Here is a 56,414-nt window from a genome sequence, read left to right as displayed (position 1 = left end):
CAGGACGACTCCGGCGACGAACGTGAGCCGGTAACGCATGGCGGCCACCCTTCCCTCGTGTAGGACTGTGTGCGGGACAGCACAGGTCTTCGGCGCGCCGATGACGCCGGGGAGTACCGATTGGCAAAGCACCCCCCTGCTTGCGCTAATGTATGTGTCGCAGCGAGCGCGCGCCCTCTGGCGGATACCCAGGGAGGTGCGTTCGATGCAACGAGGCATTCCTCCGTAGCTCAATTGGCAGAGCAGCCGGCTGTTAACCGGCAGGTTACTGGTTCGAGTCCAGTCGGGGGAGCTCGGTCCTCCGTAGCTCAATTGGCAGAGCAGCCGGCTGTTAACCGGCAGGTTACTGGTTCGAGTCCAGTCGGGGGAGCATGCTGAACGAGGACCCCTCCGGGGTCCTTTTTCATGCCTGTTCGCCGCCCGGGGGAACCGTGCGGGACCGGAAACGGTCCTCATGGTCACGAAGGCAGTGCGCAGCCGACCGTTGAGGCGGGAGATCGTATGACCGGATATGCTGCGGCAGACGGCGCGCACACCTGTACGCGACACGCCGCTCTGGGGCGGTAGCTCAGCCGGTTAGAGCAACGGACTCATAATCCGTCGGCCGTGGGTTCGAGTCCCACCCGCCCCACCACGCCCACCCCGGACAGGTCCCCCGGGGTCGCGTGCGTCCCCCCTCCCCGGTCCGGACGGCCCTGAGGTGAATGCCATGATGGGAATGCGGGACCGGGTTCCCGCGCCTCGGACGATGCCGGATCGACGGAACAGAGGACGCGACATGGCCACCGGAACCACCGAAAGCCCAGCCACGCTCTACGGGCCGGTCTCCCTCTTCTTCGGTGTGGCCGGACTCGTCCTCGCGTTCCTCCTCGGTTTCTTCGGCATCCTGGCCGGCGCGCTCGCCGTCACCTTCGGTGTCCTCGGCCTGGTCAGCGGGGCCGGGAAGCGGACCCAGTGCGCCCTCGGTCTGGCGACCGGCGCGGTCGCGGTGCTCTTCCCACTCGGCTACCTCTTCCTCTACACCGGCGGCCTGTGACGGCTGCCCGAGCCACCGGCTCCGGCGGGCACTGCCCTCAAGTGCCTTGTCCCTTTGGACACTTGTACCCCTTTCTTCCCGTCGCTAGGGTTCTGGCAGGTGCCTGACATGCAGGGCGCCCGGTGTCACGGCGGGTCCGTGGCGCCGACGGGGATGAAGGGATGTCTGTGCAACTCTCGCATTTCAGCAAGGTGGTGCCGCTGTCCGTGGCCCCGCTCGTACTCGTCGCGGGCGGATTCCAGGCGACGGCCCTCGCCGCCGACTCGACGGCCTCCCTCGACCGGGCGGGAGCGACGTTCGCCGCCGCGGGGCTGTCGGGCGCGTCCGGTGACGGACTGAAGGACGTGACCGGCTTCGGCGCCGACAGCGTCGAGGGCAGGCAACTCCAGGCGCAGGGCTTCAGCGTGGTGCGCGCCGCCTCCGGCGAGACCGCGGTCGTCGACTCCTCCTCCGCCCACGAGGGCATCACCGCCGCGGCGGGCAAGGACTTCGTCGAACTGTCCTGGAAGGGCTACGCCGACGACGCCGCCTACGTGGTGCTGCGCGACGGCAAGGAGCTGGCCCGGACGACCGCGGGCCAGGAGTCGTTCCGGGACACCTCCGTCGAGGCGGGTGCCGACTACGCCTACCAGGTCGCCCCCGTGGTGCCCGAGGAGGGCCACCCCGACGCCAAGGTCTGGGGCATGAACGTTTCGGTCCCCGGCACGGGCTCCCTCACGGGTCTGCGCGAGGAGGCGGTCCAGCAGGCCGGCGCCGCCGCGGCGGCCAAGACCACCACCCTCAGCTGGGTCGCGTTCCTCCCCTTCAAGAAGGTGGACGGCCCTCCGGCGGGCTGCGAGTACACCAAGGGCTACCAGTACGGCGGCGACGGCCGCAGCAAGTTCGACTGGAAGTCGGACAAGTACCGGGCCGCCCTGCACGCGACCGTCACCTGGAGCAGCAAGAAGGTCACCGGCAACAAGTCCGTCAAGCCGACCATCGTCTACAAGAAGTCCACCGGCAAGAAGGTCGCCGAGCGGACCGCGACGGACGAGCACATGTCCGCCAAGAAGCTGGGCTCCGGCAAGAACCACGTGGACGTCCGGATGGTCATGCACGCGACCAACCCGTTCTGCAAGGGCCTGGGCGGGGTCAAGGGAGCCATCAGCGGCGCCGCGACCGTCAACTTGACCAAGAGCGGCAACTGGACCATCCGCTCCGGCAAGCACCGCCTGATGCCGAACCACCACATCTACATCCACAACGGCGGCAAGGTCACCAACGTCTACACCCGCAAGTACGTGGGCCTGCCCTGCCTGATCGGCTCGGCCCTGTGCCAGGAGGCGGACCTGACCGGACTCTACGGAAAGTTCTGACCCCCCTCGCGCCGCTCGGGCGGCGCACTCCGGGAGCCCGCCGGCGCGCTGCCGGCGGGCTCCCGCGGGTCCGGGCGGGGCGGCCGGCGGGGCGGCGCCGGGCTGCCGACCGGCTCCTCGTCGTCGTCGCGCTCGCCCTCCGCCTGCGAGGGCGTGGGGTGTGGCGGTGACGCCTGGGGGCCGGGGCGGTCGTCGTCGCGTTCACCCTCGGCCTGGGACGGGGTGGGGGGCTCGCTCATGCTCATCGGTGCCTCCTGGTCACGGGTCGGGGGCCGCCGCCCACCGGGCGGGGTCTGCCCCCGCGGCGCGCACACCGAGTACCCCCGAGCGGCCCGGCGCACCCGCCGCCCCCGCTCGCCCCGGTCAGGAGCGGATAGGCAACTTCAAGGGCGGTGGGGGGCGAGCCCGCGCCGGCGACAGAGACGGCCGGCAGTGCCGCCGGCATGCCGGTGATCACGGACCGGGCCTTCCGATCGCCGGTGAGACGCGGGTGAGCACGCAGGAACTCAAGGTCCTCGGGCCACGTGGGAGCGACGAGCCACTGGCTCAGCAGGGCGGGCAGCGGCGTGGAACGCCCGGTGCTCGCTCAGAACCTGGTCGAGCCCGCGTTCCGAGGCATCCGCGAGGAGGTCGGAGAGCTCGCTGAGCGCGGCCGCTTCGGAACATACGGCGCGCACGATGCCGAGTGCGGCCACCTCGTCGGGGGTGAGGAGCAGGGTGTACGTCTGCCTCAGGAAATCCTCTCGCTCAGGCCGGGTCCGCGCGGACGACCAGTGGGTGAAGCGTTCGACGGACTGGTCTGCGAGCACGCTGGTGGCCCGGACGGGCAAGTCGGCCTGTACCTGGTCGAGGAGGGTTCGGGAGTCCGGGTCCCGTCGCAGCTCCTCGACGAGCCCGCGGACTGCGCGACGGGCGCGTCCGGCCGGTGGGGGGTTGTGGTCTCGTGTCTCCGCGTCCGCCGCCTCTGCGGCGAGCCACGCGAGCATGACCAGGTCGAGCGTGGTCCAGCGTCCTTCGGTCAGCGCTGAACCGTCCCAGCCGCCGAGGAGGCCGCCCACGGCATCAGCGCCGACGCGTTCGACGCCGTCGCCGCGAACGCGGGCGCCCTGCAGGAGCAGGTGGTGGCCGCGGGGCGGGACGCGTTCATGACCGCGTTCCACGGCGCCATGCCCCTCTGCGCGATCCCCGGGTCCGTCGCCGCGCTCATCGGCTTCCTGATGCTGCGGACGGAGGGCCTTCACGCGAGCGCGCCGTCGACGATCCCGCCGGACCTCGACGAGGACGGCGAGCTGCGGCCGGAGGTGCGGGTGGGCGCGTCCCCCTGATCCGTCACCGCCGCCGAAGGCCCGGCTCAGGGCCGGTGGTGGGCCAGGGCCGTGGCCAGGGCCTCCCGCACCTCCTCCGGAGGGCGGGGGGCCGTGCGGTCGGCGTCGGTGGTGATGACGGCCGTGGCGACCGTGCGGAGTCCGGTGCCGGACAGCCGGGCCGCCTCGCGCAGGACGCGCCAGGCGGTTTCCGAGCTGCACCCGTGGGAGGCCATGAGGATGCCGCGGGCCCGGTCGATCACCGGCCGGGCGGCGACGGCCTGCCGGAGCCGCTCGACCTCCGCCTCCGTCACGGGCGCCGGCGCGGGAGCGCCGACGCGGCGCGGGGGCCGCAGGGGGTCGGTAGTGTCCAGGCCGGCGAGTTCCAGGAGGCGGCGCGGCTGGCCGCTCCAGCGGGTGGCCGTGACCGGCACCGACCGCCGGCGGCCGTGGTCGCGCAGCACGTCCAGGAACCGCAGGCCCGCCGTGTCCATGAAGCGCACCCCGCTCATGTCCAGGTCGACCCGGGCCGTGCGGGCGGGCAGCCGGGCGAGCTTCTCGGCGAGGGTGTCCGCACAGCCCCGGACGAGTTCGCCGCGCGGGGTGAGCAGGGCCCGGTCGGCGTCCATGCGCCCACCGATGACCAGGGCCTCGTGCCGTCCGGAGGAAGGGGATGGTGCCGCGGAGGTCATGTCACCGCCTCGTCGGTACCCGTACGTGGCCGGGCGTCGGGTTCGGTCGCCGTGGACCGGGCGGCGGCGGGCAGTGCGGGGTCCGGGCTGCGCTCGCGGATGCGCCTGCCCGGTGTGCGGCGTCCTACACCCCCCGCTTCTCGAACCGGCGTGATTCCGGCGGCGCGGGGCGCGGAGCGGCGGGCCGGGGGCGGTTCAGGTGGCCAGGGGGTTCAGGGTCAGGGGGGCGATCTTGCCCTCGAGCATGGCGCCCAGGCCCTGGACGGCGCAGATGTCCGGCCGCTCGGCGATGTGCACGGGCATGCCCGTCGCCTGCCGCAGCATCTGGTCCAGGCCCGGCAGCAGGGCGCTCCCGCCGACCATCATGATCCCGCGGTCGGCGAGGTCGGCGACCAGGTCGGGCGGGCAGCCCCGCAGCACCTTGCCGATCCCGTCCAGCACCGCGGTCAGCGGGGTCTGGATGGCGTGCCGCACGGCGGCCGTGTCGACCTTGACCGAACGGGCCAGGCCGGTGGCGACGTCCCGGCCGTGGATCTCCGTGGACTCCGGGCCGTGCGGGGTGAGCCCGTTGCCCGACAGGGCCAGCTGCAGCGGCCGTACGGACTGGCTCGGCAGCATCAGTTCGTGCTGGTGGCGCAGGTGCTGGACGATGGCGTTGTCCACGGCGTCACCGCCGACCGGCATGCGCTCGGCCGTCACGATCGACCCGAGGGAGAGCACGGCCACCTGCGTGGTCGCCGCCCCGCACACCAGGATCATGGTCGCCTCGGGACGTTCCACCGGCAGCCCGCAGCCGACGGCGGCGGCGATGAGCGTGTCGACCAGCTCCACCCGGCGCGCGCCCAGTCCCACCAGGGTCTCGATCGCGGCGCGCTGGGCGAGCGGATCGGCGTCGTGCGGGGTGCAGGCGGCGGCGCGCAGGCCCGGTCTGCGGCGCAGCGTGCGGCGGATCCTGTCGCCGAGCAGATGCCGCAGCATCCGCTGCGCCATCTCGATGTCGACGACGGTGCCCCCGGAGACGGGCCGTACGACGCGGATGTAGCTCGGCGTCCGGCCCGTCATCCGCTCCGCCAGTTCCCCGACCGCGATCAGCGCGCCGCTGCGGGTGTTCACCGCGGCGGCGGACGGCTGGTCGACGACGAGACCGGCACCCTTGACGTAGACCCGGGTACGGGCCGCCCCCAGGTCGACGGCGAAGTGGCAGCGGCGCAACTGCTCCAGACTGGCGGTCACGGCAGATCCTCCCGAGTGCGCGGTCCTGCGGGGCCGCCGGGCGGCGGACCTCATGACCATCCTGCGCGGATTCGAGGGCGTCCGCTCGTTATGGCTCGTTATGGAGGGCCGGTCGGGGGGCCGCCGAACGGGGGATCTCGGGTGCGGTGGGGCTGCCGGTCAGCCGTCGTGCAGCGCCCGCTTCATGATCTTTCCCATGTCGTTGCGGGGGAGCGCGGCGAGGAGGTGCAGCACCCGGGGGCGTTTGTGCGGGGCCAGCCGGCGGGCGACGTGGCCGGCCAGCTCCTCGAGTCCGGGCGGGTTCCGGTGGTCGGCGGGGACGACCCACGCCACGATCCGCTCGCCCAGGTCGGCGTCCGGCTTCCCGGTCACCGCCGCCTCCCGGACCCCGGGGTGTTCCAGCAGCGCGTTCTCGATCTCCCCGGCGCCGATCTTGTACCCCCCGCTCTTGATCAGGTCGGTGGCCTTGCGGCCGACGATGCGGACGTAGCCGTCGGCGTCGCGCACCGCCATGTCACCGGTGCGGAACCAGCCGTCGGCGGTGAAGGCGGCCGCGGTGGCGTCCGGCCGGTTCAGGTACTCGGTGAACAGGTTCGGGCCGCGCACCTGGATCTCGCCCACGGTCTCCCCGTCGTACGCCGTCACCGGCGTCCCGTCCTGCGCGTCCTCCGCACCCTCTTCCACCAGCCGCAGCTCCACACCCGGCAGCGGCACGCCCACCGTGCCGGGGCGGGCCTCGCCGTCCGCGCGGACGCTGGTGTTCATCAGTGTCTCGGTCATGCCGTACCGCTCGACGACCCGGCGTCCGGTCGCCGCCGCGATCCGCTCGTGGTCGTGCACGGGCAGCGCCGCCGATCCCGAGACCAGCAGCCGCGCCCCGGCCAGGGCCTCGGCCAGCTTCGGCTCGGTGGGCAGGGCTTCCGCGACGCGGTGGTACATCGTCGGCACCCCGAACAGCATGGTCGCGCCGCCGCTCAGTTCACGGGCCACCCCCTCGGTGCTGAACCTGCCGAGGTGACGTACCGAGCCGCCGCGGCGCAGCGGGCCCAGGACGCCCAGGACCAGCCCGTGCACGTGGAACAGCGGCAGCCCGTGCACCAGGACGTCGTCGCCGGTCCACCGCCAGGCGTCGGCGAGCGCGTCCAGGGTCGAGGCGATCGCGCGGCGGGGGATGACGGCGCCCTTGGGCGGGCCGGTGGTGCCGGAGGTGTAGACGACCAGGGCCGGGTCCTCGTCCCGCCCCCGATCCTCGGGGAGGGGGCGGTCGCCCGGGGCCCGGTCGGCCGGGTCGACGTCCAGGCGGGCCAGGCCGTCCAGCGGGGCGGGGAGCTTCTCGCCGGGGGCGGCGAGCACCAGGTCCGGGGCGCTGTCGGACAGGATGTGGACGAGCTCCTTCTCGCCCGACCGGGGGTTCAGCGGCACCGCGGTCACCCCGGCGAGCAGCGCCGCGGTGACCGCGACCGCCGTCTCCAGGGTCGGGGTCGCCCAGACGGCGACCCGTCCCGCCTCCCGTACGCGGCCGGCCACCGCGCCGGCCGCGGCGGCGAGTTCCCCGTACGTCAGTGAGCGCTCGCCGAACCGGAGGGCGGGCCGGCCGGCGGCCGGGGCGTCGGACAGGGCCGGGAAGAGAGAGGGCACGCGTCGTACTCCTTAACCGTTCGGCTGTGCGGCCGTCGTTCCGGTTCTCGTTCCCCGGCACTACCGCGACCACGATCCCTCTGTACACCATCGCCCGGACCGGCGGCCGGGCGGGCACGCGCCGGGCGGATCCTAGGGGGACGTCCCGCGGAAGGTGCGGGAGTCGTCGTCGTTCGCCGGGGGCGCTCCGGGGCGGCGGCCGTCCGGGAGGAACAGCACCGAGTTGACGTAGCGCGGGCCCCGCAGCGGGCCGTAGGGCAGGACCCGGCGGAGCAGGCCGTGCGCGGCGACGTGGGCGACCCTGGCCTGGTGGGCCTCCAGCGGGAAGCGGGCCAGCGGGACCCAGGAGCCGGCGGGCAGCACCCAGCCGTCGTAGCCCAGCAGGGACAGGTACGTCACCACGGGCGCGATCGGCTGGATGCGCGCCTCCAGCTCCACGAACAGGGCCGGACGGTCGCGGGCCAGGAGGCCGGTGGCGCCGCGCAGCACCGCCGACTCGTTGCCGTCCACGTCGATCTTGATGAAGCCGACGTCCTTCAGGCCCAGTCCGTCCAGCGTGACGCAGGTGACGTCCAGGGCGTGGCCGTGGATCTCCCGGCGGACCAGGGACGACACGCCCCGGTCGCCCCCGTCGTCCGGGGGGAGCCACAGCCGGGCGACGCCGGAGCGGTCCGAGGCGGCGGCACGGACCACGCGCACGTTCGGCGGGGAGGACGCGGTGAGCAGCCGGGCCAGGTGGGGGACCGGTTCGACGGTCACCACGCGGCGGGCGCGCCGGGCCAGCCGGTGCGTCCAGGGGCCGTACCAGCCGCCGACGTCCACGGCGGTGCCGCAGTCCGGCGGGCACAGCTCGGCGAGCCGGGCCAGTTCGGGCTCGAAGCGGGGGTAGACGGCGCGGGCCGCGGCGGCCACCACCGGGGTGGGCAGGAACGGCGCCACGCGCGCCGCGAGCGTGGTCCGTGCGGTCCGTGCGGTCCGCGTGGTCCGCGTGGCAGGCGAACGGTCGTTCCGGCCGTTCGCGGGTGTCACGGGGTCGCCCCCGTGGAGCCGGGATCTCCGGTGCCGCCCTCGGACACACGGGCCAGCAGTCTCTCGTGCTCCTCCTCCGAGACCTGCTCGCCGGAGGACGGGAGCAGCTGCGGGATGCCGTCGAGGACCGGATAGCGGCGGCGCAGGCGCGGGTTGTAGAGCGCCTCCTCGAGATCGCCCTCCCCGTCCCCGTCCCCGGTGGCCGGGGTGGGGGTGAGCAGGTGCAGCGGGCCCTTGTCGAGCGGGCAGGCCAGGATCCTCAGCAGCGGGTCGTCGGGCTTCACGGTGGTGTCAACTCCTCGGTGGGGGTGGGAGATCCGGGGGCGGTGTCGTGCTTCGGCATGACCAGCAGTACGGCGACCGCGAGCACCGTGCCCGCCACCCGCAGGGCCAGCCGCAGCGGGTCGTCGGGCAGTTCCTCGCCGAACGACAGCGTGCCGAGCACCGCCGTGTACAGGCAGGTCACGGTCGTGCACACCGGAACGATCAGCGAGGCCCGGCAGCGCTGGAGCGCCGCCTGCGACAGCACCAGGCCGAACGCGCCGGTGAACAGCAGCAGATACGGGTAGGGGGAGCGCAGCAGACCGAGCAGCGCGTCGCCGATGCCGCTGGTCGTCAGATGGCTCGACACCCCCTTGATCGCGAGCGAGCTGACCCCGTAGAGCAGGCCGACGGCGACCCCGTACTCGACGCCGGTGGGCGGCATCCGGTGCGGGTGCCGGGCGCGGCGCTCGGCGGACCGGTAGAGCCACACCCCGGCCGCCAGCGACGGCACGCACACCAGAAGGATCAGCGGGTACGACGCGTCCCGGCCGACGGTGTCGGCGCCCGCGCCGCCCTCCTTCAGCGACAGCACCACCATCAGCAGCGCGAGCAGGACGCCGCCCAGCGCGTACCGCTCCCGCACGGTGGTCCGCTCGCCGAGCAGCCGCGCCGACAGCATCACCAGGAGCACCAGACCGGAGACGAACAGGCCCTGGGCGGCGGCGATCGGCAGGGTCCGGTACACGACGAGCTGGGCGCCGAAACCGGCGGCGAGACACAGCGCGCCGGCGATCCACAGCGGGCTGCCGAGCACCAGCCGCAGCAACCGCGCCGGCCGGCGCACCGTCACCTCGGGCAGGGCGGCGAGCGCCCGCTTCTCCAGGACGAACCCGCCGCTGTACAGGACGTTCGACACCAGGGCGGCGGCCACTCCCCACCACATCGTCCCCGGCCCCCTTACGACCGGCGGGCGTGCAGCAGCAGGATCGACGCGAGCGGTGGCCGGGCACAGGCCAGCCGGTCCAGCACCCGCAGCGGACGCGGCACCCCGTGGAACGGAGCGCCCTCGAGGCGTACGACGGTGAAACCGGAGGCGGCGACGAACTCCCGCAGCGCGCGGGCGGTGTAGAGCCGCAGGTGCCCCACCACCTCCGAGCCCGGCCGGCCGTGGATACCGCGCAGGCTGACCTCGGAGAAGACCGGCTGCACCCCGGCCAGCAGCAGCGCCCTGTTGTACCAGGCGGCCAGATTGGGGGTGGACAGCATCAGATGGCCCCCGGGACGCAGCACCCGGTGGATCTCCTCCAGGGCCGCGTCGGGGTCGACGAGATGCTCGAGCACCTCGCTGAACAGCACCGCGTCCGCCGATCCGGAGGCGAACGGCAGCCCGCCGTCGGTGAGTTCGCCGCGCACCGCGTACGGCAGCCGGGTACGGGCCCGGGTCAGGGCGTCCTGGGACCAGTCGACGCCGACGAGCCGGTGGCCGTGCAGGAGGGGCGCGGCGGTGGCCGCGGCGGAGCCGTCGCCGCAGCCGATGTCGAGGATCGTCCGCGCGTCCCCGGTGCCGGCCGGACCGAGCGCCCCGGCCAGCATCCGGGCCTGGCGGAGGCTGCGGGAGGGGCCCGAGGCCACCGGGACGGCGGGGTTCTCGTAGAAGTCGCGCAGATCGCGGGGCGGCGACGCGGTGGAGGCGGTGGACGCGCCGGTTGCGGTGGTCGAGGTGGTCGAGGTGGTCGCGCCGGTCGTCACGGGGTCGCCTCCGTGGAGTGCAGGTGGTGCGCGAAGAGGTCGTGGAGGTGGGCGCCGTCCGCCTGCCCCAGCAGCGCCCGGGACCAGCGCACGGACAGATGGAGCCGGCCCGCGGTGGAGGCGGTGGTGAAGGTGAGGCCGCGCGGCATCCGCGACGGCGCCGAGAACCACACCGCGCGGGCGCTGCCCGCCCCCTCGCCGAAGTCCAGCGGGTACGGGATGCGGCCGACGTTGCTGAGCAGCGTGGTCGACAGCAGGGGTGCCGCCGCCCTGCGCAGGGCGCGGGCGAGGACCCGGCGGGCGGCGACCGGAGCCCAGGGCGCGGTCAGCAGATCGGCCCCGTGGCCCAGTTGGGGACGGGAGAGGGACTTCAGCGCACGGGTGCGCAGAGCGGTGCGGTGCAGCAGACCGGACAGGTCGGGGGTGTCCAGCTCGGCGAGGGCGAAGGGGACCTCGACCAGCCGGGTGCCGTTGCCGATGGGCATCGTGGCGTCCCTGGGACGGTCGTCCACCGGCATGGTGATGCGCACCGGACGCGGGCGGGCGCCGCGCTCGCGGTTCCAGTGGGCGAGGGTCAGGGCGGTGGCCACCATGAGCTGGTCGTTGACGGTGTACGGGGCTCCCTCGGGCCGGTGCGGCAGCGGGAGTTCGGAGACGATCAGCCCGTTGCCGGTGCGGTGCTCCGGGTCCGGGGCGCCGCGAGCCACCCGGGCGGGCGGCGACCAGGAGGAGGGCGTGTCCGGTGCGGCGGCCCGCGCGGGCTCGGGCCGCCGCACGGGCGGTGCGGCGGCGGAGTTGTCCCTGCCGCCGTAGATCTCGGCGGCGGTGGCCAGGACGCGCAGGCAGGCGGGGCCGTCGAGCGCGGTGTGGTTGACGGTGAGGAGCAGCGCGGCGCCCGCCGCGCCGGACTCGGTGGTCCCCGGGGCGTTCACCACCTCCAGACGGACCGGCGGGGACGCGGTGAGCGGGGGCGCCTGGGTCAGGGTGCGGGTGCGGGCCTCGTGCAGGGCGCCCGGACCCGGCGGCGCGAAGCTCACCACCTCCACGTCGGGCTCGTCGGTCAGCTCCCATTCGTAGCGGCGCCGGTACCAGGGGCCGGGCGCCTCGCGCATGAGGATGCGCGGGTGCCGGCGCAGGGCCTCCAGGAACGCCTTGCGCAGACGGCCGGGCTCCAGTTCCCCGGGGAGGTGCACCTCGATGTGCACCGTCTCCGGTTCCTCGTCCTGGACGCAGTGCCGGGACACCTCGTCCACCACGGGGAACGGGATACGCGAAAGTACGGTCATCCGGCCGATCCCCCTTCCACCGGCCCGCCGCCCGCCGAGCCGTCCGAGCCGTCCGCCGCCTGCGCGCGGGGAAGCCGCCGGGTGGGCTCCTCGGGGCCGGGCGGTGACGCGTGCACCGGAACGCGAGGCGGCGCCGGAGGCGGCACGGCCGTGTCGTGCCCCGCAGGGGCGTGCCGCAGGCCGTCGGCGGCGCCGGGCCCGTACGCGGCCGTCCCGGCCCCGTCCGGCCGGCCGGCCTCCCAGCCGTCCTCCCGGAACGCGCGCCCGGAACCCGGTCCGCCGAGGCTCACCAGCGCCGCGAACAGACCGGTCAGCGCCAGCAGTTGGGCCAGGTGCCCGAAGGCGCCGGTGCCCGCGCCGGGCGGCTCCCCGGCTCCGAGGGCCGCCAGGACCCCCGCCCCCGCGAGGGCGGCCAGTGCCACCGGGGCCAGCAGGGCGGCCCTGCGCCAGGCGAGCAGCGCCAGCACCGGGACCAGCAGCGCCCACCAGCCCGCGATCACCACGCCGACCAGCGTCAGCGCCACCGCGCCCAGCCACGGCCCGGGCGCCGGCGGCGCGGGCTGCGGCGCGTGAGCGTTCCCGGCGTTCCCGGCGTTCCCGGGGTTCTCGGTGTTCTCGGGGTTCTCGGCCCTGCGGCGCCACAGCGCCAGTCCGATCAGCACCGCGATCCCGACGCCGCCGCCGATCAGCGCGGCGTCGTACAGCGTGGCGGGGCCGTAGGACAGCTTCACGGTGCCGCCCTCGCCCGCCGGGATCAGCCAGCCCTGCTGCCAGCCGTCCAGCCGCACCGGTGTCAGTTCCTCGCCGTTCAGGGTGGCCTTCCAGCCCTTGTTGTAGTTCTCGTACGTCGTGAGGTACGAGGCGGCGCCCGAACCGACCGACAGCTCGCGCCGGTCGCCCAGCCAGTCCTCGACGGTCAGCTCGCGCCCGGCCGACGAGACGTCCGGCACGGTGCCGCGGGTCAGGGTCAGGGCGGTGACGGTCAGCGGGCCCGCGTCACCGGCCTCGACCCGGTGCCGGCCGGCGGACAGCTCCAACGCCGTGTCGGCCTCGCCCTCCTGGCAGAGCGTCACCTCGACCGGACGCCGCTCCACCAGGTCCCCCACCGTCCCCTTGACGCCGGTCTCGTGCAGCCGGCCGTCGACGGCCAGCACCGGCCCCTCGCCGCACGCCAGGGTGAACTCCCGGTCGGCGGACGGCTGCGGGGTGCGGTACGCGTCGAGGGCCGGGACGTAGACCTCCGTCAGGCCCACCGGCAGGTCCAGGTCCTCGCCGACGACGGGGTTGTGCAGGGTGAGCGGCGCGGTGCGGGTGATCGTGATGTCGAGCCGGTCCGTGGTGATCGCCGGGAAGCGGACCATGCCGTTGTCGTCGACGCCCGCGATCGCCGCGCCGTCCGGGGAGCTGATGTGCACCTCGGTCGGCCTGGTGGACAGGCCCCCCGCGGCCGCCAGGACGATCTCGTCGACGGGCTGCTTGCCGTCCCAGCTCAGACGGACGACCGGCCGGTCGCCCGCGATCCAGGCGGTGGTCAGGTCGCCGTCGGTGAGGTTGCGCGCGGTCAGGCCCGCGCCGAGGCGGGCGGTGGAGTCGGCGGTGGCGGTGATCCGGGCCCGCTGCTCGGGCGCCACCTCGTACAGCAGGCGGTCCAGCGCCTCACCCGGCACGGCCACCGCGCTCGCCGCGACCTCGTAGGTGCCCGCCGTGCCCGCGGTGAACAGGCGGTGCAGTCCGTTCTCGGTGCCCGTGGGGGACAGCCCGGTCGGATCGGCCGAGCGGTGCAGCGAGACCACCTGCGCGGCCGCGGTCGACTCCTTCGAGTCCGTGGGCAGCCGCAGCAGCCTGGTCACCCGCACGTCCGGCAGGTCGATCTCGGAGAAGCCCGCACCGCCCAGACCGGTGCGCTGCGCGACCGAGTCGACGATCGTCAGCTTCATCCAACGCGTTTCGCCCGCGGGCGCCTTGATGTCCTGCTTGGCTCCGTTCGTCTGGAGGAAACTGGTCTTCGAACCCCGCTCCGTCTCCACCCGCACCCTGGTCGCCGCCGCCCGCACACCGTCCTGCGGCAGCGGGATGACGCCGATGGAGTCCGGCATCTCGTACCGGTCCTCGAAGGCGATCCGCAGCCACTGCCCGTCCGGCGAGCTCGCCGAGCCCTCCGCCCAGGCCGTGTCCGGGTTGCCGTCGAAGGCGTTCACCGGGTCGTACTGCGGCAGGTGGAACAGCCAGTTGCCGTAGGAGGACGCCGACACCGAACGGGCGCCGCGCAGTTCGGCCACCGTCTGGTGCTCCAGGCCCTCCTTGGGCAGGATCTGGTGCGGCCGCTCACCCGCGTCCTGCACGGCGTCGGGCGCGTTGCGCTCGTCAGGGGTGTACGTGTACGACGTGTTGGAGTTGACCAGGCCGAACCGGGTGTCCGCGTACCGCATCCCGTCGCCGGTCACCTGCACCGGCGGGGCGCCGAGCCCGGGGTGGCCGTCGCCGGTCAGCACGGCCGGCCGGCCGCGCAGCCCGTCGGCCAGCGGCAGCAGCGCCTCCGGTCCGCCGGAGACCACGGCGGTGTCGGCGACCGGGGCCAGCGAGGCCTGCCCCGGGCGCCGGACGTCCGCGCCGGTCGGGCGGTAGATCTCCACCGCCCGCTGCTGCGGGTACAGCCCCTCGACCTGGAGCGGGGTGCCGTTCGCGATCACTCCGCCGGTCGAGACCGGACCGAGTCCGGTGACCCGCTCGTACCCGGACTGCGTGAGGGTGCGCTTGACCGTCGTGGTCGGCACCTGCCCGACCTGGTCGGGGTCGAGGTCGTTGCGGACGACGACGTAGTACAGGCCCGCCCGGCTCAGGTAGTCGGCGAGTCCGGGGACCTCGGAGCCGGTCAGCAGGGCCTGCTCGACCGCGTCCAGGGCCCGCCGGTTGCCCGGGGTGCCGAACGGTACGTAGTCGCGCTGCGCCCAGCGGGAGCCGGCGACCACGTCCAGCGGCTGGTCGATGGTCGAGCCCCAGGTGTGGATGCCGTGCGCGGTCGCCGGCACCACGAGGGCCCGGGAGTCGGGGGAGTGCTCCTCCAGCCAGTCGGCCGTGGCCCGCCAGTAGGTGGGGATCTCCTGGAACGAACCCGGGGCGAGGATCGACCCGTTGAGGTACGGCCACATCAGACCCGGCAGGACCAGCACCGCGGCGACCAGCGGCGCGAAGCGCCGGCCGCGGCCCCGGCGGGACCCGTGCGCGCCCTCGGCCGTCCGGGACCGCGCGGCCGCGCCCACCAGGTGGGCCAGGCCCAGCACCAGGGCGAGCGCCAGGCCCGTCTGGAACTTGTAGATGTTGCGGAACGGCGCCAGCGGGCCGTCCAGCCAGTCCTGCACCACCGAGTGGAACGGGGAGCCGAACGCGCCGCCGTACCCGGCGAGCAGCACCAGCGCCGTCACCAGCACGGTCAGCACCAGCCAGCGCCGCTCCGGCAGGTCCCGCCGGGCCAGCCCGGCCAGGCCCAGACCGGCCGCGAGCGCCGAGCAGACGATCACGAGCACCGAGGAGGCGACCGTCCAGCCCGCGGGCAGCCACGCCTCACCGAAGTGCAGGTACCCCACCCAGTTCCCGGCCCCGCGCAGCGCCTCGGTGGCCGACATGGTGTCGGTCGTCGTCCGCGCGGTCTCGACGTAGGGCAGGAAGTTCTCGCCGTACACGCCGAGCAGCAGCAGCGGGATCCACCACCAGGCGGTCGCCACCGCGACCGCGGGCGCCCACCAGGCGATCAGCTTCCACCGGCGCGGCCCCGGCGGCCGGGACAGCAGGTACAGGCCCACGGGCAGCAGCGACGCCAGCGTCGAGGCCGCGTTGACCCCGCCCATGAACGGGACCAGCAGCGCCGAACGCAACGCCGCGACCCGGGGCGCGTACCGCTGGTCCGTCAGCGGCAGCAGCACCCACGGCAGCAGCGCGCCCGGCAGGGCGGCGGCCGACGTCGAGCCGATCACCGTCGTGAACAGCGGCCACAGCGCGTACGCCGTCGCCGCGAGCAGCCGGGAGGCCCCGTTGCCCACGCGCAGCCGTTCCGCGAGGCGCAGCGCGCCCCAGAACGCGACCGACACGATCAGCGACAGCCACAGCCGCTCCGCCAGCCACACCGGGAGCCGCACCAGGTCGGCCAGCCAGTAGAACGGCAGCATCGGCCACAGGTAGCCGACGTACTGGTTGTGGACCCCGCCGAAGGACCCCTGGTCCTGCCAGAGCTGGCCCAGGTCGGCCAGGAACCGGCCCGGGTCGACGGTGACACCCAGCTTGGTGTCGAAGGTCTGCCGTCCCGGCTGCACCGCCAGGAGGAGGGCGAAGACCACCGCCCAGAAGCCCAGCAGCCAGCGCCGCGACCGCGGGCCCTCGGGTGGGCCCGCGGCGGTCGCGGTGCGGGGGACGGCTGCCGGAGGGGGAGCCTGGACCGTGGTCGTCATTCGGGACACCGCCGGAGGATGAGGAGAAGGTTCCACGTAGCGAACTCACGCAGGCCGGGCACCTTGACCACGGCCTCGGTGAGGAACGGCCAGTAACGGGAGCGCGCCGAGACGATGCGTACGTCGGCGCGGCCGCGTGTCTGCCGCAGGGTGGTGCCGATGTGCACCGGGAAGAGGTTCTCGCCGAGCGTGTGCTTGGCGGGCCTGCCGGTACGGCGCCGGTAGCGGGCGCGGGCCCGCTCGGCGCCGAGGTAGTGCCACGGGGCCCATTCGTGCCCGCCCCACGGCGACAGCCAGTTGGTGAACGACACGTAGATGAGCCCGCCCGGCCGGGTCACCCGGACCAGCTCGCTGAGGAAGGTCTGCGGATCGGCCACGTGCTCCAGGACGTTGGACGAGAACGTCACGTCCGCGGCCCCGTCGCGCAGCGGCAGCAGATAGCCGTCCGCGAGGACGGTCCCCTCGGGCGGCTTCCGGGCCAGCTCCCGCGGATCCGGCTCGAACAGGAAGGCGTCCGCGCCGCGGCGGCGGAACTCCTCGGTGAAGTGCCCGCTGCCGCCGCCGACGTCGACCACGACACGGCCCGCGACGGGCCCGTCGTACGCCTCGACCTGGTCGGCGGCGTCCCGGGCGAGCAGCGCGTAGCAGGCGTCGGGGTCCTCCTGCTCCCGCATGAAGGCGCGGAACAGGGCGAGGGAACGGCGCGGAGAGGGGTCCTTCAGAGCGCCGGTGCCGCCTCTGCCGCTCATGTCCCCGCCGCCCCCGCGCCTGTCGCCCGGCCCTGTCTCGGTCATGCCCCTGTCAGTCATCTGTCTGTCGTTCATGGCCGGTGACTTCGCACCGCCTCCGCCGCCACCGCGCCGAACTGCCGCACCGTGCGGCCCCAGCGGAAACGTGCGGCGTGGTCCCTGGCCGCCCCGCCCATCAGTTCCCGGCGGGCGCCGGACAGGGCGAGCGTGCACCAGGCGGCGGCGAACGAGGACTCGCCGCGGGCCAGTACGCCGGTCTCGCCGTCCACCACGGAATCCCTCAGACCGGGCACGTCGAAGGCGACGGTCGGGGTCCCGCGGGTGGCCGCCTCCGTGACGACCAGCCCCCAGCCCTCCACCGCGGAGGGGTGCAGCAACAGCCAGGCTGCGCACAGCAGACGGTGCTTCTCCGCCTCGGAGACGTGTCCGGTGAACTCGACACCGGGACCGGCGAGGCGTTCGAGGCGTTCCCGCTCGGGGCCGTCGCCGACGATCACCAGCCGGCCGCCGGTGACCGGCCGCACCCGCTCCCACAGCCGGAGCAGCAGATCGATCCGCTTGTACTCGACGAGCCGGCCCACCGCCACGAAGAGCGGCTCCGGGGAACGCCCGGTGCGCGGACCGGGCTCCTCCACACCGTTGTGCACCACCCTGATCCGCTCGCGGGGCACACCGATCCCGTGCAGCGCGTCCGCGGTCGACGGGGAGACGGCGACCAGCAGCCCGTGCCGCCGGGCGCCGGTCAGCGCCCAGTGCTCGAGCCTGCGCCCGATCCGCGCGGCCGGGGCCAGCGGGCCGCCGAAACGCATCCGCCACAGATCGGTGTGCACATGGTTGACCAGGCACAGCGTCGGCCCGCGATGCCACATCGGCGCCAGGTACGGCATGCCGTTGCAGACCTCGACCAGCAGATCGCAGTCGCCGACCTGGCGGGCGAAGGCGGAACGGGCCCGCAGGAAGTGGCTGTAGGCGCCGCCCGCCGACACCACGCGGTAGTCGCGGACGGGGGTCGCCGGCCCCCCGCACAGCAGGGTGACCTGGTGGCCCATGCGGCTCAGGCCGTCGGCGAGCCGGTCGACCAGCAGCTCGGAGCCGCCGGCCGAGGGGTTGTCCAGGTCGCGGTGGGCGAGGAAGACGATCCGGCGGGGGCCGGGGAACACCTCCGCGAGCGCCTGCGGCACGCCGGGGAGCGCGGCGCGGTGGGGAGTCCCCCGTTCGAGAGGAGCCGGGAGCGGGGGAGAGGACGGTACGTGCTGGGGCATCGGTGCTCCAACTCGTCTTGGGGTCATGCGTGGGGTACGCGGGACACGGTGCGGGCCGGACCGGGATGCGCGGCGCGGGCGGTGCTGCCGGGCGCGGGCGGTGCCGGAGGGGCGGGAGTTCGGAGGTACGGGGAGTCGGAGACAGGGGAGTCGGAGGTACGGGGAGCCGGAGACAGGGGAGTCAGAGGTACGGGGAGTCGGAGGTGCGGGGAGGGTCACGAGGCGCAGGGGGTGCGGAACGTGGTGGCGTGAGAACGTGGCGAGGGAAGGAATTCGGACGGGCGGGGTGGTGTCGGAAGGAACGCGAATGCCTCGGGGGAGCACGCGTGCTCCCCCTGGGCACTGACTGTGCGTGGCTTGTGCACGGGGTGGGGATGGACAGTTTTCGCCCAGACGTCCCCCAGGGCTACTCACCGGGATGACAATTTCGGGTCCGGTCGACTCGGAAGTCACTTCGGTTCGTGAGTGGTTACCGGTCGGTACCGGGCAAACCGGGGCGTTCGTCTTCCTTCCGTCCACGTGCCACCAGAATCCCGCCGGTCACCGCGAGCACGAATCCCGCCACGCCCGCGCCGACCGGAAGGGTCTCCCCCACCATGCGCAGCTGCCCGCTGTCGCGCTTCGCCTGCCGCACGGCCTCCTTCTGCGTCCCGGTCGTGAACGCGAGCTTCTCCGCGTCCAGCAGGACCGCCGCGTCCTCGTCCCCGCCCGGCGCCCGCAGCGTGCGCCGCGGGCCGGTCTGCGCGTAGATCACCCGGCCGGTGGCCTGGTCCACGACCAGCTCGAGGCCGTGGTTGGCGTACCACTCCTCGGCCAGCACCTGCGGGCGGTCCGGCTCGTCCACGAGGGTGCCCGGCACCAGCCGGGTGCCGGTCTTCGTCGCCGGCACCGAGGCGGTGAACCGGTAACCGGTGTACCCCTGGACCTTCTCGGTGCCCCGGTAGCGCATCACGACCGTGTCGCCGAGGGTGTTGTCCCACCACCGGTAGGAGCGCTTCTGCACGTCGAAGGGGAACTTGAGGTACGCCTCGCCCTCGATGTGGGGCTTCTCCTCGCAGCAGTGGACCGGCTTCGTGGTCCGGCGGTCCAGCACCCAGCGGTGCGGGGAGAAGTCCAGCGCGTCGTGCGGATCGGCGGCCGGCAGCGAGGCGTCGGTGTCCACCGTGGTGATCACGTCCCACACGGCGTTCCCGCTGTCCACGCTCTCCTCGACGTTCCCGCGCACCCGCTGGGTGACGGTGATCGCCTGACCCGGCACGGTCTCGACCCGGTCGAGGTCGAACACGCTGCCCCGGCCGGTGTAGACGGCGGTGGTGTCGATGTCGATCGGGTTCACCGCGGCACGTGGCTGCACGTACCAGGCCAACAGGGGGGCCAGTACCAGCAGAAACGTTCCGAGACCGAGCACGGCCAGGGAAAGGGGGGAGGCTGTACGGCGCATCCGGGCACTCCAGAGGCTTGGGACGGATCGGCGCTGAGCAGGCCGGGTCCGTAGAGGAAAACGCGCGTGCGGGAGGGGCGGAGCCATCCGGCACCCCCTGCGGGCCGGGACCGAACTCCCTCTGGGCCGGGAACCGTAAACGCCCCTTGACGGAGTGTCAATGCACACTCGACACTGGGGCGCGACGGACAAGGGTGGCGGAACGCGCTTTCGGGGGGTGGGGAATCCTCCGACCAGAGAGGCTTGCCCTGAGATGTCCAGACTGCTCGCCGCCGCACTGACGGTCGTGTTCGCCGCGGCCCTCGCCGTGGGCGCCGCCCTGGGTGTGGTCGCGCTGCTCGAGGCCACCCCCGACCAGCCGAACACGCCGTTGATCACCTATGAGCACGCCGGTCAGGGGGCCGACGGGTGACGGCGGCCACCACCGTCCCGGCCCGCTCCGCCTGGCGCGACGTCCCGCGCTCCCAGGTGCACCGGTTCGCCGAGATCGCCCTGGCCGAGGCGCCGGCGCTCGCCGAGGAGATCATGGGCGAGATCCAGCGCGAGTACCCCGAACTCCCCGTCGTGCTCGACGAGTCCGGCGAGCCGATGGCCCTCATCGGCATCCGCCGCGCCATCGAGGTGTTCGTGCGGCACCTGGAGCACGCCGACTACTCGGCGGGCCGTCCCACGGTGCCGCCCGGCCTGTTCCACGACTTCGGGCGCGGTGAGGGCCTGCACGGGCGGTCGCTGGACTCGCTCCAGGCGATCTACCGGCTCGGGGTCCGCATGGCCTGGCGGCGGCTCGCCGAGATCGGCCAGCGCATCGACATCCCGCCGCCCGCGATGTACGAACTCGCCGACGCGGGCTACGCGTACCTGGACGGACTGGTCGACCAGTCCGTCCGCGGCTACGCCGAGGCCGCCGCCCGGCAGGCGGGCGAACGGCTGCGGCTGCAGCGCCGGCTGATGGAACTCCTGCTCACCGAACACCACCGGGGCGATCCGGTCGAGGCGCTCGCCGAACGGGCCGCCCGCATCGGCTGGCCGCTGCCCGAGAAGGTCGCGGTGGGCGTCCTCAGGCGCCCCGCCCGGGAGGCGGTGGCGCCCGCCGTGGGGCCGGAGGTGCTGCTCGACATGGAGTCCGAGCAGCCCCGCATGATCGTCCCGGAACCGGACGCCGCAGGCCGCCCCGAACTGCTGCACCGCGCGCTCACCGGCTGGTCCGGCGCGATCGGGCCGCCGGTGCCGCCGGCCGACGCGGCGAAGTCGCTGCGCTGGGCCGAGGCCGCCCTGCTCCTGATGGAGCGCGGGCTGCTGCCCGCCGACGAGGTGCTGCACTGCACCCGGCACACCCAGGCGCTGGTGCTGCTCCAGCCCGAGGAACTCATCGACGACCTCGCGCTCAAGTGCCTCGCCCCGCTGGCCCACTGCACCCCCGCGAACGGACGGCGGCTCGCGGAGACGCTGCTGGCGTGGCTGGAGACCCGGGGCGGCGCGCCCGAGGTGGCGGCCCGGCTCGGTGTGCACCCGCAGACCGTCCGCTACCGGCTGCGGCAGATCCGCGAACTGTGGGGCGACGAGATCGACGACCCGGACCGCCGCTTCGAACTGGAACTGGTGCTGCGCGCCCAGCGGCTCCGCGGCGACCTGGGCGAACCCCGCCCCCGGGGATGACCGACGGCGTCCGACGGTGCCCAGGAATTCCCGGCAGTGCCTGATGGTCCCCGGGGTGTCCGGGGACGCCCGGCAGCCCCGGAAATGTCCGGCTGTGTCCGGCGGTGCCCAGGAGGGCCCGGTGTCTGACCATGCCCAGGGAGGACCAGTGGTGTGCGACGGTGCCCGGGGATGCCCGGGGATGCCCGGTGGCCCCCGGGATGACCGGCGGGGACCGAGGGGGCCTGGTGGGGCCACCTCCCTGGCGGGCGCCGCGGGCCATTGCCCGGGGTAGTCCGGATGGCTAGCCTGTGTTCGTCATTCCGGTCGCCTGTTGATATCTCGAACAGGCCGAGACAGACAGGGAGGGGGCCGGCCGTGGGACGCCTCGTACCAGCCGTGACCCGGGCTCTGGACATCCTCGAGCTCTTCCTCGAGGGGGACGGGACGCTCTCCGCCCCCGACATCGTGCGCAGGCTCCAGCTGCCGCGCACCACCGTGCACGAACTGGTGACCACGCTCGCCGCGCGGAAGTACATCGTCCCGGTGACCGGCCGGCCCGGCCGCTACCGGCTCGGCGTACGGCCGTACCAGCTCGGCGCCCGCTACGCCGAGCACCTCGACCTCGCCGCCGAGGGCCAGCAGGTGGCCCGGTCCGTCGCCGAGACCTGCGACGAGACGGTGCACGTGGCGATCCTGGAGGACACCGACGTCATCTACATCGCCAAGGTGGACTCCACCCACGCGGTGCGGATGGTGTCGGCGGCCGGCCGCCGGCTGCCCGCCCACTGCACCTCCGTGGGCAAGATGCTGCTGGCCTCCCTCCCCGAGCGGGAACTCGCCGCGCGCCTGCCCGCCGACGCCGAGCTGGCCGCGATGACGCCCAACAGCATCACCGACCCGGCCGCCCTGCGCGAGGCCCTCGCACAGATCCGCGCCCGGGGCGTCGCCGTGGAGAACCGCGAGTCCAACCCGGACGTCAGCTGCGTGGCCGCACCGGTCCGCGACCGCACCGGGCAGGTGGTCGCCGCGCTGTCCATCTCCGTGCCGATGATCCGCTGGGGCGAGGAGCGCCGCACCGAACTGGAACAGCTCGCCGTCAAGGGCGCCGACGACCTGTCCGAGCGGCTCGGCCACCGGGGGACCTCATGACCGGCGGCGCCTCCTACGAGGTCGCGGTCCGCGCGGAGTCCCTCCTGGGCGAGGGCCCCACCTGGGACCCGGCGACCGGCCGACTGCTGTGGATCGACATCCTGAACTCCCGCGTCCACAGCTACGATCCGGCCACCGGCCGGCGCACCCTGCGCCGCACCGAACAGCACGTGGGCGCCGTCAAGCCCCGCGCGGGCGGCGGCCTGGTCCTCAATCTGCGCGACGGGATCGGCCTGCTCGACCCCGACGACACCTTCCGCTGGCTGCGTCACGAGCCCGTCCCCGGCCGCCGCGGCAACGACGCCGCCGTCGCCCCCGACGGCACGCTGTGGGCCGGCACCATGCGCTACGACGAGGCCACCGGCGGCGGCACCCTGACCCGCATCAGCGGCGACGGCACGGCCGAGACCGTCCTCGACGACGTGACGGTGAGCAACGGCACCGGCTGGAGCCCCGACGGCCGCCTGATGTACTACATCGACACCCCCACCCGCCGTATCGACGTCTTCGACGTCGACGCCGCCTCCGGCTCGGTCACCGGTCGCCGTCCGCTGGCCGTGGTCGAGGACGGCGCGGGCTTCCCCGACGGCCTCACCGTGGACGCCGAGGGCTGTGTGTGGGTGGCGCTGTGGGACGGTGCCGCGGTCCGCCGCTACACCCCGTCCGGCGCCCTGGACCGGGTGGTGGAGCTGCCGGTGCCCCGCGTCACGGCCTGTGCCTTCGGCGGCCCCGGCCTGAGCGACCTGTACGTCACCACGGCCCGCGTGGGCCTGGCCTCCCCGCCCCCGCTCGCCGGCTCCCTCCTGGTGGTCCCGGACGCGGGCAGGGGGCTCGCCCCACCCGCCTTCGCGGGCTGACGAGGCGGCGGGGCACGGGCGGCCCGAGGGCCGGGGCGGCCACCGGCACGGCGCCGGGAGCCCGGGAGTTCGGGAGCCCGGGAGTTCGGGAGTTCGGAGAACGAGGTCCGGGTTCATCGACGACCTCCCCGCGCGAAGTGGCGTGCCGTCAGCGGGCGGGACGAGGGCAGCCGGTCGGGCGCCGACCCGTGCTGGACATGCCGTCGTGCCCCGGCGGTCCGTCACGGGCGGAAGCGGTCACCCGGACGCGTCACGCCGGCCGCCGGCCGCCGTCCTCAGCTCCTTTGCGGTCAGCGGCGGCGAGGTCAGGGGTTCCCTGCCCGGGCCGCGCAGAGCTCCCACCACGACGTCCGGGTGCGCCCACGACGCGGGGGAGTCGGACAGCGTGATGACGTCGAGGAAGGCCTGGGTGATCCGGGCGCGGCCCGTCGCGGCGTGGACCAGCCGGTTGACGTAGCGGTTCATGAGCGCGCTCCCGGACCGCGGCTGTCGGCCCACCGCACCGGGATAGAGGATGTCCTGGGAGGTGGCCAGTTCCCAGGCGATGCCCGCGGGACGGGCGATGGCGCGCTGGACCTCGCGTGCGAGTCCGGGGGCACGGAGCCCGCTCCGGCCCACCGCGGCGCCGAGCTCGACGAGCCCCTGCGCGGCCACCGTCATCCCCTGGCCGTAGAGCGGGTTGTACGTGGCCACCGAGTCGCCGACCACGACGAACCCGTCCGGCCAGGCGGGTGCCTGCTCGAAGTAGCGGCGCCGGTTGACCGTGCTGCGGGAGACGGTGACCTCCTCCGTGAGCGGTGTGGTCAGCGAGAGCAGCTCGCCCACCACGGGGTGCCGGACCGAGCGGGCGAAGGACTCGAACCGGTCGGGCTCGCGGGACGGCTCGCCTCCCCGCGTGCCCGAGAGGGTCACCAGCCAGCGGCCCCCCTCGACGGGGACGATGGTCGCCGTCCGGCCCGGCACCGGCTCGCCGGGGTCGGACTGGACGTTGACGATGGGGAAGTCGTCGCCGCCCGCGGGCGCCCGGTAGAAGCGACTGGCGTACACCAGCCCGGAATCGACCTCGGCCTCCTCGACGCCGTCCACGCCCAGAGCCCGCAGCCACTGCGTGGCGCGCGACCCGCGGCCGCCGGCGTCCACGACGAGATCGGCGTCGAGGGTCGGCTCCCGCCCCTCCGGCGTCCGTACGCGCACGCCGGTCACACGGGCGGCCGTCCCCTCCAGGGCCCGTGTCTCGTGTCCCTGCAGCAGTCTCACCGTCGGCATCCGCAGCACCTGTTCGCGCACCACCCAGTCCAGCAGGTCACGGGTGCACGCGATCATGTACTGCATCTCGGGCCAGCGTCTGAGCCAGCCCTGAGCGGTCATCGACACCAGGCCGGTCGGCAGGGGGATGCGCCGGGCCCCGGCCGCCAGCCAGCGGTCCGTGATGCCCGGCATGATCCGCTCGAACGCCCGGGCGCCGCCGGACCACAGCACGTGCACGTGGCGTGCCTGGGGAAGCGACCTGCGCGGCTCGGGCCCCGCGGGCAGGACGTCGCGCTCGACGACGGTGACCTCGTCCGCGGCGTCGGCCAGGGCGGCGGCCGCGAGCATGCCGGCCATTCCGCCGCCGATGACCACGGCACGGCGGGGTGCGGCACTGCGGGCGGTCCGGTCAGGGGGTGTCATGACGAACTGCTCTCTGGAGAGGCTGCGAGGTGGCGCGCAGCGGCGACTAGGGGGGACTCCACGGCGCGCGACAGGTGCACGAGCCGCTCACGTTCTGAACTGAGGACCGAGGTCAGCGCCAGGGCTCCGGCGGCACTGGCCTCCTCGGACCCCCGCAGCGGACCTCTGGAGCGCGAGTCCACCGCGGCGACCACCATGGCGGCCGCCCCCACGACATCGGCTTCTTCCTCCGGCAGCCGGCTCTCGATCGCTCTGGCGTAGGCGCGTTGCCGGACGAGTTCGTCGAAGTACGGCTGGAGATCGAGCAGTTCGTCGTGGATGGCGGTCTCCCGCACGGCCAGGCGCATGTCGGGATCGGACCACCACGGGATGCGCGGAAGCGCACGCCGCTTCCCCGGCGTGCGCAGGAGCCGCCACAGCGTGCCCAGGCGCGCGTAGTTGACCCAGCACCGGACCAGGTCGCCGATCTGCGGGCCCAGCAGCGGCAACAGGAACCCGAAGGTCACGATCAGACCGCCCGCCGCGACGATCGGCGGTGCCACCGTCGTGCTGAGGGCGTCCCAGTCGCGGCCGCTCCACCGCGCGACGACCGCGGACAGCTTGGCGAGACCGAACGCCAGGTTGAGCACGAACCCGATGACCAGGACGACCAGGCCCACGCGCAGCCACCGCCGCACCTGCCGCGCCCAGCTCAGGCACAGCGCCGTCGTGACGGCGGCGGAGGTGATGTGGGCGACGAGGTAGGCGACGATCATCTCGCGGATGAAGGGCGTGGTCGCGTAGTGGGTGTCCAGGTCGCGGAGCCGCTCCACGGGAGCCTCCCCCAGCGCGAAGAGCACGGGCAGGGCGACGATGACCGCCGTGTAGCCGACGATCCACCGCCGGGAGTGGCGCCGGATCGTCTCCGGCGGCCCGCCGCGCCAGTTGACGATCAGCACCAGGCAGGCACAGCTGAAGGCGCACATGATGGAGTAGACCAGTGGGCCGGAGAAGTTCGGGACGCCCGTGAGCGCGTTGACCGCGACGATGGTGGGCGGGGCGGCGAAGAAGAAGCAGATGCCCGCGGTGAAGATCAGGAAGTGGGCGGAGCGCACCAGCGGATCGCGCCAACCCCGCCGCAGGGCGGGGAGTTTGACGACGAAGGCGACACCGAGGGCGATGGCGGGAAGGTAGTAGTCGGAGTTCCGCACGCATCAGCCCCGGCGGTGTCCGAGCGACGCCTGGATGCGCCGCGCCAGCTCGCTGTGCGGCGTCACCGTGTCCGCGCCCTCCAGCCAGCCGCGCAGGCGGCCCGCGAGGGTCAGGCCGAACAACTCGGCGTCGGACTCCTCGTTCCGGTCGAAGTCGGTGCGTGCCGCCACCTGGAGAGCGGCCGTCAGGTCGGCCTCGTCCGCCAGCAGACGCGCGGCGACCGCGGGGCCGGGCTCGTGCCGGCCGGCGTGACCGGCGACCATGTGCCAGGCCTCGTGCCCGAAGATGACCACCTGGTGCCAGGGGCTGGTGTTCTCCTGCACGCAGATCAGGTCCCGGTCCGCCATGTCCAGGTACAGCCCGCTGGCCGTGCCCGGCGGGAACGTCACCAGGCGGTACTCCACCGGTCTGCCGCGACGCCTCGTGAGCCGGGCGCACAGGGCGTCGAACAGCTCCCCGGGGGTCGACGGCCTGGCCAGACCCTCGAGAGCCTCCACCAGATCGTTGCGGAGCCTGCGCATGGCGCCCTTCGTGCTCACTTCTCTCCCCGGGTGGCTGGTGACGTCGGACTGGTCGGCGGCGGGACGGTGCGCGCCACGACGCGGCCGGCGGCGCGCTTCACCCTCCCGCCCCCGGCACCGGTGCTCCACGCGCGTCAACCCCTGTACCGCGTGAATCGCTGAATTGTACGAGTCCCCCTCACCTTAGGGCCGTACAGCGCCCCTTGGTCGGGTGATGCGAGAAGCCGACGCCCTCCCGGGCCCGTTCTCGTCCGAACCATTGACGTGCCCCCGCCCGGCCCTTACGGTCCGTTCGAAGTTACGTGCCTCATCCGACATGTCGAACAATCTGTTATCCCGAACGAGCGGTGCGGGGTACGGCCCGCACGGGCCCGACCCCGCCGGCCACGAGAACCCGACAGATGGGGCAGGGCATGGGACGACCAGGCCTGAAACGCAGGCACTTACCGGCCGCGGCGGGCGGCCTGACGGTCGCGGGCAGCTTCGGCTTCGCGGCCCTCGGCACCGGCGCGGACGTCCTGGCCTGCGACGCCGGCACGCGGGTGCGGTACTGGAACCTCTTCAGCGGCGGCGACGGCTACGACATGATCGCGATGCCGGACGCCTTCCGGGAGGACCGCCCCGGCATCGACGTGGAGGACTCCACCCTCCGGTGGGGCAGCCCCTTCCGCGCCGAACTCGCCGTGGCCGCGGCGGGCAGCAGGGCGCCCGACCCGGGCGTCATGCACCTCGGCAGGGTCCCCGGCTTCTCGCCGGGCCGCCTCCTGGACCCGTGGGACCTCGGCCTGCTCGCCGAACACGGCGTGCGGGAGGAGGACTTCGACCCCGAGCTGTGGAAGCGGGCCGTCGCCGACGGCGAGCTCTACGACCTGCCCCTCGACGTTCATGTACAGCTCTGCTTCCACCGCAAGGACGTGCTGGGGAAGGCGGGCCCGCTCGGCGCCGACGGGCGCATGGTGCCCGTGACGCCGGCCGAGGAGTGGTCCGACGTGCTGGAGGAGGCCGGGAAGGCCACCGGGAAAGGGCCGCAGACCATCGGCCTGTGGGTCGACGACCAGAACTTCCAGTGGGCCCGGCCGAGGGCCGGCGGCCTCCCGGCGAGCCTGCCGCTGACCGTCGTCTTCGTCTTCTTGCAGCGCCAGATCGTGGCGGGCGTCGCGCACACCGGCCCCGCCGGCCGGTGGCCTCCTCCGCCGCACCGGCATCCGCACCCGCACCGGTATCCGCACCCGCACCGGCGAACCCCCGAAAGGAAAAGATGCGTACCGCCCGCTTCACCCTCGACCCCGCCTTCACCGTCGGCCCGGTCGACCCCCGCCTCTTCGGCTCCTTCGTCGAACACCTCGGCCGCTGCGTCTACACCGGCATTTACGAGCCCGGCCACCCCGCCGCCGACGCCGACGGCCTGCGCACCGACGTCCTGGACCTGGTCCGCGAACTCGGCGTCACCGCGATCCGCTACCCCGGCGGCAACTTCGTCTCCGGCTACAAGTGGGAGGACTCCGTCGGCCCGGTCGAGGACCGCCCGCGCCGCCTCGACCTCGCCTGGCACTCCACCGAGACCAACCGCTTCGGTCTGTCCGAGTACCTCTCCTTCCTGCGGAAGATCGGCCCGCAGGCCGAGCCCGTGATGGCCGTCAACCTCGGCACCCGGGGCGTCGCCGAGGCGCTCGAACTCCAGGAGTACGCCAACCACCCCGCCGGCACGGCCCTGTCCGACCTGCGCGTCGCGCACGGCGACAAGGACCCCTTCGGCATCCGGATGTGGTGCCTCGGCAACGAGATGGACGGCCCCTGGCAGACCGGCCACAAGACCGCCGAGGAGTACGGCCGCCTCGCCGCCGAGACCGCCCGCGCCATGCGCCAGCAGGACCCCGGCGTCGAACTGGTCGCCTGCGGCTCCTCGAGCCGGTCCATGCCCACCTTCGCCGCCTGGGAGGCGACGGTCCTCACCGAGGCATACGACCTCGTCGACCACATCTCCCTGCACGCCTACTACGAGCCGCACGACGGCGACCTCGACTCCTTCCTCGCCTCCGCCGTCGACGTGGAGTCCTTCATCGAGGACACCGTCGCCACCTGCGACCACGTCGGCGCGAAGCTCAAGTCCCCGAAGAAGATCAACCTCTCCTTCGACGAGTGGAACGTCTGGTACATGTCCCGCTGGCAGGAGCGGGCGACGACCCTCGCGCAGGACGACTGGCCCGAGGCGCCGCGCCTGCTGGAGGACAGCTACAGCGTCACCGACGCCGTCGTGTTCGGCTCGCTCCTCATCGCCCTGCTCCGGCACGCCGACCGGGTCAGGATCGCCTGCCTCGCCCAGCTCGTCAACGTCATCGCGCCGATCATGACCGAGCCGGGCGGCCCCGCCTGGCGCCAGACGACGTTCCACCCGTTCGCGCAGGCCTCCCGGTACGGCAGGGGCGAGGTCCTCGACGTCCGGGTGGACTCACCGACGTACGAGACGGCCCGGTACGGCACCGCCGACCTGCTGCACGCCACCGCCGTACGCGCCGAGGACGGCACGGTCACCGTGTTCGCCGTCAACCGGAGCCGCACCGGGGCGCTGCCGCTGGAGATCGCCCTCGGCGGCCTCGGTCTCACCACGGTCGTGGAGCACAGCGTCCTCGCGGACGCCGACCCCGACGCCCGCAACACCCTCGACGAACCCGAGCGGGTCACCCCGCACCCGGCCGAGGGCACGGGGCTGACGGACGGGCGGCTCACCGCCGTACTGGAACCGCTGTCCTGGAACGTGATCCGGCTGGCCTGAGCCCGACGGCGTGACGAACGTGATGACCATGGCGAAGGGGGGCTGCCGGAGGGGCCGCCGGGGCGGTGGGTCACCGTCCCGGGGATTCCACCGGCTCCACCGGCACCCCGCCGCGCACCGCGCCCAGCAGCGTCAGCCGCACCTCGCCCGGGCCGGCGGGTGTGGTCCCGTCGGACAGCACCGCCAGGGCCAGGGTGTTGGGCCCGCGGGTGCGGAGGATTCCGTTCGGCAGCACGAAGGTGTGCTGCGGGCCCACATCGTTGACGTACTGGCCCATGTTCCAGCCGTTCAGGAAGATCTGGACGCGGTAGGCGCGCTCCGGCTCGTCCTCGAGGACGAGACCGATCGACGCGTCCACGTCCGGATCGACGTCCAGCCGGAACTCCGTCCGGTACCAGGCCACCCCCTGCCGCCGGTCCCCGCGCGGAAGGTCCACGGTCTCCCAGTCCCGGTCCTCGTGGCCGGGCAGGTGCCAGCCCTCGCGCTCCCCGTACAGCCCGCCGTTGTTCAGCGCCCCCCGCACCCGGTCCGGCGCCCCCGCCCCCTGGATCCGCCAGCCGATCTCCGGGGAGGCGCCCTCGAAGGCGACGGAGGTCAGCCCACGTCCGCGCCCGGCCCCGGACGCCCGGGACGCGCCGTCCGCCTCCCCGCCCCCGCTCCCGGGCCCGCCGCTGTCGCCGTCGCTCTCCTGCCCGGCCTGCTGCATCGGCCGTACCAGCACGGACAGCACCCGCCCGCCCCGCTCGCGCAGACGCTCGGGCACGGGGAAGGCGGCCGTGGCGGTCCAGGAGCCCCGGCCCACCGTGTCCTCGTCCGGCGCCGGCATCCGGTGCGTGCCCAGTGGCTGCCCGTCCAGCCAGGCCATCAGCAGCCCCTGCGTCCCCGTGCGGTACGACAGGGACACCGAGGTGATGCCGCGCGCGTCCTCGAAGCGTCCCCGGTACCAGACGTCGCCGTAGTGGAAGCCGTAGTCGTCCGCGGACAGCACGGGCCGTCCCCCGGGCGCGGGAGCGCCGCCGCGGGAGGCGGTGCGGTCGGCGGCCGTCCACCGCGCGTCGTCGAAGTCCGGCTCGGCTTCCGGGTTCTCCGTCCGCCGCCGCCAGCCGCCGAGCGCGGGCAGGGACGGCGCGGGCGTGGCCGGCAGCAGCCCCTCCATCACCAGGCTCCCGGCCCGGCTGACCGTGGTGCGCACCGGCTGCCCGTTCCAGGTCACGGCGGTGACCCCGCGCGGCGCCCACACCTCCAGGCCGGTCTCACCGGCGACGTCGCCGGTGAGGTGGACGGTGGCGCCCCGCAGCGTGGCCGAGCGCAGCAGCGCCGGACCGTGGACCAGCAGCGGGCCGGACGGGGTCTCGTGGGGCCACAGCCGCAGCGCGGTCGCGTCGTCGGCGAACAGCAGCAGCATGGGCGTCCTCGAGTCGCCGTTCTCGACCAGCACCCGGTTCAGTCCGCCCACCCCCAGCGGCGCCACCACGTTCAGCCGGCCCTGGGCGTAGGACCAGGCGGGCTCGGTGTCCAGCCGGTTGGTGAGCGGCTGGGTGTCGCAGGCGAGGGAGACCTGCGCCGTCTCACCGGCCCGGCCCACGAACGCGGCGATGTCCTGCCGTCCGACGGTCAGTCGGAACAGCGGCTGCGCGGTGGAGAACGCCAGCTTCCGCCGTCCTAGCCGCAGCCCGGTGACGAGCAGTCTGGCGTCCCGTGCCCCGACCGTCACGGGCACCTCGATCCCGGTGCCCGGCAGCGCGGAGGTGACCTGTTCGGCGGAGTCGTTGTGCAGGACGTACACCTGGGCGCCGGTGTCCGGGTTGGCCAGGTGGTGGACCTTCAGCCGGTCGTCCTTCGCCCGCACCTCGCCGGCCGGCTCCAGCCGGGCGAGGTCCGGCACGGTCCGCAGCAGGTGCCCGAGCTGCTGCGACGGGGCCAGCTTGGAGGTGGGCCGGCGGGCCTGGCTGATCGGGGCCCCGTAGTCGTACGAGGTGTACACGTCGGGTGAGGAGAGCCACCCCCAGGACGTCCCGCCGGCCGCCATGCGCACGGTGTGCGCGGTGATCCCGGTGGCGAGCCGGGTGAGAAGGCCGCTCCGCACGTGGGCCGGGTCCCACTTCTCGCGCACTCCGACGTATCCCCGGCCGCCGGAGGAGACCCCGCCCCAGGGATCGGAGGCGCCCACGGCGGTCTCGGCGGCGAACCCGGGTCTCCGGGACCCGCCCGCGCGGCCGTCGTCGTGGAACAGCGGTACGTCGATCCCGTCGGCGCGCACCTTCCGGCGGAGGCGGGACAGGTGGGCGCCGCCGTCCGCTCCGCCGTACCGGTCCTCGAACCGGTACAGCAGCACCGTGCCACCGCCGCCGGTGAACAGATGCCGGACGGCGATGGCGTCCACCGCGCCCAGCCACTCCTCCACGTGCCGCGGATACGCCGGGTCCGTATCCGGGTTCCGGCCGGCCGGACCCTCGGCGGCCCTCAGCCAGCCGGGAAGGCCACCGGCGTCCAGATCGGCGGACCCCAGGTACGGCCCCGGGCGCAGGACGACGTACAGCTGCTCCTCGGCGGCCATGGTGAGGAACAGATCCAGGTCCCGCACACCGGTGAAGTCGTACCGGCCGGGAGCGGGGGAGTGCAGGTTCCAGGGGACGGGGACGCTGACCGCGTTGTGCCCGTGGGCGCGCAGCTTCTGCAGCACGTCCCGCCACAGCGACGGGCTCGGCAGCCGGAAGGGGTGCATCTCGCCCGACCACAGCACCAGCCGCCGGCCGTCGACCAGCAGCGAGTACCGGTCGAAGCCGACCTGGTGCCGCTTGCCGTCCGCGCGCGGCGCAGCGGGCGGCGGGCCCGTCGGCACGGTCTGCGCCGGGTACGTGCCGGTCGCAGCCTTGCTGCCGGCCAGCGCGAGGCCGAGCGCCGCCGTTCCGGTCAGCGCGGTGAAGGTACGCCTGCTGAGCTCCAAGGGAGCCGCCTCCTGGTGTGCTGCGTGTGCTCCTGGTGGGCCATTGTCTACGGATCGGCCCGCCGGTGTTCACACGAGGTTCCCGGTACGCCGGTTTCGCCCGGTGCGAATGGCCGGAGTTCGTCCTGCCCGCCGGCGGCCGTGCTGCGTACGATGCGAGCGCTCCCGGCCTTCACGCCACCTTCATGCCTCCTTCACGAGGGCCGGGGGCGCATGCATCCACATTGTTGTCAGGTGCATGACGCTTCAACGAAAAAGAAGGCGACACGAGTACGACGTCGCATCCACCCCCCACTGACCGGATTGGGAGAACCATGGCTGGTGGACTGCTTCTCGGCGGCGCGGTGGCCGCGCTGCTCGCCGCGGCGATACCCGCGCACAACCCGTCCTCCGCGTTCGACGACCCGCCCCCGGACAAGATCGTCATCGACATCGCCACGGTGAACGGCTCCGGCTGCCCCAAGGGCACGGCCGCGGTCGCCGTCTCCGAGGACAACACCGCGTTCACCGTGACCTACAGCGACTACCTCGCCCAGGCGGGCGGCAACTCCGACCCCACGGCATCCCGCAAGAACTGCCAGCTCAGCCTCGTCGTCCACGTCCCCCAGGGCTTCACCTACGCCATCGCCAGCGCCGACTACCGCGGCTTCGCCGCCCTCCAGCCCGGCGCGAGGGGCACCCAGCGGGCGTCGTACTACTTCCAGGGCTCCCCGAACACGGAGTACCGCACCCACGTCTACGACGGCCCCCACGACGACAACTGGCAGGCCACGGACACCACCGACTGGGCCCAGCTCGTCTACGCCCCCTGCGGCGTCCTGCGCAACTTCAACATCAACACCGAACTGCGCGTCAGCGCGGGCACCAAAACCCCCGACAAGGTCAGCTTCATGACCATGGACTCCACCGACGGGGACATCAGCACCACCTACCACATGGCCTGGAAGGAGTGCCCGGCCTCCTGACCTGCGAGGCTCGCACGGGCACCGGGGGAGACCGGCCCGCCGTCCCGCCGATCCAGCAGGGCACGGCCCGGCTCCTCCGGTGAACGGGCGTACGCAGTGGGTCGCCCGAGATGCCAAACCGCCGGTGCGGTACTAGGCTCAATTGCTGAATGCCGCACGCACGGCACGCCCGGCCGACCGGTTCCCGGTAGAGCGGACCAAGGCCACAGTGACCGCCCGTGAGAGGCGACCTGGAGGCGTCGGCGGTCGAGTTCGTGCTCAAGACGACATGCGGTGACATCAGAAGACCCTGCCGCAATTCCGATGTGCGGCTGCGGCCGTCCGTTCCCGCGCTTCCTGTCGGAGACGCGGGAGATGATGGAGCGAGAGGTATTCCCATGCGAGCACAACGCGCGAAGCGTCTGGCCGCGGTGTCCGCCGCCGGGCTGGTGATAGCCGGTGGCGTCGCGGTGGGCACGGCAGGCACTGCTTCGGCGTCCGTCGCGTCCTCGTCCTACAGCCACAGCCAGGGCGACCACGACGGCTACGGCCGCGGTGGTCATGGCGACCACGACGGCTACGGCCGTGGTGGTTACGGCGACCACCACAACGGCTACGACCGTGGTGGTTATGGCGACCACCACAACTACAACCGCGGCGGCCACTACAACGACTACAACCGGGTCGGCGGCGACCACGACGGCTACGGCCGCGGTGGTTACGGCGACCACCACAACGGCTACGACCGTGGCGGTTACGGCGACCGCTACGACAACGGCTACTACCACCGCTACGACCGCGGTGATTACGGCGACCACTACAACCACTACAACCGCTACGACCGTGGTGGTTACGGCGACCGTTACGACAACGGCTACTACAACCGCGGCGGCCACTACAACGACTACAACCGGGTCGGTGGCGACCACGACGGCCACGGCCGCGGTGGTTACGGCGACCACCACAACGGCTACGACCGTGGCGGTTACGGCGACCACCACAACGGCTACGACCGTGGCGGTTACGGCAACCACCACTAGGGAGACGAGGACTGACACGACACCGGCAACGGTTCGATGTGCGGCCCCGGACGGGGCCGCACATCGAGTTCTCCCGGTCGGGCCCGGCCCGACCGGCGGGCCTGTTCAGAGCACCTGGCCCATGCCCGCCGCCTCCGGCCAGTTCTGCGCCTGCCCTCCGGACCAGCCGCCCGCGGGGGCCGGGGAGAGGCCGTCGGTGCCTCTGACCTGGGCCGCCGTGAGGCCGCCACGGGCGGGGACGCCGGGCGGGGTGGGGCCGGTGGGCATCTGCATCTGGGCCGGTACCGGAGCCGGGGCGGGCGCCTGCGGGGGCGGGTAGGGGGCCGCGGCGGACATGGGCGCCGGAGCCGGTACCCGAGCCGGCGCCGCCAGGGGGTGCGGCATCAGCTGCGGGTCGGGCTGCTGCGGCACCGGAGGCTGCTGCATGGGCTGTTGCACAGGCTGCTGCACGGGTTGCGGCATCTGCTGCGGCACCGGCGGGGGCATCTGCTGCGCGCCCTGCGAGGACGCCGCCGGCATCGGCATCCCGCCGTCCGCGCCCACCGGGACGGGGGACGGGGCGGCGGGGAGCGGCATGCCGATGCCGGCGGCCGGAGCGGCGGGGAGGCCCGGGGCGTGTGCACCGGCGCCGGCGCCGATGGCCTGAGCGGCGAGGCCCTGGGTGCCTGCGCCGTTGGTCTCGCTGACCAGGCGGTCTATCGCCGCCGTGCCCGAGCTGTAGCCGGTCCCTGTGGCCTGCTCGGGCACGGCGGTTCCCCTCCTGGAGGTCCCGTAGAGCACCTGTTCCAGGCCGGACACCAGGCGGCGTACGTCCACCTGGGGACGTACCACGAGACGCAGGAAGCGGCTGGAGGAGCCGATCTTGTTGCCGCACTCGCGGACCAGGAGCCGGTGCTCGGTGAGCATGCGGTCCCGGACCACGGTGCCCTCGGCGCCCACGGGGAGGCGCACGAAGAGGAAGTTGCCCTGGGACGGGTAGACCGTCAGGCCGGGCAGTGAGGAGAGCTGGCCGGACATGTCCATCCGGTCGCGGCGTACCTGGTGGAGGCTCTGCTGGTACTCGGCGCCGTGCTCCTTCAGCATGAACACCACGTGCTCGGCGAAGGAGTTGAGGTTCCACTTCGGCAGCATCGAGCGGATGCGGCCCGCGAGCGAGGGGTTGGCGACGAGGTAGCCGAAGCGGATACCGTGCAGGCCGAAGTTCTTGCCGAGGCTGCGCAGGACGATGACGTTGGGGCGGAGCATCGCCTCCTGCACCACCGACGGTTCCACCTCGGCGTCGGCGAACTCCAGGAACGACTCGTCGATCACCACCAGGTCCAGGTCGGCCATCGCGTCCATGAACTGCACGAGCGCGTGCTTGTGCAGGAAGCCGCCGTCGGGGTTGTTGGGGTTGCAGATCACCGCGACCTTCGTGCCCCGGGCCCGGATGAACTCGGCGTACTGGGCGAGGTCGAGGGCGAAGCCGCCGGATTCCTGGAGCGGGAACATGTCGACCCGCTTGCCGGTCTCCATGGGCTGGTCGGTCCAGCGGCCGAAGGTGGGGACGGGGACGGCGAGGGACTCGCGGACCAGCAGGTGGTCGATCCAGGTGATGAGTTCGGTGGATCCGTTGCCCATGGCCACGCACTGCGGCGGGAGTTGGAGCAGGTCGCACAGCTCGGCCGTGATGGTGTCGGCGCTGCTCGGGTAGTACGTGATGATGTCGCGCAGCCGGGCCGCCATGTCCTCGAACATGGCGGGGGTGGGGAAGTACGGGTTGCACGGGATGCAGAAGTCCACCAGGCCGGCCCCGTCGCTCTCGCGCGCCAGCGCAGCCATCGACGGGCTGTGCGCCGCGTTGCTGCGGAACAGCGAGGTGACGTCGGCCATGGAACCTCCGGGGACGGCGGGCCCGCCGGGGAGGTCGTGAGCCCGTCATGCGTGGGTGGCCCGCGCGGGGGGAGCACGGACCACCCGTACATACGAAGGTGAGTGTGGCGCTGTTCAACCGGTGTGAAAAAACTGTGACGGAATGAACCCGGGGCACGTGAGGTGCGTCGCGCCCCGCGCCGGGGTCAGACGCCGAACGAGTGGACCGTCGTCGTCCGGTACGTCTCACCCGGCCGCAGGACGGTCGAGGGGAACGACGGCTGGTTCGGCGAGTCGGGGAAGTGCTGGGTCTCCAGGCACAGTCCGTCCCCCTGGCGGTAGACCCGTCCGCCGGTGCCGACGAGGGTGCCGTCGAGGAAGTTGCCGGAGTAGAACTGCAGGCCCGGCTCGGTGGTGGCGATCCGCAGGGTGCGGCCGGAGGCCGGGTCGCGGAGCGTGGCGGCGGGTCCGGGGCGGGCGGTGACGCCCTTGTCGAGCACCCAGTTGTGGTCGAAACCCTGCCCGTACAGCATCTGCCGGTGGGCGACGCGCAGGTCCCGGCCGACCGGCTTGGCGCGGCGGAAGTCGAACGGGGTGCCGCCGACCCGGGCGAGTTCGCCGGTGGGGATCAGTCCCGCGTCGACCGGTGTGTAGCGGGCGGCGGCGATGGACAGGTCGTGGTCCTGGATCGAGCCGCCGCTCTCGCCGGCGAGGTTCCAGTAGACGTGGCTGGTGAGGTTGACGACGGTGGCCCGGTCGGTGGTGGCCGCGTAGTCGACGCGCCAGTCGCCGTGCCGGGTGAGGGTGTACGTCACCCTCACCCGCAGTGTGCCCGGGTAGCCCATCTCGCCGTCGACGGAGACGTGGTGCAGGCGCAGTCCGACGTCGGACCCCTCGGTGAACGGCTCGACGTCCCAGACCCGCTTGTCGAAGCCCTGCGCGCCGCCGTGCAGGCTGTTGGCGCCGTCGTTGACGGAGAGCTGGTGCTCCTTGCCGTCGAGGGTGAAGCGGCCCTTGCCGATCCGGTTGCCGTAGCGGCCGATCAGGGCGCCGAAGTAGGGGCTGGAGGCGACGTACTCCTCGAGGGTGCGAAAGCCGAGGGAGACGTTCGCGTAGCGGCCCCGGCGGTCGGGGATCTCCAGCGACCGGACGATGCCGCCGTAGGACAGGACCGCCATCCGGGTCCCGCCGTTCTCCAGCGACCAGCTGTGGACCCTGGTGCCGTCCGCGAGCGTGCCGAAGAGCGTCCGCACCGGCTTCCCCCGGCCGCCACCGCCCCCGGCCGGCGAGGCGTGTGCCGTGCCGCCGCCGACCGCGGTGGCGGCGACCCCGGCGGCCGCGGCCGCCGCACCCGTCATGACCGTGCGTCTGTTCAGTTCCATACGTTGCAGCTCCTCATGGAGAGGGCCCCGCCGTCCGGCGGGGCCCGAGCCGACCTACGAACCGACCTTGCGCTTGTTCCACACGTCGAAGCCGACCGCCGCCAGGAGCACCAGGCCCTTGATGACCTGCTGCCAGTCGGTGCCGATGCCGACGAGGTTCATACCGTTGTTCAGCACGCCCAGGACCAGACCGCCGATGATCGCGCCGAGCACGGTGCCGACACCGCCGCTCATCGACGCGCCGCCGATGAACGCGGCCGCGATCGCCTCGAGTTCGAAGTTGAGGCCGGCCTTGGGAGAGGCCGCGTTGAAGCGGGCGGCGAAGACCAGGCCCGCCAGGGCCGCGAGCATGCCCATGTTCAGGAAGACCAGGAAGGTGACCTTCTTGTCCCGCACGCCGGACAGCTTGGCCGCCGGCAGGTTGCCGCCGATGGCGTAGATGTGGCGGCCGATGACGGCGTTGCGCATCACGTAGCCGAAGCCGACGAGCAGCGCGCCGAGGATCAGCAGCACGATCGGGGCGCCCTTGTAGCTGGCGAGCAGCAGCGTGACGGTGAGGATGGCGGCGGTGAGCGCCACCAGCTTCAGCAGGAACAGCTTGGCGGGCAGGACGTCGAGGGCGAACTCCTGCTGGCGGCGCCGGTCACGGACCTCCTGGAGCACCACGAGCGCGATCAGTCCGAGGCCGAGCAGCAGGGTGAGGTTGTGGTAGTTCGTCTCCGGGCCGACCTCGGGCAGGAAGCCGTTGGCGACCTTCTGCAGTCCGCGCGGGAACGGGCCGAGGGTCTGGCCCTCCAGGAAGATCTCGGTCAGACCGCGGAAGGTGAGCATGCCCGCCAGGGTCACGATGAACGACGGTATGCCGCCGTACGCGATGAACCACCCCTGCACGGCGCCCGCGACGGCGCCCACGGCCAGGCACAGCACCACCGCCATCGGCCAGGGGATGTCGTTGCGGACCATGAACACCGCGGCCATCGACCCGACGAACGCCGTCAGCGAGCCGACCGACAGGTCGATGTGGCCCGAGATGATGACCAGCATCATGCCGATCGCGAGGATCAGGATGTAGCTGTTCTGCAGCACCAGGTTGGACACGTTGCGCGGCAGGATCAGGTCACCGTCGGTCCACACCGCGAACAGCGCCACGATCAGGCCGAGGGCGAACAGCATGCCGTACTGGCGCATGTTGCGGCGCATGCCGTCCAGCATCAGCCGGAGCAGGCCGTCACCGGTGCCCGCCCCGTTCCTGCCCGGCGGCGCGGCGGCCGGGGTCTTGTCGGTGACATCCGTGCTCATTGGGTTACCTCTTCGTCCTTCTGGTTCTTCTCGCCCTGCGTGTCCCGTGTGTCCCGTGCGTCCCGCGCGTCCTGCCTGTCCTTCGTCATGCGGCGCATCAGCGATTCCTGGGAGGCCTCGGCCCGTGAGAACTCCCCGGTCAGCCGTCCCGCGGCCATCGTGTAGATGCGGTCGCACATGCCGAGCAGTTCGGGCAGCTCGGAGGAGATGAAGACGACCGCCTTGCCCTGGGCGGCCAGCCGGTCGATGACCGTGTAGATCTCGTACTTGGCGCCGACGTCGATGCCGCGGGTCGGTTCGTCCAGGATCAGCACCTCGGGCCCCGCGAAGATCCACTTGCTGAGGACGACCTTCTGCTGGTTGCCGCCGGACAGCTTGCCCACCGGTTCGAAGACGGTCGGCGCCTTGATGTTCATGGACGTGCGGAAACCCTCGGCCACCTGGCGTTCCTCGTGTTCGTCCACGACGCCCCGCCGGGCGACCTTGCCCAGCGCGCTGAGCGAGATGTTGCGGTTGATGGTGTCGATGAGGTTCAGGCCGTAGTGCTTGCGGTCCTCGGTGACGTACGCGATGCCGTGGCGTACCGCCTCGGGGACGGTCTTCGTCCGGACCTCCCGGCCGTCCCGGAGGACCGTGCCGGCCGCGTGCCGGCCGTAGGTGCGGCCGAAGACGCTCATCGCCAGCTCGGTGCGGCCGGCGCCCATCAGACCGGCGATGCCGACGATCTCGCCGCGCCGGACCTCCAGGGAGACGTCGTCGACGACCTTGCGCTGCTGGTCGATGGGGTGGTGCACGGTCCAGTTGCGGATCTCGAGCGCCGGGGCCGTGCCCTCCTCCGGGTGGTGCGGGGTCCGCTCGGGGAAGCGGTGTTCCAGGTCGCGGCCGACCATGCCGCTGATGATCCGGTCCTCGGTGGTCCCGGCCGCCTTCACGTCGAGCGTCTCGATGGTCTGCCCGTCCCGCAGGATCGTCACCGAGTCGGCGACCTTGCGGATCTCGTTCAGCTTGTGGGAGATGATGATCGAGGTGATGCCCTGTTCCTTCAACTGGAGTATCAGGTCGAGCAGTTTGCCGCTGTCCTCGTCGTTGAGCGCCGCGGTCGGCTCGTCGAGGATGAGCAGCTTCACCTCCTTCGACAACGCCTTGGCGATCTCCACCAACTGCTGCTTGCCCACGCCGATGTCGGCGACCCGGGTCTCGGGGTGGTCCTCGAGCCCGACCCGGCGCAGCAGTTCGGTGGCGTGCCGCAGCGTCTCGTGCCAGTCGATGCGGCCGTGCCGGGCGTGCTCGTTGCCGAGGAAGATGTTCTCCGCGAGGGAGAGGTAGGGCACCAGGGCCAGTTCCTGGTGGATGATGACGATACCGCGCTGCTCGCTGGCCCTGATGTCCTTGAACCGGCAGGTCTCCCCCTCGAAGAGGATCTCCCCTTCGTAACTGCCGTGCGGGTGGACGCCGGAGAGGACCTTCATCAGGGTCGACTTGCCGGCGCCGTTCTCGCCGCAGATGGCGTGGACCTCGCCCCGCCGGACGGTCAGTGTGACGTCCGACAGCGCCTTGACGCCGGGAAAGGTCTTGACGATCGAGCGCATTTCCAGGACGGGTCCCGCCATGGTCGTGCCTTCCAGTCAGTGGTGGATCGGTCGGTGGCGGCGGTTACTTGAGGTCGCTCTCCTTGATGTAGCCGGAGTCGACGACGACCTCCCGGTAGTTCTCCTTGTCCACGGCGACCGGCTCCAGCAGGTAGGCCGGCACGACCTTCGCCCCGTTGTCGTAGGTCTTGGTGTCGTTGACCTCGGGCTCCTTGTCGTTGAGCAGCGCGTCGACCATGTTGGTGGCGACCTTGGCCAGCTCGCGGGTGTCCTTGTAGACGGTCATCGACTGCTGGTCGGCGATGATCGACTTCACCGAGGCGACCTCGGCGTCCTGGCCGGTGACGATCGGCAGCGGCTTGCTCTTGGAGCCGTAGTCGTCCGACTTCAGGGCGGACAGGATGCCGATGGAGATGCCGTCGTAGGGGGAGAGGACCGCGTCGACCCGCCCGCTCTTGTAGGACGAGGTCAGGATGTCGTCCATGCGCTTCTGGGCGGTGCCGCCGTCCCAGCGCAGGGTGGTGACCTGGTTGAGTTCGGTCTGGCCGGAGCGGACGACGAGCTGCTTCTTGTCGATGTACGGCTTCAGGACGTTCATCGCGCCCTGGAAGAAGTAGCGGGTGTTGTTGTCGTCGTTGGAGCCGGCGAACAGCTCGATGTTGAACGGCCCCTTCTCGCTGCCGTCCTTCAGGCCGAGCTTGTCCAGGATGTAGGTGCCCTGGAGCTCGCCCACCTTCTCGTTGTCGAACGAGGCGTAGTAGCCGACGTTCTCGGTGCCGAGGATCAGGCGGTCGTAGGAGATCACCGGGATGTCGGCGTCCTTGGCCTGCTGCAGCACGTTGTTCAGCGACTTGTTGTCGATGGCCGCGACGATCAGCGCCTTCACGCCCTGCGTGATCAGGTTCTCGACCTGCGCGACCTGCTGGTCCGGGTCGTCCTCGCCGTAGACCAGCTTGGTCTTGTAGCCCTTGGACTGCAGGTCCTTCTCGACGTTTTTGCCGTCGGCGATCCAGCGCTCGGAGGACTTGGTCGGCATCGCGATGCCGATGGTCGCCCCCTCGGATCCTCCCTTGTCCTCCTCGCTGCCGCCCTCGCTGTTCTGGCCGCAGGCGGACAGGGTGAGGGCGAGCGAGGCGGCGGTGGCCACGGCGGCGAGGGCGGCTCTGCGGTTACGCATGATCATCATCCTTGAGGTGTGTGCCGGGGCGGTGACGTGCGGGCCGGTACAGAGGTGCGACGTCGCTTCCGGGGCAGGGTGTCTGACGAGAACCGAGAAAGGGGTGTGTGGGATTGTGCGCGACTGTGTCTACTTCTGTGAAGTCGAGTTTCCGGAACGTTATGACGGGGCGTCAAACCGGCGCAGAGCGCCCGGAAGCCGCGAACCGAGGGGCGCCATGTCGCCGTCCGCGCCGTGACGGGCGAGCAGATCCAGGGCGAGCCGGCCGCGCCGCACCCGCTCCTTCGCGGTGGCCAGGGTGAGTTCCCGCATGTGGTGCCCGTACGGATAGATCCCGGGGGCCTTGGCCAGGCCGAACTTCAGGTACAGCGGCGCGCCGCGCCGGATCAGCTCCGCGACCTCGTACATCCGCACATAGCCGCCGAGGTCGTCGGGGGCCTCGATGTACATGTCCATCGGAGTGGCCGAAACTCGCCGTATCTCGGTGAGGTGATCGAGCGTCAGGTCGCTCGGCACGTTGATCGAGTCGGCGCCGAGCTGCTCGTACACCGCGTACGAGGCCGGGTTCACCGGCCCGACGAGTGCCGAGACCTTCAGCGTGGTGTCGGCCGGGATGATGCCGGCCGCCCGCGCCCGGTGCAGCGTCCACAGCACGCCCTCGTCGGCGACGAGCAGGCACTTGACGCCCGCCTCCGTTGCCCGGACGGCGTCCTCGACGCACCCGGCGACCGCGTCGTGGCCCCGGGCGCGCAGTCCGGCGCCCTGCGAGTCGGTACGGGTGGAGCCGCCGATGTCCCAGGTGCCGCGCGGACCGGTGAACAGGCAGAGCTCGATGCCCCGTTCGGCGGTGGCGTCGACCATCTCGGTGAGTTCGGCGTCGGTCAGCATCCACACGCCGCTGCCCTGGCTGATCCGGTGGATCGGCACGTCCAGCCGGGAGGCCTCCTTCAGGACCACCGCCAGCGCCTCGGGTCCCTCGCAGGAGGGGACCTCGGTGCGCCAGCGGCCCCCGCCCGGGAAGGAGTGCGGCGAGGCGTCGGCGGGGTCGGGGGCGGGGGCGCCGAGGCCGAGCGCGGTGAGCGCCTGCTCACCCGGCCTGCGGGGTGCCTTGGCGGAAGCGTCGGTCACAAGATGTCCTTTTGTTCGGTAGGCCGGACGAGGTTCGCGGCCCGGGGTGGGGCGGGTTTCTGCGGTGACGAGGGGAGGGACGAGGAGGACGACAAGGGTGGGAGGAAGGGAAGGGAGGGAGGGGAGGGAAGGGAGGGAGGGGAGGGAGGGACGAGAGGGGCGGAGGAGGGGCGGGCCGGGTGAGGGGCCGTCAGGTCGCCCCCTCGCCCGGCCCGTCCCCGGCGGCTGTCGGGCTCACGGGCGCAGCAGGACCTTGCCCACCGCGGGGTCGCCCGACCCCACCAGCTCGATGGCCCGGGAGAACTCGGCCAGCGGCAGTTCGTGGGTGACCAGGGGCAGCGGATCGAGCAGCCCGGCGGCGAACACCCGCACCGTGTGCGCCCAGGCGTCCGGCGCCGCCCCGAAGACGGTGTGCACCTCCAGCTGCCGTACCACCAGGTCCGTCGGGTCCAGACCGTCCGCACCCGGAGCCGGGATGCCCGTCAGGACGAGCCGCCCGCCGCGCCTCAGCAGCGCGGCCGCCGTGCGGGCCGCGTCGGCGGACCCGGCGGTCTCGATCACCACGTCGAAGTCGTCCGGGAGTTCCCGGTCCTTCGTGCGGAAGTCGGTGGCGCCGTACCGCCGGGACAGCGCCTCACGGTCGCCCCGGCTGCCGACGACGAGCAGTGCGGCCGGGGAGTGCGCGCGCAGGAACTGCACCGCGAACATGCCGAGGGTGCCCGTACCGACCACGGCGACCCGCTCACCGGGCACGGCGTTCGCCTTGAGCGCGGCGGCGGCGATACAGGCCGCCGGCTCCAGCAGCGCCGCCGCGGTGAGGTCGGCCTCGTCCGGCAGGACGTGCAGCAGGCGGGCCGGGAGGGTCAGCGTGGCGGCCATCGCCCCGGGCCGGGTGAACCCGGTCTCCTCGTACCCCGCCGAGCACAGCGTCGTCTCACCGGCGTGACAGCGGTCGCACACCTGGCAGTTGCGGAAGCCCTCCCCGACGACCTTGCGGCCGGTGAGCGAGGCCGGCACCCCCGCGCCCACCCGCAGCACGGTCCCGGACCACTCGTGGCCCGGGGTGAGCGGGTACCGCACGTACCCCTCGGGCCGGTTGCCCTGGTACACCTCGCGGTCGCTGCCGCAGATGCCGGTCGCGTGCACGCCGACCAGCGCCTCGCCGGGGCCGGGTTCGCGCGGCTCGTGCGCGACGAGGCGGTGCGCGCCGGGGCCCTCGACGACGACGGCGAGCGAGCCGGCGGCTGCGGGGGCGGCCGCGGCGGGCCCGCCCGGGTGCGCGGTCACTTCGTGCCCTTGGGCCTGCGCTGCTCCCAGCCCTCGGCCCACAGGTCGAACCGGGCCTGCTGCTGCGGGAACTCGGCCGCCGCGTCGACGTCCAGCTCCACCCCGAGCCCGGGGGCGTCGGAGAGGTGGAAGCAGCCGTCCTGGGGGTCCACCTGCGGGGCGCCCTTGACGACCTTCTTGATCTCCGCGTCCGCGAAGTCGTTGAAGTGCTCCAGGACCTTGAAGTTCGGCGAGGTGAAACCGACCTGGAGGGAGGCGGCGGTGAGCACCGGACCGCCGACGTTGTGCGGCGCGACCAGCATGTAGTGCGTCTCGGCGGTCGCCGCGAGCTTGCGCGTCTCCCAGATGCCGCCGATGTGGCCGACGTCCGGCTGGAGGATGTCGACGGCCTGGCTCTCGAACAGCTCACGGAACTCGATGCGGTCGTGGATGCGTTCACCCGTGGCGAGCGGGATGTCGACCTTGGCGGCGACCTTCTCCAGCGCCTTGAGGTTCTCCGGCGGCACCGGCTCCTCCAGCCAGGCCGGGTCGAACGGGGCGAGTTCCCTGGCGAGACGGACGGCGGTGGCGGGGGAGAAGCGGCCGTGCATCTCCAGCATCAGCTCGGTCTCGGGACCGATGGCGTCGCGCACCGCCTCGATCAGGGAGACCGCGTACAGGCTCTGCCGGTGGTCGAGTTCGAAGTGACCGGTGCCGAACGGGTCGATCTTCAGGGCCCGGTAGCCGCGCTCCACCACCGCCTGCGCCGCCTTGTGGTACGCCTCCGGGGTGCGCTCGGTGGTGTACCAGCCGTTGGCGTAGGCCTTGACCCTGTCGGTCACCTTTCCGCCGAGCAGCTGCCACACGGGCACGCCGAGGGCCTTGCCCTTGATGTCCCAGCAGGCCATCTCGACGACGGCGATGCCGGACATCACGATCTCGCCGGCGCGGCCGAAGTCGCCGTACTTCATGCGGCGGACCAGGTCCTCCACGGCGAAGGGGTCGCTGCCGAGGATGTGGTTGGCCTCCGCCTCCCTCAAGTAGCCCAGCAGGGCGTCGGTGTGACCCAGCATCCGGGTCTCGCCGATCCCCGTGAGCCCCTCGTCGGTGTGCACCTGGACGTACGTCAGGTTGCGCCACGGAGTCCCGACCACGTGTGTGCTGATTCCGGTGATACGCACGGCGGTTGCCCCTCGCTGCGTTGTGGACCCTGTTCTCGCCAGTGTCGTCGGTTTCGTTGATGGGTGTTCGATATTTCGACACGCGTTCGAAATGGTGGCGTGACAGTAAGGACGGGGTGGCGGGGGTGTCAATGGGTCGCGCGCACAACGGTTTCTGCGCTTTCGAAACCATTGGGCAAAGGTCCCTACCAAACCTTCACACCTCGCCCTATCGACCGGACGCGAGCGGAACCTAGTCTTCCCCCGTCATGGACTATTGCCACCCGTGCCGACGGCACCTCAACGGCGCCCTCGCCTGCCCGGGGTGCGGCACCCCTGTCGAGACCCTCCGCGCCCGCCCGGAAGCCTCCGCCGCCCCGCCGGCGGCGTACGAGGAGGACGTACCGGAGCCGGAATCAGAACCGGAACCGGAGCCGCCCGCGGAGCCGGAACCCGCCGAAGGTGCGCGGCGGTCGGCCGCCGACCCCGGCGACGGACCCGATGCCGACACCGACGACCCCGCGAGTCCGGAGGCGGACGCCGAGGGGCCCGGGGCGGGGGAGAGCCGACGGGACCGCAAGGCCGCGGCGTACCGCAGGCGACGGCGCAGCGCGGTGCTGATCGCGGCCGGACTCGTCCTGGCCGCGGGCGCGTTGAGCCTCGCGGGGCTGGGAACGGACGGGTCGGGATCGAAGCCCGAGCCGGCGGTGGCCGGGGACGAGACGCCGCACGGCGGATCGGCGCAGGCCGAGTCGGCGCCGCCGTCCGGCGGCGTCCCGGGCGCGGGCACGCCCGGGGACTCCCCGTCCCCCAGCGCCTCCGGCTCACCGTCGGCCTCGGAGTCGCCGACGGGCGAGGAGTCGGCGGAGGCGGAAGCGGAGGCTGAGGAGGGGACGGAGACCGGGGCGGAAGCAGGCGGGGAGCCCGAGGAGGCCACCCGGCCGGCGCCCGCGGGCACGGGACCGGCCGCCCCGACCACGGCGCCGCCGCGGCAGTCCCCGCCGCAGCCGGACGCCCCGGAGCCCGCCCCGACCACCGCGGAGGCCGAACCGGAACCGGAACCCGAACCCTCGGAGACCTGCGACCGCTTCCTGTGGTGGTGCACCTGACGGGCGCGGGCCCGAAGCCGGTGCGGCCGCCGGCTACGCCCCGGGCGCACCCGGCGCCTCGGAGGCGCCGGCGTCCCGGCCGGCCTCCAGCATCGTCCGCAGCGTGTCCCGCAGGGCCAGGCGTTCCTGCTCCGTGAGGGCCGCCAGGGGCTCGCGGGCGAAGCGCAGCGACTCCCGCATGCTGCGGGCCACCCTGCGCCCCTCCGCCGTCGCCGCCGCCAGCTTCACCCGGCGGTCGGCGGGGTCCGGGCGGCGCTCCGCCAGCCCGCGCGACTCCAGGCGGTCGACGATCCCGGTGACGTTCGACGGCTCGCACTTCAGGCGGTGGGCGAGCTTCCGCATCGGCAGGGGCTCCAGGGAGAGCAGGCTCAGCAGCCGGGCCTGCGCGCCGGTGAGCGCGTGCCCGGCCGCCGCCTGCTCGTACTCCTCGTGGTAGCGGGCCACGACCGAGCCGATGAGTTCGACGACCTCCAGGGTCAGGGCGTCGGGGCGGCTGGGGGAACCGGATGCGGCGGACATGCCCCCAGAGTACCCACATGCTTGACATCCTGAAATATTCAGCGGCATGGTTGTTTCAGGTACTGAAACATTTCGAGGAGGCCCCACCCCATGTCCGACACCCCCACGCTCCCCGCCACCGGCCGCGAGTGGCAGCTGCTCAGCCGGCCCGTCGGATGGCCGAAGCCCGAGGACTTCGCCCTGGTCGAGACCGAGATCCCGGCGCCCGGTCCGGGCCGGGTGCTGGTGCGGAACAGGTACCTCTCCGTCGACCCGTACATGCGGGGAAGGATGTCGTCCGCCAAGTCCTACGTGGCGCCCTACGAGCTGGGCAAGGCCATGCAGGGCGGCGCCGTCGGCGAGGTCGTCGCCTCGGAGGCCGAGGGGATCGCCGTCGGCGACCACGTCCTGCACTTCTTCGGCTGGCGCGAGTATGCCGTCGTGGCCGCGGAGAACGCCGTCAAGGTGGACCCCGACGCCGCGCCGCTCTCGGCCTACCTGGGTGTGCTGGGGATGACCGGGCTCACCGCCTACGCGGGCCTGCTGCGCACCGCGGCCTTCAAGGAGGGCGACTCCGTCTTCGTCTCCGGCGCCGCGGGCGCCGTCGGCAGCCAGGTCGGGCAGATCGCCAAGCTCAAGGGCGCCTCCCGGGTCGTCGGCTCCGCCGGATCCGACGAGAAGGTCAAGCTGCTCGTCGAGGAGTACGGCTTCGACGCCGCCTTCAACTACCGGAACGGCCCCGTGAGCGAGCAGCTGCGCGCCGCCGCCCCGGACGGGATCGACGTCTACTTCGACAACGTGGGCGGCGACCACCTGGAGGCGGCGATCGGATCGCTCAACCGGGGCGGCCGGATCGCGATCTGCGGAGCGATCTCCGTCTACAACAACACCGAGCCCGCGCCCGGCCCGAAGAACCTCGCCCGGCTCATCCAGACCCGCGGCCGCATCGAGGGCTTCCTGGTCAACGACCACAACGACCTCCAGCCGCAGTTCGTCCAGGAGGTCGGGGCCTGGGTGCGCTCCGGCGAGCTCAAGCACCGGGAGACCGTCGTCGAGGGCATCGAGAACAACCTCGAGGCGTTCCTCGGAGTGCTGCGCGGCGACAACACCGGGAAGATGATCGTCAGGCTCTGACGGCGGCCGGCCCACGACACGCCGTCGAAGGGCACCTATAGTGCCCCCATGCGCGATCTTGGGGTGGGTTTCCGGTATCTCCTGAAGGGCCAGCGCTGGGTGGCCCGGCACGGCAAGCAGTACGGCTTCGGTCTGCTGCCGGGACTGATCACGCTGGTGCTGTACGCGGCGGCACTGGTGGCGCTGGCCCTGTGGGGAGCCGGTTTCGTCGGCTGGGCGACACCGTTCGCCGACGACTGGTCGAGCCCCTGGCTCGGCCTGTTCCGCGGGTTCCTCACCGTCGTCCTGTTCGCGCTCGGACTGCTGCTGTCCGTCATCACCTTCACCGCGGTGACGCTCCTCATCGGCCAGCCCTTCTACGAGAGCCTCTCCGAGAAGGTCGACCGGGACGTCTCGCCCGACGGCACCGCCCCCGAGTCCGGGCTGCCGCTGGGGCGGGAGCTGTGGATCTCCGGCCGGGACAGCCTCCGCATCGTCGTACGCGCCCTGCTCTGGGCGGTGCTGCTCTTCGCCCTCGGGTTCGTCCCCTTCCTCGGGCAGACCGCCGTACCGGTGATCGGCTTCATGGTCACCGGGTTCTTCCTCACCGAGGAGCTGACGGCGGTGGCCCTCCAGCGGCGCGAGGTCGAACTGCGGGAGCGGCTGGCCCTGCTGAGGGCTCGCAAGACCCTGGTCTGGGGCTTCGGGACGCCGCTCGGGCTGGCCTTCCTCGTCCCGTTCGTCGCGGTGTTCCTGATGCCGGGCGCGGTCGCCGGCGCCACCCTCATGGCCCGGGACCTGCTCGGCGAGGAGACCGCCGAGGGCGGCACCGCCGGGGACGGCGCCGACGAGGGCGGCGCCGACGAGGGCGGCGCCGACGAGGGCGGCGCCGACGAGGGCGGCGCCGACGAGCCCGTGGCGCCGGCGCACTGAGGCCGACGCCCACCGAGGCCGACACCGAACTGCTCAGCGTGCTGTCAGGGGCCGGTGCGAAGTGATCACGCCGTGTCCCTTTGTGAAGGGTTCGTACGCATTCCGGGCCGAGTGCTCGATCACGGGCCGCTGGGTCACCGCGACGATTAACGTCTGACGCGGGGTATCACCCGCCGGTCGGGGTAGTCCTCGTACGAGCAGCCCCGGTCCGGGACCCTGACCCCGGACCGGGGCTCACGTACGCCGCCGCGGATCCGGACCTACCGCGTGGAGAAGCCGTACACCGTCTCCGAGCGGAACGCCTCGCCCGGCCGCAGCACCGTGCTCGGGAAGTCGGGCCGGTTCGGGGAGTCGGGGAAGTGCTGGGTCTCCAGCGCGACGCCGGCCCCGGGAACGAAGGGCTCCCCGATGAGGTCGGCGGTGTAGAGCTGCATCCCGGGCTCGGTGGTCGCCACCGTCAGCACCCGCCCGGACGACGGGGCGTACAGCTCGGCCACCTCCACCGGCGCCGGCGTCACCCCCTTGTCGAGCACGAGATTGTGGTCGTACCCGGGGCCCGTCCCGCGCCCCTCGCGGAAGTCGAAACGGGTGCCGGTGACGTCCCGGAGCTCGCCGGTCGGTATCAGCTCCGCGTCGACCGGGGTGAACCGGGAGGCGGCGCACCGCAGTTCGTGCCCGGCCGCACTGCCGGCAGCGGAGGCCGAGCCGGGCTCGGAGCCGGTCAGGTTCCAGTACGAGTGGTTCGTCGGGTTCAGGATCGTCGGCGCGTCCGTGACCGCCTCGTACACGATCCCCAGCGCGCCCCGCTCGTCCAGCGTGTACGTCACCGCCATCTCCAGACGGCCCGGGAAGCCCTCCTCGCCGTCCGCGGAGACCCGGTCGAGACGCAGCCCGTGCGGTACGGGCGTCACGTCCCACACCCGCTTGTCGAAGCCCCGCTCACCGCCGTGCAGCGAGTTCGGCCCGTCGTTCGGGGCGAGCGTGTGGACGCGTCCGTCCAGCGGGAAGCGGGCGCCCGCGATGCGGTTGGCGTAGCGCCCGATCAGGGCGCCCAGGTAGGGCTCCGGACGAGCGACGTAGCCGGTCAGGCCGGGGAAGCCCAGCACCACGTTCCCGGACCGCCCCTCCCGGTCCGGCACCTCCACGGCCTGCACGATCCCGCCGTACGACAGCACCCGCACCCGGGTGCCGGCCCGTTCCAGAGTCCAGCGGTGCACCGGGGTGCCGTCGGGAAGTGTGCCGAAGAGTTCGTTCATGTTCGGAACGATAAGTCACGGCTGCTTCGCCGTGACCGTGCGGTAGGCGATCTCCGCCAGTCTCGCCTGACCGTCGATGCTCGGGTGGAACCAGTCCCAGCGGCTCAACTGCGCGGCGCCGAACTCGTACTCGTACACCGCGCCGCCGTCGAACCGGCACCGGAGGTCCGCGGCGCAGACCTCCTCCAGCACCTCGTTGTACTCCTCCACCCGGCTCCGCACCGTCTCGCGCCGCTCCGTCGCCGCCGCGTCCAGCACATCCGGGTCGGCCAGCATCGACGGGCAGATGCCGAGCTGCCACACCTGCTTGCCCAGCTCGCTGGTCCGGCCCTGCGACCACAGCCGCATGAGGTCCGGCACGCTCGCCACGTACACCTGGGCCTCGGGCAGCGCCTTGCGCAGGGTGTGCATCGCGTCCTCGAAGTCCGCGCGGAAGTCGGCCACCGGCGTCATCGCCGACGTGGTCGCCCGGCAGGCGTCGTTGGCCCCGGCCATCACCGCCACCAGCTGCGGCTCGCGCCGCACCGCCCGGGCCATCTGACCCGGCAGGTCCGCCATCCGCGCCCCGGTGACCGCGTAGTTCCAGCTCCGCTCGGCCGCCCCGGCCGGCCCCAGCAGCCGCACCGCGAGACTGTCGACCTGCTCACTGCTGCCCGTGGCCCACGACACCTCGGGGCAGTCCGCCAGCACCGCGCACGCGTCGAAACCGCGGGTGATGGAATCGCCCACGGCGGCCACGGAGGCGGGACCGGTGTCCCAGACGGGGGTGGGCGACGGGGACGGCGCGGCCTTCTTTGCCGGACCGGCGGACGGAGCGGACGCGTCACCGCCGACGGCGTCGCAGCCGGCGACACCCAGCACGCCCCCCAACACGGCCGCCGCCACGGCGAGCACGGCCCGCGAGCGCCCGCCCCGCCCCAGCCGGGCCCGTCGTGTCCCCTGCCCCATCCCGCCGCCTCCCGCGCATCATGGTCACCGTCCCCCATGCATAACAACGCACGGGAGTTCCCGCTCGCTCGAACGGACCGGCTCGCACCACCCGGGGCCGCATACGGCCATCCGGGAGCGGCACACCCGGGAAGCTGTCGTCCTGCCGGGTGAATGGCGGAAGTTTCCGGGCACCAGGACGGACGGTACGTCACACTCCATCCCCCACCACACGGTAGCCTCGCCATCAACGTGGCTCGCCCGGCCACCCGCTGATCGGCCCGTTCCGTCCTGTCCCGCTCTGCCCGGAGGTTCCGGTGACGACACGTGGAGTCCTGTACGTGCACTCCGCGCCGCGTGCGCTGTGCCCACACGTCGAGTGGGCCGTCGCGGGGGTGCTCGGCGTGCGCGTCAGCCTGGACTGGACCCGCCAGCCCGCCGCGCCGGGCACCTGGCGCTCGGAGTTCTCCTGGAAGGGCCAGGTCGGCACGGCCTCCAAACTCGCCTCCGCGCTGCGCGGCTGGCAGCTGCTGCGCTTCGAGGTCACCTCGGAGCCCTGCCCCACCGCCGAGGGCGAGCGCTACAGCTGCACCCCCGACCTCGGCATCTTCCACGCCGTCACCGGCATGCACGGCGACATCATGATCCCCGAGGACCGGCTGCGCGCCGCCCTGGTCCGCTCCCGGCAGGGCGAGACCGACCTGGAGGCGGAGATCGCCAAGCTCCTCGGCAAGCCCTGGGACGACGAACTGGAACCCTTCCGCTACGCAGGCGAGGGCGCCCCGGTCCGCTGGCTCCACCAGGTGGTCTGAGAACACCCGTCACCGCAGCGCCCCGACAGGGGCGCGGGGCTGTACCGATATGCGGCTCCGCCGCGTGGGCGCGACCAGCCGCACACCGCCCGCACCCGGCGCACCACACAAGACCGACGACGATGGCCCGGACCCTTTCTCAGGGTCCGGGCCGTTCACCGTTCACGGCAGAAGGATCACACCGACCGGAACGCCAGCACCACGTTGTGACCACCGAACCCGAACGAGTCGTTCAGCGCGGCGATCCGTCCCTCGACGGGCAGCTTGCGGGCCTCGCCCCGGACGATGTCCGCGGTCGCCTCGGCCTCCGGGTCGATGGTGTCGATGTTGATGGTCGGCGGAGCCACCCGGTGGTACAGCGCGAGCACCGCCGCCACCGACTCCACGCCGCCGGCGCCACCGAGCAGGTGCCCGGTCATCGACTTGGTCGCGGAGACCGCCATGTGGTCGACGTCGTCGCCGAAGACCTTGCGCAGCGCCTTCAGTTCGGCGACGTCACCGGCCGGGGTCGAGGTGGCGTGCGCGTTGACGTGCACGATCTCGGCCGGGTCCAGGTCGGTGTTGTCCAGCAGGTTCTGCAGGGCGTGCGAGATGCCGCGGCCCTCCGGCTCCGGCTGCACGATGTCGTGGCCGTCGGCCGAGATGCCCTGGCCGAGCGCCTCCGCGTAGACGCGGGCGCCGCGCGCGGCGGCGTGCTCGGCGGACTCCAGGACGACGACGCCCGCGCCCTCACCGAGGACGAAACCGTCCCGGGCGACGTCGTAGGGGCGCGAGGCGCCCTCGGGGTCGTCGTTGTTCTTGGACATCGCCATCATGTTGCCGAACGCGGCGATGGGCAGCGGGTGGATCGCCGCCTCGGTGCCCCCCGCGACGACGACGTCGGCGCGGCCGGAGCGGATCATCTCGATGGCGTAGCCGATGGCCTCCGCGCCCGAGGCGCACGCCGAGACGGGGGTGTGCACACCCGCCTGGGCGCCCACGAGCAGGCCCACGTTGGCCGACGGGCCGTTCGGCATCAGCATGGGGACGGTGTGCGGGGAGACGCGGCGGACGCCCTTCTCCTTCAGCACGTCGTACTGGTCCAGCAGGGTCGTCACGCCGCCGATGCCGGAGGCGATGACCGCGCCGAGCCGCTCCGGGGCGACGTTCGGGTCCTCGCCCGCCCTGCTCTCGAAGCCGGCGTCGGCCCACGCCTCCTTGGCCGCCACCAGCGCGAACTGCGCGGAGCGGTCCAGGCGGCGGGCCTGCGGACGGGGAATGGTCTCGGTGGGCTCCACGGCCACGGGAGCCGCGATACGGACCGCCTGGTCGGCGGCCCACTCCTGGTCCAGGGGCTTGACCCCGGAACGGCCGGCGAGCAGGCCCTCCCAGGTAGAGGCCGCGTCGCCACCCAGCGGTGTGGTTGCGCCGATACCGGTGACGACCACGGTGCGATTGGTCGAGCTCATCGGAATTCTTTCTCCAACGGATACGAGGATTCGTACGGCGCCACCGCCGGGTGGCGGAGCCGGAGCCCCGGCCCCCGGGCCTCCCCTCGGGACGGGGGAAGGCCCGGCAGTGCTCAGGCCTGGTGCTTGAGGATGTACTCGGTCGCGTCGCCGACGGTCTTGAGGTTCTTGACGTCGTCGTCCGGGATCTTGACGTCGAAGCGCTCTTCGGCGGCGACGACGACCTCGACCATGGACAGCGAGTCGACGTCCAGGTCGTCGGTGAAGGACTTGTCCAGCTGGACGTCCTCAACCGGGATGCCGGCGATCTCGTTCACGATCTCCGCGAGACCGGCGACGATCTCTTCCTGAGTGGCGGCCATGATGGCGCTCCTTCGCTGTGATTCCAGAGGGTGTGGCGCCCGCCGCGTCAACGGCGGGTACTGCGGTACCCGTGCCGGATCCGATGATCCGGCACGGGGTGCCTAGGGGAGGGTAACGACCGTAGCGGCGTAGACGAGACCCGCCCCGAAGCCGATGACGAGCGCGGTGTCGCCGCTCTTCGCCTCGCCGGTCGCCAGAAGCCGCTCCATCGCGAGCGGAATCGAGGCGGCCGAGGTGTTGCCGGTGGTGCGGATGTCACGGGCGACCGTGACGTGCTCCGGCAGTTTCAGGGTCTTCACCATCGAGTCGATGATCCGCACATTGGCCTGGTGCGGGATGAAGACGTCCAGATCGTCCGGCGAAAGCCCGGAGGCCTCCAGTGCCTCCCTGGCGACCTTCGCCATCTCGAACACGGCCCAGCGGAACACCGCCTGGCCTTCCTGCGTGATCGCGGGGAACTTCTCGACCTCGCCGTCGCGGTAGTCCGTCCACGGCACGGTCTGCTTGATGACCTCGGACTTGTCGCCCTCCGAGCCCCACACCGTCGGGCCGATCGCGGGCTCCTGGGACGGGCCGACGACGACCGCGCCCGCGCCGTCACCGAACAGGAAGGCGGTGGCCCGGTCCTCCAGATCGGTCAGATCGCTCAGCCGCTCCACGCCGATGACCAGCACGTACTCGGCCGAGCCCTCCACGACCATGCCCTTGGCCAGCGTCAGGCCGTAACCGAAGCCCGCGCAGCCCGCCGAGATGTCGAAGGCGGCGGCCTTGTCCGTGCCCAGCCTGTCGGCGATCTCGGTGGCGATGGCCGGGGTCTGGCTGAAGTGCGAGACGGTCGAGACGACGACGGCGCCGATCTGCGAGGCGTCGATCCCGGCGTCCGCGATCGCCTTCCCGGACGCCTCGACCGACATCGCCGCGACCGTCTCCTCCGGCGACGCCCAGTGCCGCGTCTCGATGCCGGAACGCGAGCGGATCCACTCGTCGGACGAGTCGATCGTCTCGAGGATCACCTCGTTCGGCACGACCCGGGTGGGCCGGTAGCCGCCCACACCCAGGATGCGCGCGTACGGGGCACCCTTACTGGGCTTGATCTTCGCCATGCGGCATCTGCTCCTAAGGGCGTCAGGCGTGCTCTGCGACGAGCTCGCGGGCGGCGTCGAGGTCTGCGGGGGTCTTCAGCGCCAGCGTCTTGACGCCGGGCAGCGAACGCTTGGCGAGACCGGTCAGGGTCCCCCCGGGGCACACCTCGATCAGCGCGGTCACCCCGAGCTCCTTGAACGTCTCCATGCACAGGTCCCAGCGGACCGGGTTCGCGACCTGGCCGACCAGGCGCTGCAGCACCTCGGCGCCGGTCGCGACCGCCGCGCCGTCCTTGTTCGACACGTAGGTGACCTTCGGGTCGCCCGGAGCGAGGTCCTCGGCGGCCTTGGCCAGCGTGTCCACCGCGGGACCCATGTGGTGCGTGTGGAAGGCGCCGGCGACCTTGAGCGGGACCACCCGGCGCACGCCCTCGGGCTTGTCCGCCTCCAGCGCGGCCAGCTGCTCCTTGGTGCCGGCCGCCACGATCTGGCCCGCGCCGTTGATGTTCGCCGGGGTCAGCCCCAGCTTCTCCAGGTGCGCCACGGTGACGTCCGGGTCGCCGCCGAGCAGCGCCGACATACCGGTCTCGGTGATCGCGGCGGCGTCGGCCATGGCCAGACCCCGCTTGCGGACCAGGCGCAGCGCGGCGGAGTCGTCGAGGACACCCGCGAACGCGGCGGCGGTGATCTCACCGACACTGTGACCGGCCACCGCGCCGGGCGCGAGGTCCGCGATGTCACCGAGTGCCGAGGCGGACAGCAGCCCGGCCGCGACCAGCAACGGCTGGGCGACGGCCGTGTCACGGATGGCGTCCGCGTCGGCCTCGGTGCCGTAGTGGGCGAGGTCGAGTCCGATGGCCTCGGACCAGGCGGCGACGCGGTCCGCGGCGCCGGGCAGGTCGAGCCATTCGGTCAGGAAGCCGGGCGTCTGAGCGCCCTGGCCGGGAGCGACGAGTACGAGCACTCTCACACTCTCTCTTGACGACGGCCGAAGCCGCCCGTGAGGACAGGGACGAAGAACACGAGGGGGTTTTGTGGGACCCCGACAAGAGGCTAGAGCTGAAGATCACCGTCGGCCAGACGCCCCAGGATCAACGCGATCCTCAGCGTGAAGGCAGAGCGTACATCGGAGGGTGACCAACCGGTGACGTCTGTCACACGTCGCAGCCGGTAACGAACGGTATTGGGGTGAACGAACAGCATCCGGGCGGCCCCCTCCAGACTGCTCGCCTGCTCCAGGTAGACGCTGAGCGTCTCCAGCAGCGCGGCCCCGGCCTCCTCCAGCGGTCTGTAGATCTCCTCCACCAACTGTTCGCGGGCCGAGGGATCACCGGCGATCGCCCGCTCCGGCAGCAGATCGTCGGCCAGTACCGGACGCGGTGCGTCCTGCCAGGCCGTACACGCCTTGAGGCCCGCGGCGGCGGCCTGCGCGGACCGGGTCGCCGCCAGCAGGTCCGGCACCACCGGCCCCGCCACCACCGGCCCCTGCGCATACGGGCCGATCAGCGACTTCGCCACCCCCAGCGGGTTGTCGCTGCCGCCCGCGATCACCACCAGCCGGTCCCCGAGCACCCCCGTCAGCACCTGCAGCTTGGCGTGCCGGGCGGCCCGCCGGATCGCCTCCACGGTCAGCTCGGAGTCACCGTCGGGTGCGGTACCCAGCACCACGCACACGTGCTCCGGCGAGTTCCACCCCAGGGCGGCGGCCCGCGAGACGGCACCCTCGTCGGCCTCGCCGCTGAGCACCGCGTTCACCACCAGCGACTCCAGCCGCGCGTCCCAGGCACCCCGTGCCTCGGCGGCCTGCGCG

Annotated in this window: 49 protein-coding genes, 3 tRNA genes and 1 pseudogene (2 of these 53 cut by a window edge); 18 read left to right on the top strand and 35 right to left on the bottom strand. The window is 72.7% G+C overall.

All coding sequences use genetic code 11. The annotated features are described in order from the left end of the window. Positions 1-39, bottom strand: partial view of a YtxH domain-containing protein gene (locus ACWEQO_RS03455; RefSeq protein WP_361447894.1) — the start only. The gene continues 267 nt to the left of window position 1, outside the view; the window shows 39 of its 306 coding nt (coding positions 1-39); it begins with the start codon at positions 37-39; its stop codon lies off the left edge, out of view. A gap of 180 nt (positions 40-219) precedes the next feature. Here ACWEQO_RS03455 and ACWEQO_RS03450 point away from each other — a divergent pair. The 5 genes from ACWEQO_RS03450 (at position 220) to ACWEQO_RS03430 (ending at position 2,391) form a co-directional block, all read left to right on the top strand. Continuing rightward, a tRNA-Asn gene (locus ACWEQO_RS03450) sits at positions 220-292 on the top strand. Between the two features lie 5 nt (positions 293-297). Then, positions 298-370, top strand: a tRNA-Asn gene (locus ACWEQO_RS03445). Between the two features lie 187 nt (positions 371-557). Further along, positions 558-634 (top strand) — tRNA-Ile (locus ACWEQO_RS03440). A gap of 144 nt (positions 635-778) precedes the next feature. Further along, complete coding sequence (locus tag ACWEQO_RS03435) at positions 779-1,036, top strand: hypothetical protein (RefSeq protein WP_361447897.1); 258 nt, start codon at positions 779-781, stop codon at positions 1,034-1,036. Between the two features lie 161 nt (positions 1,037-1,197). After that, the gene (locus ACWEQO_RS03430) at positions 1,198-2,391 is read left to right on the top strand and encodes a hypothetical protein (RefSeq protein WP_452978389.1); all 1,194 of its coding nucleotides are present in this window, start codon (positions 1,198-1,200) and stop codon (positions 2,389-2,391) included. Here the strand turns inward: ACWEQO_RS03430 and ACWEQO_RS03425 are convergent. Next, positions 2,376-2,630, bottom strand: coding sequence for a hypothetical protein (locus tag ACWEQO_RS03425; protein ID WP_452978386.1), 255 nt, complete (start codon positions 2,628-2,630; stop codon positions 2,376-2,378). The two genes, ACWEQO_RS03430 and ACWEQO_RS03425, sit on opposite strands and share 16 nt — an antisense overlap. A gap of 267 nt (positions 2,631-2,897) precedes the next feature. Then, positions 2,898-3,551 carry a hypothetical protein gene (locus tag ACWEQO_RS03420; RefSeq protein WP_361447906.1) on the bottom strand — a complete coding sequence of 218 codons (654 nt, stop codon included), beginning with the start codon at positions 3,549-3,551 and terminating at the stop codon, positions 2,898-2,900. Between ACWEQO_RS03420 and ACWEQO_RS03415 the strand changes: the two genes are divergently transcribed. Beyond that, positions 3,537-3,716: a hypothetical protein gene (locus tag ACWEQO_RS03415; RefSeq protein WP_361447909.1), complete on the top strand. Its 180-nt coding sequence runs from the start codon at positions 3,537-3,539 to the stop codon at positions 3,714-3,716. The genes ACWEQO_RS03420 and ACWEQO_RS03415 overlap by 15 nt on opposite strands. Before the next feature lie 26 nt (positions 3,717-3,742). Here ACWEQO_RS03415 and ACWEQO_RS03410 read toward each other — a convergent pair whose 3' ends face one another. The 12 genes from ACWEQO_RS03410 to ACWEQO_RS03355 form a co-directional block, all read right to left on the bottom strand. Further along, positions 3,743-4,387, bottom strand: coding sequence for an ANTAR domain-containing protein (locus tag ACWEQO_RS03410; protein ID WP_361447912.1), 645 nt, complete (start codon positions 4,385-4,387; stop codon positions 3,743-3,745). A gap of 195 nt (positions 4,388-4,582) precedes the next feature. Continuing rightward, entirely contained in the window at positions 4,583-5,620 is a 1,038-nt protein-coding gene (locus ACWEQO_RS03405) for a rod shape-determining protein (RefSeq protein ID WP_361447915.1), read from the bottom strand. A gap of 159 nt (positions 5,621-5,779) precedes the next feature. Beyond that, complete coding sequence (locus ACWEQO_RS03400; protein WP_452978382.1) at positions 5,780-7,258, bottom strand: acyl-CoA synthetase; 1,479 nt, start codon at positions 7,256-7,258, stop codon at positions 5,780-5,782. A gap of 132 nt (positions 7,259-7,390) precedes the next feature. Further along, positions 7,391-8,197 (bottom strand): FkbM family methyltransferase, encoded by an 807-nt coding sequence (locus ACWEQO_RS03395; protein ID WP_452978379.1) that lies wholly within the window; start codon positions 8,195-8,197, stop codon positions 7,391-7,393. An 86-nt stretch (positions 8,198-8,283) separates the two neighbouring features. Then, a complete protein-coding gene (locus ACWEQO_RS03390) occupies positions 8,284-8,571 on the bottom strand; it encodes a Trm112 family protein (RefSeq protein ID WP_452978376.1) in 288 nt (95 codons plus the stop codon). Beyond that, a complete protein-coding gene (locus ACWEQO_RS03385) occupies positions 8,568-9,494 on the bottom strand; it encodes a DMT family protein (protein WP_361447924.1) in 927 nt (308 codons plus the stop codon). The genes ACWEQO_RS03390 and ACWEQO_RS03385 overlap by 4 nt, the downstream gene beginning before the upstream one ends. A 14-nt stretch (positions 9,495-9,508) precedes the next feature. Then, positions 9,509-10,216 (bottom strand): class I SAM-dependent methyltransferase, encoded by a 708-nt coding sequence (locus ACWEQO_RS03380; protein ID WP_361448720.1) that lies wholly within the window; start codon positions 10,214-10,216, stop codon positions 9,509-9,511. Between the two features lie 80 nt (positions 10,217-10,296). Then, the gene (locus ACWEQO_RS03375; protein ID WP_361447927.1) at positions 10,297-11,586 is read right to left on the bottom strand and encodes a condensation protein; all 1,290 of its coding nucleotides are present in this window, start codon (positions 11,584-11,586) and stop codon (positions 10,297-10,299) included. Then, complete coding sequence (locus tag ACWEQO_RS03370) at positions 11,583-16,028, bottom strand: alpha-(1->3)-arabinofuranosyltransferase domain-containing protein (protein WP_452978372.1); 4,446 nt, start codon at positions 16,026-16,028, stop codon at positions 11,583-11,585. Before ACWEQO_RS03370 ends, ACWEQO_RS03375 begins: the two co-directional genes overlap by 4 nt. After that, positions 16,025-16,777 carry a class I SAM-dependent methyltransferase gene (locus ACWEQO_RS03365; protein WP_361447930.1) on the bottom strand — a complete coding sequence of 251 codons (753 nt, stop codon included), beginning with the start codon at positions 16,775-16,777 and terminating at the stop codon, positions 16,025-16,027. The genes ACWEQO_RS03370 and ACWEQO_RS03365 overlap by 4 nt, the downstream gene beginning before the upstream one ends. 71 nt (positions 16,778-16,848) lie before the next feature. Continuing rightward, positions 16,849-18,039, bottom strand: coding sequence for a glycosyltransferase family 4 protein (locus ACWEQO_RS03360; RefSeq protein ID WP_361447933.1), 1,191 nt, complete (start codon positions 18,037-18,039; stop codon positions 16,849-16,851). Between the two features lie 469 nt (positions 18,040-18,508). Next, positions 18,509-19,480, bottom strand: a complete 972-nt coding sequence (locus ACWEQO_RS03355; protein ID WP_361447940.1) for a DUF3068 domain-containing protein — start codon at positions 19,478-19,480, stop codon at positions 18,509-18,511. Positions 19,481-19,733: 253 nt separating this feature from the next. Between ACWEQO_RS03355 and ACWEQO_RS03350 the strand changes: the two genes are divergently transcribed. The 4 genes from ACWEQO_RS03350 (at position 19,734) to ACWEQO_RS03335 (ending at position 23,124) form a co-directional block, all read left to right on the top strand. After that, positions 19,734-19,892, top strand: coding sequence for a hypothetical protein (locus ACWEQO_RS03350; protein WP_361447943.1), 159 nt, complete (start codon positions 19,734-19,736; stop codon positions 19,890-19,892). Further along, positions 19,889-21,136, top strand: a complete 1,248-nt coding sequence (locus ACWEQO_RS03345) for a PucR family transcriptional regulator (RefSeq protein WP_452978366.1) — start codon at positions 19,889-19,891, stop codon at positions 21,134-21,136. The genes ACWEQO_RS03350 and ACWEQO_RS03345 overlap by 4 nt, the downstream gene beginning before the upstream one ends. 357 nt (positions 21,137-21,493) lie before the next feature. Further along, positions 21,494-22,267 (top strand): IclR family transcriptional regulator, encoded by a 774-nt coding sequence (locus ACWEQO_RS03340; protein ID WP_361447949.1) that lies wholly within the window; start codon positions 21,494-21,496, stop codon positions 22,265-22,267. Further along, a complete protein-coding gene (locus ACWEQO_RS03335; protein WP_452978363.1) occupies positions 22,264-23,124 on the top strand; it encodes an SMP-30/gluconolactonase/LRE family protein in 861 nt (286 codons plus the stop codon). The genes ACWEQO_RS03340 and ACWEQO_RS03335 overlap by 4 nt, the downstream gene beginning before the upstream one ends. Positions 23,125-23,361: 237 nt before the next feature. Here ACWEQO_RS03335 and ACWEQO_RS03330 read toward each other — a convergent pair whose 3' ends face one another. Genes ACWEQO_RS03330 through ACWEQO_RS03320 form a run of 3 tightly spaced genes read right to left on the bottom strand, consistent with a single transcriptional unit; the run spans position 23,362 to position 26,507 of the window. Beyond that, the gene (locus tag ACWEQO_RS03330; protein ID WP_452978360.1) at positions 23,362-24,795 is read right to left on the bottom strand and encodes an FAD-dependent monooxygenase; all 1,434 of its coding nucleotides are present in this window, start codon (positions 24,793-24,795) and stop codon (positions 23,362-23,364) included. Continuing rightward, positions 24,792-25,985, bottom strand: coding sequence for an MAB_1171c family putative transporter (locus ACWEQO_RS03325; protein WP_452978357.1), 1,194 nt, complete (start codon positions 25,983-25,985; stop codon positions 24,792-24,794). Before ACWEQO_RS03325 ends, ACWEQO_RS03330 begins: the two co-directional genes overlap by 4 nt. Before the next feature lie 3 nt (positions 25,986-25,988). Next, entirely contained in the window at positions 25,989-26,507 is a 519-nt protein-coding gene (locus tag ACWEQO_RS03320) for a toxin-antitoxin system, toxin component (protein WP_361448726.1), read from the bottom strand. A 413-nt stretch (positions 26,508-26,920) separates the two neighbouring features. On the opposite strand from ACWEQO_RS03320, the pseudogene ACWEQO_RS03315 reads away from it, so the two are divergent. Together ACWEQO_RS03315 and arfA are read left to right on the top strand one after the other, a co-directional pair. After that, positions 26,921-27,577, top strand: a pseudogene (locus ACWEQO_RS03315) (ABC transporter substrate-binding protein); the annotation flags it as partial. Between the two features lie 188 nt (positions 27,578-27,765). Further along, positions 27,766-29,280, top strand: a complete 1,515-nt coding sequence (gene arfA, locus ACWEQO_RS03310) for an arabinosylfuranosidase ArfA (protein WP_452978354.1) — start codon at positions 27,766-27,768, stop codon at positions 29,278-29,280. Positions 29,281-29,350: 70 nt separating this feature from the next. Here arfA and ACWEQO_RS03305 read toward each other — a convergent pair whose 3' ends face one another. Then, the gene (locus ACWEQO_RS03305; protein WP_452978351.1) at positions 29,351-32,227 is read right to left on the bottom strand and encodes a glycoside hydrolase family 35 protein; all 2,877 of its coding nucleotides are present in this window, start codon (positions 32,225-32,227) and stop codon (positions 29,351-29,353) included. A 314-nt stretch (positions 32,228-32,541) separates the two neighbouring features. Between ACWEQO_RS03305 and ACWEQO_RS03300 the strand changes: the two genes are divergently transcribed. Then, on the top strand, positions 32,542-33,192 hold the full coding sequence (locus ACWEQO_RS03300) for a DUF4360 domain-containing protein (RefSeq protein WP_361447967.1): 651 nt from the start codon (positions 32,542-32,544) through the stop codon (positions 33,190-33,192). Between the two features lie 377 nt (positions 33,193-33,569). Continuing rightward, positions 33,570-34,211, top strand: a complete 642-nt coding sequence (locus ACWEQO_RS03295; protein ID WP_452978348.1) for a hypothetical protein — start codon at positions 33,570-33,572, stop codon at positions 34,209-34,211. 105 nt (positions 34,212-34,316) lie between these two features. Here the strand turns inward: ACWEQO_RS03295 and ACWEQO_RS03290 are convergent, their stop codons facing one another. The 8 genes from ACWEQO_RS03290 to ACWEQO_RS03255 form a co-directional block, all read right to left on the bottom strand. Beyond that, positions 34,317-36,083 carry a pyridoxal phosphate-dependent aminotransferase gene (locus ACWEQO_RS03290; protein ID WP_452978345.1) on the bottom strand — a complete coding sequence of 589 codons (1,767 nt, stop codon included), beginning with the start codon at positions 36,081-36,083 and terminating at the stop codon, positions 34,317-34,319. Positions 36,084-36,268: 185 nt separating this feature from the next. After that, positions 36,269-37,444, bottom strand: coding sequence for an aldose epimerase family protein (locus ACWEQO_RS03285; protein WP_361447976.1), 1,176 nt, complete (start codon positions 37,442-37,444; stop codon positions 36,269-36,271). A gap of 54 nt (positions 37,445-37,498) precedes the next feature. Beyond that, positions 37,499-38,743, bottom strand: coding sequence for a multiple monosaccharide ABC transporter permease (gene mmsB, locus ACWEQO_RS03280; RefSeq protein WP_452978342.1), 1,245 nt, complete (start codon positions 38,741-38,743; stop codon positions 37,499-37,501). Then, the gene (gene mmsA / locus ACWEQO_RS03275; protein ID WP_452978339.1) at positions 38,740-40,353 is read right to left on the bottom strand and encodes a multiple monosaccharide ABC transporter ATP-binding protein; all 1,614 of its coding nucleotides are present in this window, start codon (positions 40,351-40,353) and stop codon (positions 38,740-38,742) included. Before mmsA ends, mmsB begins: the two co-directional genes overlap by 4 nt. 43 nt (positions 40,354-40,396) lie before the next feature. Further along, complete coding sequence (gene chvE / locus ACWEQO_RS03270; RefSeq protein ID WP_452978337.1) at positions 40,397-41,509, bottom strand: multiple monosaccharide ABC transporter substrate-binding protein; 1,113 nt, start codon at positions 41,507-41,509, stop codon at positions 40,397-40,399. A gap of 159 nt (positions 41,510-41,668) precedes the next feature. Further along, the gene (locus ACWEQO_RS03265; protein ID WP_361447988.1) at positions 41,669-42,637 is read right to left on the bottom strand and encodes a hypothetical protein; all 969 of its coding nucleotides are present in this window, start codon (positions 42,635-42,637) and stop codon (positions 41,669-41,671) included. Between the two features lie 234 nt (positions 42,638-42,871). Beyond that, entirely contained in the window at positions 42,872-43,924 is a 1,053-nt protein-coding gene (locus tag ACWEQO_RS03260; protein WP_361447991.1) for a zinc-dependent alcohol dehydrogenase, read from the bottom strand. Beyond that, positions 43,921-45,084, bottom strand: a complete 1,164-nt coding sequence (locus tag ACWEQO_RS03255; protein WP_361447994.1) for a mandelate racemase/muconate lactonizing enzyme family protein — start codon at positions 45,082-45,084, stop codon at positions 43,921-43,923. Before ACWEQO_RS03255 ends, ACWEQO_RS03260 begins: the two co-directional genes overlap by 4 nt. A gap of 248 nt (positions 45,085-45,332) precedes the next feature. On the opposite strand from ACWEQO_RS03255, the gene ACWEQO_RS03250 reads away from it, so the two are divergent. After that, positions 45,333-46,172: an SCO2400 family protein gene (locus tag ACWEQO_RS03250; RefSeq protein ID WP_452978333.1), complete on the top strand. Its 840-nt coding sequence runs from the start codon at positions 45,333-45,335 to the stop codon at positions 46,170-46,172. Positions 46,173-46,205: 33 nt separating this feature from the next. Here ACWEQO_RS03250 and ACWEQO_RS03245 read toward each other — a convergent pair whose 3' ends face one another. After that, a complete protein-coding gene (locus ACWEQO_RS03245) occupies positions 46,206-46,691 on the bottom strand; it encodes a MarR family winged helix-turn-helix transcriptional regulator (RefSeq protein ID WP_361448000.1) in 486 nt (161 codons plus the stop codon). A 90-nt stretch (positions 46,692-46,781) separates the two neighbouring features. Between ACWEQO_RS03245 and ACWEQO_RS03240 the strand changes: the two genes are divergently transcribed. Further along, positions 46,782-47,804, top strand: coding sequence for an NADP-dependent oxidoreductase (locus ACWEQO_RS03240; protein ID WP_452978329.1), 1,023 nt, complete (start codon positions 46,782-46,784; stop codon positions 47,802-47,804). Between the two features lie 48 nt (positions 47,805-47,852). Next, positions 47,853-48,716: an EI24 domain-containing protein gene (locus tag ACWEQO_RS03235; protein WP_452978326.1), complete on the top strand. Its 864-nt coding sequence runs from the start codon at positions 47,853-47,855 to the stop codon at positions 48,714-48,716. 260 nt (positions 48,717-48,976) lie between these two features. Here the strand turns inward: ACWEQO_RS03235 and ACWEQO_RS03230 are convergent, their stop codons facing one another. After that, positions 48,977-49,972, bottom strand: coding sequence for an aldose epimerase family protein (locus ACWEQO_RS03230; protein WP_452978323.1), 996 nt, complete (start codon positions 49,970-49,972; stop codon positions 48,977-48,979). Positions 49,973-49,987: 15 nt separating this feature from the next. Next, entirely contained in the window at positions 49,988-50,920 is a 933-nt protein-coding gene (locus ACWEQO_RS03225) for an SGNH/GDSL hydrolase family protein (protein WP_452978320.1), read from the bottom strand. Between the two features lie 296 nt (positions 50,921-51,216). Here ACWEQO_RS03225 and ACWEQO_RS03220 point away from each other — a divergent pair, with 296 nt between their 5' ends. Next, positions 51,217-51,711, top strand: coding sequence for a DUF3145 domain-containing protein (locus ACWEQO_RS03220; RefSeq protein WP_361448015.1), 495 nt, complete (start codon positions 51,217-51,219; stop codon positions 51,709-51,711). A gap of 176 nt (positions 51,712-51,887) precedes the next feature. Here the strand turns inward: ACWEQO_RS03220 and ACWEQO_RS03215 are convergent, their stop codons facing one another. From ACWEQO_RS03215 to fasR, 5 genes are all read right to left on the bottom strand, one after another. Next, the gene (locus ACWEQO_RS03215) at positions 51,888-53,159 is read right to left on the bottom strand and encodes a beta-ketoacyl-[acyl-carrier-protein] synthase family protein (protein WP_452978317.1); all 1,272 of its coding nucleotides are present in this window, start codon (positions 53,157-53,159) and stop codon (positions 51,888-51,890) included. 113 nt (positions 53,160-53,272) lie between these two features. After that, positions 53,273-53,521: an acyl carrier protein gene (locus ACWEQO_RS03210; protein ID WP_004988657.1), complete on the bottom strand. Its 249-nt coding sequence runs from the start codon at positions 53,519-53,521 to the stop codon at positions 53,273-53,275. A 102-nt stretch (positions 53,522-53,623) separates the two neighbouring features. Next, on the bottom strand, positions 53,624-54,625 hold the full coding sequence (locus tag ACWEQO_RS03205) for a beta-ketoacyl-ACP synthase 3 (protein WP_452978314.1): 1,002 nt from the start codon (positions 54,623-54,625) through the stop codon (positions 53,624-53,626). Positions 54,626-54,647: 22 nt separating this feature from the next. Beyond that, on the bottom strand, positions 54,648-55,568 hold the full coding sequence (locus tag ACWEQO_RS03200; protein WP_452978311.1) for an ACP S-malonyltransferase: 921 nt from the start codon (positions 55,566-55,568) through the stop codon (positions 54,648-54,650). Positions 55,569-55,657: 89 nt separating this feature from the next. Then, positions 55,658-56,414: the 3' portion of a fatty acid biosynthesis transcriptional regulator FasR gene (gene fasR / locus ACWEQO_RS03195; RefSeq protein ID WP_361448028.1), read on the bottom strand. Its footprint extends 449 nt past the window's final position; only the last 757 of its 1,206 coding nucleotides appear in the window; the start codon falls outside the window, past its right edge; it ends in the stop codon at positions 55,658-55,660.

It is taken from the genome of Streptomyces sp. NPDC004051 (assembly GCF_053604275.1).
This window is presented reverse-complemented; position numbering and strand designations above follow the sequence as displayed.

Excerpts from the sequence above, each read along its gene's own strand:
- ACWEQO_RS03435 (WP_361447897.1), top strand. The coding sequence starts at position 779 with ATGGCCACCGGAACCACCGAAAGCCCAGCCACGCTCTACGGGCCGGTC.
- ACWEQO_RS03430 (WP_452978389.1), top strand. The coding sequence starts at position 1,198 with ATGTCTGTGCAACTCTCGCATTTCAGCAAGGTGGTGCCGCTGTCCGTG.
- ACWEQO_RS03425 (WP_452978386.1), bottom strand. The coding sequence starts at position 2,630 with ATGAGCGAGCCCCCCACCCCGTCCCAGGCCGAGGGTGAACGCGACGAC.
- ACWEQO_RS03415 (WP_361447909.1), top strand. The coding sequence starts at position 3,537 with ATGACCGCGTTCCACGGCGCCATGCCCCTCTGCGCGATCCCCGGGTCC.
- ACWEQO_RS03410 (WP_361447912.1), bottom strand. The coding sequence starts at position 4,387 with ATGACCTCCGCGGCACCATCCCCTTCCTCCGGACGGCACGAGGCCCTG.
- ACWEQO_RS03385 (WP_361447924.1), bottom strand. The coding sequence starts at position 9,494 with ATGTGGTGGGGAGTGGCCGCCGCCCTGGTGTCGAACGTCCTGTACAGC.
- ACWEQO_RS03375 (WP_361447927.1), bottom strand. The coding sequence starts at position 11,586 with ATGACCGTACTTTCGCGTATCCCGTTCCCCGTGGTGGACGAGGTGTCC.
- ACWEQO_RS03370 (WP_452978372.1), bottom strand. The coding sequence starts at position 16,028 with ATGACGACCACGGTCCAGGCTCCCCCTCCGGCAGCCGTCCCCCGCACC.
- ACWEQO_RS03365 (WP_361447930.1), bottom strand. The coding sequence starts at position 16,777 with ATGAGCGGCAGAGGCGGCACCGGCGCTCTGAAGGACCCCTCTCCGCGC.
- ACWEQO_RS03360 (WP_361447933.1), bottom strand. The coding sequence starts at position 18,039 with ATGCCCCAGCACGTACCGTCCTCTCCCCCGCTCCCGGCTCCTCTCGAA.
- ACWEQO_RS03355 (WP_361447940.1), bottom strand. The coding sequence starts at position 19,480 with ATGCGCCGTACAGCCTCCCCCCTTTCCCTGGCCGTGCTCGGTCTCGGA.
- ACWEQO_RS03350 (WP_361447943.1), top strand. The coding sequence starts at position 19,734 with ATGTCCAGACTGCTCGCCGCCGCACTGACGGTCGTGTTCGCCGCGGCC.
- ACWEQO_RS03335 (WP_452978363.1), top strand. The coding sequence starts at position 22,264 with ATGACCGGCGGCGCCTCCTACGAGGTCGCGGTCCGCGCGGAGTCCCTC.
- ACWEQO_RS03330 (WP_452978360.1), bottom strand. The coding sequence starts at position 24,795 with ATGACACCCCCTGACCGGACCGCCCGCAGTGCCGCACCCCGCCGTGCC.
- ACWEQO_RS03320 (WP_361448726.1), bottom strand. The coding sequence starts at position 26,507 with ATGCGCAGGCTCCGCAACGATCTGGTGGAGGCTCTCGAGGGTCTGGCC.
- arfA (WP_452978354.1), top strand. The coding sequence starts at position 27,766 with ATGCGTACCGCCCGCTTCACCCTCGACCCCGCCTTCACCGTCGGCCCG.
- ACWEQO_RS03300 (WP_361447967.1), top strand. The coding sequence starts at position 32,542 with ATGGCTGGTGGACTGCTTCTCGGCGGCGCGGTGGCCGCGCTGCTCGCC.
- ACWEQO_RS03295 (WP_452978348.1), top strand. The coding sequence starts at position 33,570 with ATGCGAGCACAACGCGCGAAGCGTCTGGCCGCGGTGTCCGCCGCCGGG.
- ACWEQO_RS03290 (WP_452978345.1), bottom strand. The coding sequence starts at position 36,083 with ATGGCCGACGTCACCTCGCTGTTCCGCAGCAACGCGGCGCACAGCCCG.
- ACWEQO_RS03285 (WP_361447976.1), bottom strand. The coding sequence starts at position 37,444 with ATGGAACTGAACAGACGCACGGTCATGACGGGTGCGGCGGCCGCGGCC.
- mmsB (WP_452978342.1), bottom strand. The coding sequence starts at position 38,743 with ATGAGCACGGATGTCACCGACAAGACCCCGGCCGCCGCGCCGCCGGGC.
- mmsA (WP_452978339.1), bottom strand. The coding sequence starts at position 40,353 with ATGGCGGGACCCGTCCTGGAAATGCGCTCGATCGTCAAGACCTTTCCC.
- chvE (WP_452978337.1), bottom strand. The coding sequence starts at position 41,509 with ATGCGTAACCGCAGAGCCGCCCTCGCCGCCGTGGCCACCGCCGCCTCG.
- ACWEQO_RS03250 (WP_452978333.1), top strand. The coding sequence starts at position 45,333 with ATGGACTATTGCCACCCGTGCCGACGGCACCTCAACGGCGCCCTCGCC.
- ACWEQO_RS03245 (WP_361448000.1), bottom strand. The coding sequence starts at position 46,691 with ATGTCCGCCGCATCCGGTTCCCCCAGCCGCCCCGACGCCCTGACCCTG.
- ACWEQO_RS03240 (WP_452978329.1), top strand. The coding sequence starts at position 46,782 with ATGTCCGACACCCCCACGCTCCCCGCCACCGGCCGCGAGTGGCAGCTG.
- ACWEQO_RS03235 (WP_452978326.1), top strand. The coding sequence starts at position 47,853 with ATGCGCGATCTTGGGGTGGGTTTCCGGTATCTCCTGAAGGGCCAGCGC.
- ACWEQO_RS03230 (WP_452978323.1), bottom strand. The coding sequence starts at position 49,972 with ATGAACGAACTCTTCGGCACACTTCCCGACGGCACCCCGGTGCACCGC.
- ACWEQO_RS03225 (WP_452978320.1), bottom strand. The coding sequence starts at position 50,920 with ATGGGGCAGGGGACACGACGGGCCCGGCTGGGGCGGGGCGGGCGCTCG.
- ACWEQO_RS03215 (WP_452978317.1), bottom strand. The coding sequence starts at position 53,159 with ATGAGCTCGACCAATCGCACCGTGGTCGTCACCGGTATCGGCGCAACC.
- ACWEQO_RS03210 (WP_004988657.1), bottom strand. The coding sequence starts at position 53,521 with ATGGCCGCCACTCAGGAAGAGATCGTCGCCGGTCTCGCGGAGATCGTG.
- ACWEQO_RS03205 (WP_452978314.1), bottom strand. The coding sequence starts at position 54,625 with ATGGCGAAGATCAAGCCCAGTAAGGGTGCCCCGTACGCGCGCATCCTG.